Source organism: Vibrio limimangrovi (assembly GCF_054064025.1).
The window spans coordinates 287630-345300 of record NZ_JBSUGF010000002.1 but is presented as its reverse complement, the minus strand read 5'-3'; the positions used below and the strand labels follow the sequence as shown (position 1 = coordinate 345300).

General features: G+C 44.5%; 52 protein-coding genes and 2 tRNA genes (2 of these 54 running past the window's edge). 44 read left to right on the top strand and 10 right to left on the bottom strand.

The annotated features are described in order from the left end of the window. Together dacB and ACWYU8_RS03650 are read right to left on the bottom strand one after the other, a co-directional pair. Positions 1-341, bottom strand: the 5' end (the start) of a protein-coding gene (gene dacB / locus ACWYU8_RS03655) for a serine-type D-Ala-D-Ala carboxypeptidase (RefSeq protein WP_457517235.1). Its footprint begins 1081 nt before the window's first position; only the first 341 of its 1422 coding nucleotides appear in the window; it begins with the start codon at positions 339-341; its stop codon lies beyond the left edge, outside the window. A 203-nt stretch (positions 342-544) separates the two neighbouring features. Next, entirely contained in the window at positions 545-1567 is a 1023-nt protein-coding gene (locus tag ACWYU8_RS03650) for a porin (RefSeq protein WP_457517234.1), read from the bottom strand. Between the two features lie 534 nt (positions 1568-2101). Here ACWYU8_RS03650 and greA point away from each other — a divergent pair. Beyond that, positions 2102-2575, top strand: coding sequence for a transcription elongation factor GreA (gene greA, locus ACWYU8_RS03645; protein WP_457517233.1), 474 nt, complete (start codon positions 2102-2104; stop codon positions 2573-2575). Positions 2576-2669: 94 nt separating this feature from the next. Here greA and yhbY read toward each other — a convergent pair whose 3' ends face one another. After that, on the bottom strand, positions 2670-2966 hold the full coding sequence (gene yhbY / locus ACWYU8_RS03640; protein WP_005380066.1) for a ribosome assembly RNA-binding protein YhbY: 297 nt from the start codon (positions 2964-2966) through the stop codon (positions 2670-2672). Positions 2967-3104: 138 nt separating this feature from the next. Here yhbY and rlmE point away from each other — a divergent pair, with 138 nt between their 5' ends. From rlmE to ACWYU8_RS03560, 16 genes are all read left to right on the top strand, one after another. Next, a complete protein-coding gene (gene rlmE / locus ACWYU8_RS03635; protein WP_444495048.1) occupies positions 3105-3734 on the top strand; it encodes a 23S rRNA (uridine(2552)-2'-O)-methyltransferase RlmE in 630 nt (209 codons plus the stop codon). Positions 3735-3842: 108 nt separating this feature from the next. Then, complete coding sequence (gene ftsH, locus ACWYU8_RS03630) at positions 3843-5822, top strand: ATP-dependent zinc metalloprotease FtsH (protein WP_457517223.1); 1980 nt, start codon at positions 3843-3845, stop codon at positions 5820-5822. Between the two features lie 52 nt (positions 5823-5874). Beyond that, positions 5875-6708, top strand: a complete 834-nt coding sequence (gene folP, locus ACWYU8_RS03625; RefSeq protein WP_457517221.1) for a dihydropteroate synthase — start codon at positions 5875-5877, stop codon at positions 6706-6708. A gap of 20 nt (positions 6709-6728) precedes the next feature. After that, on the top strand, positions 6729-8069 hold the full coding sequence (gene glmM, locus ACWYU8_RS03620) for a phosphoglucosamine mutase (RefSeq protein WP_457517220.1): 1341 nt from the start codon (positions 6729-6731) through the stop codon (positions 8067-8069). A gap of 224 nt (positions 8070-8293) precedes the next feature. Next, positions 8294-8632: a preprotein translocase subunit SecG gene (gene secG / locus ACWYU8_RS03615; protein WP_457517218.1), complete on the top strand. Its 339-nt coding sequence runs from the start codon at positions 8294-8296 to the stop codon at positions 8630-8632. Positions 8633-8648: 16 nt separating this feature from the next. Further along, positions 8649-8732: transfer RNA gene (locus tag ACWYU8_RS03610), tRNA-Leu, on the top strand. A 56-nt stretch (positions 8733-8788) separates the two neighbouring features. Then, positions 8789-8865 (top strand) — tRNA-Met (locus ACWYU8_RS03605). A 248-nt stretch (positions 8866-9113) separates the two neighbouring features. Further along, the gene (gene rimP / locus ACWYU8_RS03600; protein WP_457517217.1) at positions 9114-9569 is read left to right on the top strand and encodes a ribosome maturation factor RimP; all 456 of its coding nucleotides are present in this window, start codon (positions 9114-9116) and stop codon (positions 9567-9569) included. 36 nt (positions 9570-9605) lie between these two features. Continuing rightward, the gene (nusA, locus tag ACWYU8_RS03595) at positions 9606-11093 is read left to right on the top strand and encodes a transcription termination factor NusA (protein WP_457517215.1); all 1488 of its coding nucleotides are present in this window, start codon (positions 9606-9608) and stop codon (positions 11091-11093) included. A gap of 21 nt (positions 11094-11114) precedes the next feature. Further along, entirely contained in the window at positions 11115-13832 is a 2718-nt protein-coding gene (gene infB / locus ACWYU8_RS03590; protein WP_457517213.1) for a translation initiation factor IF-2, read from the top strand. A gap of 129 nt (positions 13833-13961) precedes the next feature. Then, on the top strand, positions 13962-14357 hold the full coding sequence (gene rbfA, locus ACWYU8_RS03585) for a 30S ribosome-binding factor RbfA (RefSeq protein WP_457517211.1): 396 nt from the start codon (positions 13962-13964) through the stop codon (positions 14355-14357). Beyond that, positions 14357-15301 carry a tRNA pseudouridine(55) synthase TruB gene (truB, locus tag ACWYU8_RS03580; protein ID WP_457517210.1) on the top strand — a complete coding sequence of 315 codons (945 nt, stop codon included), beginning with the start codon at positions 14357-14359 and terminating at the stop codon, positions 15299-15301. The genes rbfA and truB overlap by 1 nt, the downstream gene beginning before the upstream one ends. A gap of 150 nt (positions 15302-15451) precedes the next feature. Further along, positions 15452-15721 (top strand): 30S ribosomal protein S15, encoded by a 270-nt coding sequence (gene rpsO, locus ACWYU8_RS03575; RefSeq protein ID WP_070972367.1) that lies wholly within the window; start codon positions 15452-15454, stop codon positions 15719-15721. Positions 15722-16120: 399 nt separating this feature from the next. Further along, entirely contained in the window at positions 16121-18256 is a 2136-nt protein-coding gene (gene pnp / locus ACWYU8_RS03570) for a polyribonucleotide nucleotidyltransferase (RefSeq protein ID WP_457517208.1), read from the top strand. Positions 18257-18451: 195 nt separating this feature from the next. Next, complete coding sequence (gene nlpI / locus ACWYU8_RS03565) at positions 18452-19363, top strand: lipoprotein NlpI (RefSeq protein WP_457517207.1); 912 nt, start codon at positions 18452-18454, stop codon at positions 19361-19363. 126 nt (positions 19364-19489) lie between these two features. Continuing rightward, entirely contained in the window at positions 19490-20836 is a 1347-nt protein-coding gene (locus tag ACWYU8_RS03560; protein WP_457517206.1) for an MATE family efflux transporter, read from the top strand. A 56-nt stretch (positions 20837-20892) separates the two neighbouring features. Here ACWYU8_RS03560 and ACWYU8_RS03555 read toward each other — a convergent pair whose 3' ends face one another. The 3 genes from ACWYU8_RS03555 to ACWYU8_RS03545 all read right to left on the bottom strand — a co-directional run bounded on the left by ACWYU8_RS03555 (position 20893) and on the right by ACWYU8_RS03545 (position 24966). Then, positions 20893-21771 carry a U32 family peptidase gene (locus ACWYU8_RS03555; protein ID WP_457517204.1) on the bottom strand — a complete coding sequence of 293 codons (879 nt, stop codon included), beginning with the start codon at positions 21769-21771 and terminating at the stop codon, positions 20893-20895. Positions 21772-21791: 20 nt separating this feature from the next. Next, positions 21792-22805 carry a ubiquinone anaerobic biosynthesis protein UbiU gene (gene ubiU, locus ACWYU8_RS03550; RefSeq protein ID WP_457517202.1) on the bottom strand — a complete coding sequence of 338 codons (1014 nt, stop codon included), beginning with the start codon at positions 22803-22805 and terminating at the stop codon, positions 21792-21794. A gap of 121 nt (positions 22806-22926) precedes the next feature. Then, positions 22927-24966, bottom strand: a complete 2040-nt coding sequence (locus ACWYU8_RS03545) for an EAL domain-containing protein (protein WP_457517200.1) — start codon at positions 24964-24966, stop codon at positions 22927-22929. A 346-nt stretch (positions 24967-25312) separates the two neighbouring features. Between ACWYU8_RS03545 and ubiT the strand changes: the two genes are divergently transcribed. From ubiT to deoD, 12 genes are all read left to right on the top strand, one after another. Further along, positions 25313-25840 carry a ubiquinone anaerobic biosynthesis accessory factor UbiT gene (gene ubiT, locus ACWYU8_RS03540; protein WP_457517198.1) on the top strand — a complete coding sequence of 176 codons (528 nt, stop codon included), beginning with the start codon at positions 25313-25315 and terminating at the stop codon, positions 25838-25840. After that, positions 25824-26327 (top strand): GNAT family N-acetyltransferase, encoded by a 504-nt coding sequence (locus ACWYU8_RS03535; protein WP_457517196.1) that lies wholly within the window; start codon positions 25824-25826, stop codon positions 26325-26327. Before ubiT ends, ACWYU8_RS03535 begins: the two co-directional genes overlap by 17 nt. A gap of 154 nt (positions 26328-26481) precedes the next feature. Beyond that, on the top strand, positions 26482-26880 hold the full coding sequence (locus ACWYU8_RS03530) for a DNA polymerase III subunit psi (protein WP_457517195.1): 399 nt from the start codon (positions 26482-26484) through the stop codon (positions 26878-26880). 70 nt (positions 26881-26950) lie between these two features. Then, positions 26951-27406, top strand: a complete 456-nt coding sequence (gene rimI / locus ACWYU8_RS03525) for a ribosomal protein S18-alanine N-acetyltransferase (RefSeq protein ID WP_457517194.1) — start codon at positions 26951-26953, stop codon at positions 27404-27406. Positions 27407-27571: 165 nt separating this feature from the next. Beyond that, the gene (gene prfC, locus ACWYU8_RS03520; protein WP_457517192.1) at positions 27572-29161 is read left to right on the top strand and encodes a peptide chain release factor 3; all 1590 of its coding nucleotides are present in this window, start codon (positions 27572-27574) and stop codon (positions 29159-29161) included. Positions 29162-29307: 146 nt separating this feature from the next. Beyond that, a complete protein-coding gene (locus tag ACWYU8_RS03515; RefSeq protein WP_457517190.1) occupies positions 29308-29490 on the top strand; it encodes a DUF5363 family protein in 183 nt (60 codons plus the stop codon). Continuing rightward, on the top strand, positions 29477-30250 hold the full coding sequence (locus ACWYU8_RS03510; protein ID WP_457517189.1) for a TatD family hydrolase: 774 nt from the start codon (positions 29477-29479) through the stop codon (positions 30248-30250). Before ACWYU8_RS03515 ends, ACWYU8_RS03510 begins: the two co-directional genes overlap by 14 nt. 205 nt (positions 30251-30455) lie before the next feature. Beyond that, a complete protein-coding gene (locus ACWYU8_RS03505; protein ID WP_457517188.1) occupies positions 30456-31742 on the top strand; it encodes a NupC/NupG family nucleoside CNT transporter in 1287 nt (428 codons plus the stop codon). A 512-nt stretch (positions 31743-32254) separates the two neighbouring features. Then, entirely contained in the window at positions 32255-33031 is a 777-nt protein-coding gene (gene deoC / locus ACWYU8_RS03500; protein ID WP_264904650.1) for a deoxyribose-phosphate aldolase, read from the top strand. A gap of 92 nt (positions 33032-33123) precedes the next feature. Then, positions 33124-34452 carry a thymidine phosphorylase gene (gene deoA / locus ACWYU8_RS03495; protein WP_457517186.1) on the top strand — a complete coding sequence of 443 codons (1329 nt, stop codon included), beginning with the start codon at positions 33124-33126 and terminating at the stop codon, positions 34450-34452. A gap of 83 nt (positions 34453-34535) precedes the next feature. Next, the gene (locus ACWYU8_RS03490; protein ID WP_457517184.1) at positions 34536-35756 is read left to right on the top strand and encodes a phosphopentomutase; all 1221 of its coding nucleotides are present in this window, start codon (positions 34536-34538) and stop codon (positions 35754-35756) included. A 99-nt stretch (positions 35757-35855) separates the two neighbouring features. Next, positions 35856-36575, top strand: a complete 720-nt coding sequence (gene deoD / locus ACWYU8_RS03485) for a purine-nucleoside phosphorylase (RefSeq protein ID WP_457517182.1) — start codon at positions 35856-35858, stop codon at positions 36573-36575. An 80-nt stretch (positions 36576-36655) separates the two neighbouring features. On the opposite strand, the gene ACWYU8_RS03480 is transcribed toward deoD, so the two are convergent. After that, the gene (locus tag ACWYU8_RS03480) at positions 36656-37261 is read right to left on the bottom strand and encodes a YtjB family periplasmic protein (RefSeq protein ID WP_457517180.1); all 606 of its coding nucleotides are present in this window, start codon (positions 37259-37261) and stop codon (positions 36656-36658) included. A gap of 91 nt (positions 37262-37352) precedes the next feature. Here ACWYU8_RS03480 and serB point away from each other — a divergent pair, with 91 nt between their 5' ends. Then, entirely contained in the window at positions 37353-38333 is a 981-nt protein-coding gene (gene serB, locus ACWYU8_RS03475; protein ID WP_457517179.1) for a phosphoserine phosphatase, read from the top strand. Between the two features lie 62 nt (positions 38334-38395). Here serB and ACWYU8_RS03470 read toward each other — a convergent pair whose 3' ends face one another. Next, positions 38396-40744, bottom strand: a complete 2349-nt coding sequence (locus ACWYU8_RS03470; protein ID WP_457517177.1) for a PilZ domain-containing protein — start codon at positions 40742-40744, stop codon at positions 38396-38398. Between the two features lie 143 nt (positions 40745-40887). On the opposite strand from ACWYU8_RS03470, the gene radA reads away from it, so the two are divergent. The 3 genes from radA to ACWYU8_RS03455 all read left to right on the top strand — a co-directional run bounded on the left by radA (position 40888) and on the right by ACWYU8_RS03455 (position 45507). Then, a complete protein-coding gene (gene radA / locus ACWYU8_RS03465; RefSeq protein WP_457517176.1) occupies positions 40888-42267 on the top strand; it encodes a DNA repair protein RadA in 1380 nt (459 codons plus the stop codon). Between the two features lie 206 nt (positions 42268-42473). After that, complete coding sequence (gene fusA / locus ACWYU8_RS03460) at positions 42474-44561, top strand: elongation factor G (protein ID WP_457517175.1); 2088 nt, start codon at positions 42474-42476, stop codon at positions 44559-44561. Positions 44562-44880: 319 nt separating this feature from the next. Further along, positions 44881-45507, top strand: a complete 627-nt coding sequence (locus ACWYU8_RS03455) for a methyltransferase family protein (RefSeq protein ID WP_457517173.1) — start codon at positions 44881-44883, stop codon at positions 45505-45507. A 75-nt stretch (positions 45508-45582) separates the two neighbouring features. Here ACWYU8_RS03455 and ACWYU8_RS03450 read toward each other — a convergent pair whose 3' ends face one another. Together ACWYU8_RS03450 and ACWYU8_RS03445 are read right to left on the bottom strand one after the other, a co-directional pair. Beyond that, the gene (locus ACWYU8_RS03450) at positions 45583-47268 is read right to left on the bottom strand and encodes an AMP-binding protein (protein ID WP_457517340.1); all 1686 of its coding nucleotides are present in this window, start codon (positions 47266-47268) and stop codon (positions 45583-45585) included. Positions 47269-47414: 146 nt separating this feature from the next. Next, positions 47415-48170: a helix-turn-helix domain-containing protein gene (locus tag ACWYU8_RS03445; protein ID WP_457517171.1), complete on the bottom strand. Its 756-nt coding sequence runs from the start codon at positions 48168-48170 to the stop codon at positions 47415-47417. Between the two features lie 421 nt (positions 48171-48591). Between ACWYU8_RS03445 and ACWYU8_RS03440 the strand changes: the two genes are divergently transcribed. The 11 genes from ACWYU8_RS03440 to ACWYU8_RS03390 all read left to right on the top strand — a co-directional run. Next, the gene (locus tag ACWYU8_RS03440) at positions 48592-48789 is read left to right on the top strand and encodes a Flp family type IVb pilin (RefSeq protein ID WP_457517170.1); all 198 of its coding nucleotides are present in this window, start codon (positions 48592-48594) and stop codon (positions 48787-48789) included. A gap of 20 nt (positions 48790-48809) precedes the next feature. Continuing rightward, a complete protein-coding gene (locus ACWYU8_RS03435) occupies positions 48810-49298 on the top strand; it encodes an A24 family peptidase (RefSeq protein WP_457517168.1) in 489 nt (162 codons plus the stop codon). Positions 49299-49398: 100 nt separating this feature from the next. Then, the gene (locus ACWYU8_RS03430; RefSeq protein WP_457517166.1) at positions 49399-50706 is read left to right on the top strand and encodes an AAA family ATPase; all 1308 of its coding nucleotides are present in this window, start codon (positions 49399-49401) and stop codon (positions 50704-50706) included. A gap of 15 nt (positions 50707-50721) precedes the next feature. Then, complete coding sequence (gene cpaB, locus ACWYU8_RS03425; RefSeq protein ID WP_457517164.1) at positions 50722-51459, top strand: Flp pilus assembly protein CpaB; 738 nt, start codon at positions 50722-50724, stop codon at positions 51457-51459. Positions 51460-51466: 7 nt separating this feature from the next. Beyond that, positions 51467-52939: a type II and III secretion system protein family protein gene (locus ACWYU8_RS03420; RefSeq protein WP_457517162.1), complete on the top strand. Its 1473-nt coding sequence runs from the start codon at positions 51467-51469 to the stop codon at positions 52937-52939. Positions 52940-52951: 12 nt separating this feature from the next. Further along, complete coding sequence (locus tag ACWYU8_RS03415) at positions 52952-53176, top strand: hypothetical protein (protein WP_457517161.1); 225 nt, start codon at positions 52952-52954, stop codon at positions 53174-53176. 26 nt (positions 53177-53202) lie between these two features. Further along, a complete protein-coding gene (locus ACWYU8_RS03410) occupies positions 53203-54570 on the top strand; it encodes a pilus assembly protein TadG-related protein (protein ID WP_457517160.1) in 1368 nt (455 codons plus the stop codon). Position 54571: 1 nt separating this feature from the next. Further along, on the top strand, positions 54572-55042 hold the full coding sequence (locus ACWYU8_RS03405; RefSeq protein ID WP_457517158.1) for a TadE/TadG family type IV pilus assembly protein: 471 nt from the start codon (positions 54572-54574) through the stop codon (positions 55040-55042). After that, on the top strand, positions 55039-55560 hold the full coding sequence (locus tag ACWYU8_RS03400; protein WP_457517156.1) for a TadE/TadG family type IV pilus assembly protein: 522 nt from the start codon (positions 55039-55041) through the stop codon (positions 55558-55560). The genes ACWYU8_RS03405 and ACWYU8_RS03400 overlap by 4 nt, the downstream gene beginning before the upstream one ends. 2 nt (positions 55561-55562) lie before the next feature. Continuing rightward, entirely contained in the window at positions 55563-56786 is a 1224-nt protein-coding gene (locus ACWYU8_RS03395) for an AAA family ATPase (RefSeq protein WP_457517154.1), read from the top strand. Positions 56787-56798: 12 nt separating this feature from the next. Then, on the top strand, positions 56799-57671 hold the 5' portion of the coding sequence (locus tag ACWYU8_RS03390) for a CpaF family protein (RefSeq protein WP_457517152.1). It continues 567 nt past the right edge of the window; only the first 873 of its 1440 coding nucleotides appear in the window; the start codon lies at positions 56799-56801; its stop codon lies off the right edge, out of view.

Here is a 57671-nt window from a genome sequence, read left to right as displayed (position 1 = left end):
GTAGCAAGGATAAGAAGGTTTTTTAAGTCTTGCGTTTGCAGTGTCGGATCGCCAACAAAACGAATAACAGTATCTGAGCTTGATGTTTCAATCGTGGTACGAAATCTGAAATTATCACCCAACTCCAGTTTTGCTGCCAAAGCCGTCACGATCTTTAGTGTACTTGCTGGAGGGAACAGTTGCTCTGTCGGGTGAATACCGTTGAGCTCTGCATTTCCACTGAGTTTTTGTGCCACCAAGCTAATGCGCGCACCTTCTGGCAACACTTCCTGATGAGGGTAGGCTTGTGAAGTTAAAGGACTGAGCAAGGAAAGTAAAAATAGAGACCAAGATAAACGCATAGTGATACTTTCAGAGATGAGTTATGTAGATGAGTATACCCGAGTTAAACCAAGATGCTAGGTGAAGAAAGCATCGTTTACTGGTCATTTCCCTACAGTGAAACGTATGAGGCAAAAAGAAACAAAGGGCATGAGAATAAATTAATTACATAAAAATGCCCGCTGGCTGCGGGCATCTGATATCCAAGTCGAAAGACAAGAAATTAGAAGTCGTAACGTAGACCTAGAGCCAGTTCGTCTTCTGCGTCGATCTTGGTCGCGATTGTTTGAGCACCAGTCGAACCAAACTTGTCGCCAGAATCGATTAGGTTAAAGTTGTATGAAACGTAACCACGGAAGTTAGGTTTGAAGTAGTAAGACGCATCAAGAGCGATGTTATCGACAGAAGTCTCGTTGTCAGTTTCTGCGTTGTTGTACGTTGTTGTGAATACAGTTTGACCTAGAGTGTAAGCACCCGCTAGCTCGTAACCTGTGTAGTCTACAGTACCAGCAAAGTCGTCAGTCATTTTTTCACCGTCAGTGAATACACCTGCGAAGTATAGGTCACCCATAGTGTAAGATGCAGCAAGCATGTATTCGTTAGCTTCGTCTTGCTCTGCGTAACCCGCCGCTAGATCTACACCAGTGTCTGCTAGAGCGTAGATTGCAGATAGAGAGTAGCCGTCTTGGTCATTGTCTGAGATTGTACCAGCTTGTTCGTTTTCTACACGGTCAGCAAAGCGGTAGCTTGCTCTAACACTCAGGTTTTCGAATTGACCTTTGTAAGCCATCATGTTGTCTGCACGGTCTGCTACAGAAAGTTTGTCTGCTGCAGAGTTACCGTGGTAACCCATGATATCTGTGAAATCTGTAATAACGCCTAGTGCACCTTCGTTTTTACCGTAAGAAAACTCACCCCAAGAGCCACCTAGACCAGCGTATGCAAGACGAGTATCTAGAGTGTCTTCGCCGCTAATGTCTTTGCCATTCTCGTCAAAGTCAGCAGTAGTGAATTCACCTTCCCAGAAACCGATGCCGTATAGGTCATCGCTGACTTGTTGTTTGCCAGTGAAGTTCAGACGGATGCGAGAGTTGTCTTGAGCATCGCCATCTTTCATTGATAGACGAGCTTCAGCGCGGCCGCCCATTTCCAGAGAAGTACCGTCTTGGTTGTAAAGTTCCGCTGCGTTTACGCCAGTTGCCATTGCTGCTGCAGATACAGAAAGAGCAATTAGAGTCTTTTTCATCTTATTTGTCCTAGTTAGCTTGTCCATAATAATTTTTGTATGGGGGAGAGACATGCTCTCAAACGTCATCGGTATCGAGTTGTTTGTTATTTACTCCACAGCCGGAGCTGGTAACTCTTTGATACGTAAACTGACTGGACACGTTTTACCGTTAAAGTTTCATGATGAGTTAGTAAAATGATATAAATTTCGCATTTGAACGCCGTTCGATTGGTGTGTGAAATGTCTTATCTGATTGTAAAATAAGTAATTTACATTTTATTTTGCTTATTTGATATTGATGAGTTTTTACTTTTTTTGATGTTTTTTGTGCGGTGAATAGTTTTGTTTTTCAACAAATTACTATACTGACTATACAAAATAGAGACTCACGTCATTGTGCTGGACCACATAGTGATACTCGGCATCGAATTTGGATGATTTCGCTTCTGAGTTTGTTTACACTAGGGAAAACACATCTTCAAACACACTACCCAGTCTAATGGCAGGGTGGGGTTTTTTTTGTCCAAAGCTAATTGGGCTTGAGGTTATATAATGGAAAAAGTTCCTATGACACTGCGTGGCGAAAAAATGCTACGTGAAGAGCTAGAGCGTCTACTTAAGCTACGTCCTCAAATTTCACAGGCAATTGCAGAAGCTCGTGAGCTAGGTGATTTAAAAGAAAACGCTGAATACCATGCTGCGCGTGAAGAGCAGGGGATTTGTGAAGCACAGATCCGTGATATCGAATACAAACTATCTGTTGCACAGGTTATTGATGTGACTAAGATGGAAAACACGGGTAAAGTTATTTTTGGCTCAACTGTGACTTTGATTGATATCGACACTGATGAAGAAAAGACTTACCAGATAGTTGGTGATGATGAAGCTGATATTAAATCTGGTCGTATTTCAGTCAGTTCTCCAATCGCTCGCGGTCTTATCGGTAAAATGGAAGGCGATGAAGTGGCTATCCAAACACCTGGCGGTGCAAAGGACTTCGAAATTGACCGAGTTGAATATCTTTAATCAGATCATTCATCTATCTTATCAAACGTAAAAAGGTCGCCGATGGCGACCTTTTTATTCAACAACGTAAGTGCTTTCTTCACGTAAGTGGATGTTACTTACGAGGGATTTCGATTTTACGCTCTTCAGATTGACGGTACAGCACAAGTACTTTACCGATAGTCTGAACTTTTTCTGCGCCCGTCTCACGTACGATAGCGTCGATGATTAGCTGTTTTGTTTCACGATCTTCTGAAGCAACTTTTACTTTGATCAATTCGTGATGGTTTAGAGCGATTTCAATTTCTGCTAGCACGGCTTCTGTAAGTCCATTTGCGCCCATTAGCACAACAGGTTTTAAACTGTGAGCCAGGCCTTTTAGGTGCTGCTTTTGTTTGGTGCTTAGGTTCATTACGCGGCCAATTTTCTTTAAAATAAGGGTTGAAAAAAGCTATTTTAACGCCATCTATTGCTGAAGACTATAATTTATTGAGTAATAGGTTACGCCAATTGAAACAATAGCTCCTATTTGCGCTTTGTTAGGATTAAAATGAGTAAACAAAAACATTCGGCGAGTTCTGGTCGCTGGTTGAAAGAACACTTTGACGATAAATACGCGAATGAAGCTCGTAAAAAAGGCTACCGTTCACGCGCTTATTTCAAGATTGATGAGATCCAAACGAAAGATAAGTTGCTGAAGCCGGGGATGACCGTCGTCGATTTAGGGGCTGCGCCCGGTGGTTGGTCTCAATATGCTGCTAAAATAGTAGGAGATAACGGTCAAATCATTGCTTGTGATTTGTTACCAATGGATCCAATTGCTGGTGTAAGCTTTTTACAAGGTGACTTTCGTGACGATGCGGTATTAGAAGCGTTGTTAGACAGAATCCAACCGTCAATGGTCGACGTAGTTATGTCTGATATGGCACCTAATATTGCGGGGAATAACTCTGTTGATCAACCTAGAGCTATGTATTTAGTTGAATTGGCTTTAGATATGTGTCGACAAGTTCTAGCGCCTAATGGTAGCTTTGTTGTTAAAGTTTTCCAAGGTGAAGGCTTCGATCAGTATGTGAAAGAAGTCCGAGACATGTTTAAAGTCGTAAAAGTAAGAAAACCAGACTCATCGCGAGCTCGCTCTCGAGAAGTCTTTGTCGTAGCCACTGGTTACAAAGGTTAACCATTTTACTCCCATGGGAGCGTGTTAACACTATGGCTACAGTGAATGAACTGTAGTACCCTACCTTTAATTACAATTAGTTATCGAGAGGCTTACACCTTGAGTGACATGGCAAAAAATTTAATACTGTGGCTTGTTATCGCTGTCGTTTTGATGTCGGTATTCCAGAGCTTTGGCCCTGGGGAAAGTAATGGCAGAACCGTGGATTACACCACGTTTGTACAGGAAGTTGGCCAAGGCCAGATTCAAGAAGCAACTTTTAAAGGCGAAGAAATTAGTTTCGTTCGTCGTGGCGGCGGCGCCAAAATGGTTACGTACATGCCTGTGTACGATCAAAAGCTTCTGGATGACCTAATTAATCAAAATGTGAAAGTGCAAGGTACGCCTCCTGAAGAGCAAAGCTTGCTAGGCACAATTTTCATTTCTTGGTTCCCAATGATCTTACTGATTGGTGTATGGATATTCTTCATGCGTCAAATGCAAGGCGGTGGCGGTAAAGGCGCGATGTCTTTCGGTAAGAGCAAAGCTCGTATGATGAGCGAAGATCAAATCAAAACCACATTTGCTGACGTTGCTGGTTGTGATGAAGCAAAAGAAGACGTAAAAGAATTAGTTGACTACCTACGTGATCCAAGTCGTTTCCAGAAGTTGGGCGGTAAAATCCCGACTGGTGTGCTAATGGTTGGTCCTCCTGGTACAGGTAAAACGCTACTTGCTAAAGCGATTGCCGGTGAAGCTAAAGTACCATTCTTCACTATTTCTGGTTCTGACTTCGTTGAAATGTTCGTGGGCGTGGGTGCATCTCGTGTTCGTGACATGTTCGAACAAGCGAAAAAAGCGGCACCTTGTATCATCTTTATCGATGAGATTGACGCAGTAGGCCGTCAACGTGGTGCTGGTGTCGGTGGTGGTCACGATGAACGTGAACAAACACTGAACCAAATGCTGGTAGAAATGGATGGTTTCGAAGGTAACGAAGGTATTATCGTTATTGCTGCGACTAACCGTCCGGACGTTCTTGACCCTGCATTACTACGTCCTGGTCGTTTTGACCGCCAGGTTGTTGTTGGTCTGCCAGATGTTCGTGGTCGTGAGCAGATTCTTAAAGTGCACATGCGTAAAGTCCCGCTTGCTGGTGATGTAGAGCCTTCACTGATTGCTCGTGGTACGCCAGGCTTTTCTGGTGCTGACCTAGCCAACTTAGTAAACGAAGCTGCACTGTTTGCAGCGCGTGGTAACAAGCGCAACGTATCTATGGTTGAGTTTGAACTGGCTAAAGACAAAATCATGATGGGTGCAGAACGCCGCTCAATGGTGATGTCGGAAGAAACTAAAGCTTCAACAGCGTACCACGAAGCGGGTCACGCTATTGTTGGTCGTTTAGTTCCTGAGCATGACCCTGTGTACAAGGTATCTATTATCCCACGTGGTCGTGCGTTAGGTGTCACCATGTACTTGCCTGAGCAAGACCGTGTTAGTATGTCTCGCCAGCACTTAGAATCGATGATTTCTAGTCTCTACGGTGGTCGCCTTGCAGAAGAGCTGATTTACGGTGTGGACAAAGTATCTACTGGTGCTTCTAACGATATCGAGCGTGCAACAGAGATTGCTCGTAAGATGGTGACGCAATGGGGCTTCTCAGAAAAACTTGGTCCTCTGCTATACGCAGAAGATGAAGGTGAAGTGTTCTTAGGTCGTAGTGTGACTCAGACCAAACACATGTCTGACGATACAGCGAAACTTATCGATGATGAAGTTCGCCAAATCATTGACCGTAACTACTACCGTGCGAAAAAGATTCTGGAAGACAACATGGATATCATGCACGCGATGAAAGATGCGCTGATGAAGTATGAGACCATTGATGCACACCAAATCGATGACCTAATGGAACGCAAAGCTGAAATTCGTGAGCCTGCTGGTTGGGGGGACAATCCTTCTAACAAAACACAAGCTGATGAAAAAGTTCAGGCTGCAACTGAAGTGAAAGAAGAAGAGAAAAAGACGACTACTGTTGAAAATACAGAGCAGTCGGCTTCGCAAGAAACAACTTCAACTGACGCTCCAGAAAAGAAAGATTCTGAATAACAATCGTTGACATTAATAAACCCCGAGTTCGCTCGGGGTTTTTGTATTTATTATGATTATTAAAGCAAAAAATAAATCTTTGGACCTTTCTCGTCCACACGTAATGGCAATCCTCAACGTCACTCCAGATTCGTTCTCTGATGGTGGTAAATACAATTCACTGGACTTAGCACTTACGCGAGTCGAAAGTATGATAAAGGCCGGTGTCAGTATTATCGACGTAGGCGGTGAATCTACCCGACCAGGTGCACCAGAAGTCACTTTGGAAGATGAACTCCAACGTGTAATTCCGGTCGTTAAAGCGATTCGCGCTAAGTTCCCGCTAGTGTGGATCTCTGTCGATACCAGTAAAGCGGAAGTGATACGTCAATCGGTGGAAGCGGGCGCGGATCTGATCAACGACATCCGTTCTTTAACCGAACCGGGTGCACTGGAAGTGGCAGCACAAGCGAATGTTCCAGTCTGTATCATGCACATGAAAGGCCAGCCGAAGACAATGCAACAGGATCCTCAATATGATGATCTGATGCAAGAGGTTGAACAGTTTCTGACTGAGCGTATGGCGGTCTGTGAGGCGGCGGGTATTGCTCGTGAGAATATCATTCTTGATCCCGGCTTTGGCTTTGGCAAAACGGTAGAACACAATTATCATATGCTCGCTCATCTTGAGAAGTTTCATGAATTTGGCTTACCTATTTTGGCGGGTATGTCTCGTAAATCGATGATTTTCAAAGTATTGGAGAAGCCTGCAGCGGAGTGTACCAATGCGAGTGTCGTTTGTGCCACGATAGCTGCCATGAAAGGCGCACAGATCATTCGTGTTCACGATTTTGAAGAAACAATCGAAGCATTGAAAATCGTTGAGATGACACTAAATAATATTTAAAAAATAACAAAGGAAAGTGTATGTCTGATAAAAGACGCTACTTTGGTACAGACGGTGTACGTGGCAAGGTTGGGCAGTATCCCATCACACCTGATTTCGTACTTAAGCTTGGTTGGGCTGCTGGTCGCGTGTTAGCGAAGCAAGGCACAAAGAAAGTGATTATCGGCAAAGATACGCGTATCTCTGGCTACATGCTGGAATCGGCACTGGAAGCTGGACTGGCTGCTGCTGGTCTTAAAGCGACTTTTACCGGCCCGATGCCAACACCTGCCGTTGCTTACTTAACCCAAACGTTCCGGGCGGAAGCTGGCATTGTAATCTCAGCATCTCATAACCCTTATTACGACAATGGCATCAAATTTTTCTCTTCTGAAGGCACCAAGCTTCCTGATGATATCGAACTGGCCATTGAAGCGGAGCTGGATAAAGATATCGAATGTGTTGAGTCTGCGCTGTTAGGTAAAGCAACTCGATTGAACGATGCAGCTGGTCGTTACATTGAGTTCTGTAAAAGTACGTTCCCATCAGTATTAAACCTTAAGAACCTAAAGATTGTTGTCGACTGTGCACATGGCGCTACCTACCACATCGCACCAAACGTATTCAGCGAACTTGGTGCTGACGTGATCGCGATGGGTGTTGAGCCGAATGGTACTAATATCAACCATGAAGTGGGTGCAACAGATGTACGAGCGCTTCAGAAACGCGTTATCGATGAGCAAGCTCATTTAGGTCTGGCATTTGATGGTGACGGCGATCGCCTGATCATGGTTGATCACCTGGGTAACAAAGTCGACGGCGATCAAATTGCCTATATTATTGCTCGCGATGCGCTGCGTCGTGGTGAGCTTAAGGGGGGGGTCGTTGGTACGCTGATGACAAACCTGGGTATGGAAAATGGCCTTAAGCAGCTGGGTATTCCATTTGCTCGCGCTGCGGTTGGTGACCGCTATGTCATGGAGAAACTCCTGGAAAAAGGCTGGAAAATCGGTGCTGAAAACTCAGGTCACATCATCCTGCTCGATAAAGTGACTACTGGCGATGCAATTGTGGCGGCACTACAAGTTCTTGCTTCTATTGTGGGTAGTGATATGTCGCTGCATGAGCTTTCAAAAGGCATGACGCTTTATCCACAAGTACTGGAGAACGTACGTTTCTCTGGCGATAGCAATCCACTAGAAGCTAAAGCGGTACTTGATTCTGTCGCAGAAGTCGAAGCAGAGTTGGGTGACAAAGGGCGAGTATTGCTACGTAAATCAGGCACAGAACCTCTTATACGTGTCATGGTCGAAGGGGAAGATGCAGAGCTTGTGCAGAACTCAGCGTTAAAAATTGCTGAGGCTGTAAAAGCGAGTTTTTAATCATCACCTTAATTCAACGATCAAAAGAAAAGGGCACATTTTGCCCTTTTTTTGAGCGCTTGATGCGCTAACGTGGATTTTTTACTAATTTTCCCTTGTCAGCGTTACTGGCTTTCGCTAGTATTGCAGCGCCTCCCGTTAGGAGGCCGCTAGCCTTGTTCATTTAATAAAATTGATTATTTTTGAGCGGCGCTGGCTCAACAATTAGGACATAGGTGGAAAAAATGTATCAAGTTCTACTTGTGATTTACCTGTTGGCAGCGCTTGGTGTGATTGGCCTTGTGTTGATTCAACAAGGTAAAGGCGCAGATATGGGAGCCTCGTTCGGTGCAGGTGCTTCAAACACAGTGTTTGGTGCTAGCGGCTCAGGTAATTTCTTAACCCGAACAACAGCTATTTTAGCAACCGTATTTTTTATCGTTAGCTTGGCACTTGGTCGTATGTCTACACATAAGACTGAGTCACAATGGGTAGACCCGACACTAGGTCAGCCAGTTGTAGAACAAGTTAAAGATGCAGCGAGTGAAGTGCCAGCACCAACAGGTGATGAGATTCCTCAATAAGCTGCAAGGTTTTGCTGCCGAGATGGTGAAATTGGTAGACACGCTAGCATGAGGTGCTAGTGCCTTAGGTGTGAGGGTTCGAGTCCCTCTCTCGGCACCATGTATTTACAAACTTGTAAATCACTTGTTTGCGAGTATAATGCTCAGCAAGTCGGACGCGGGGTGGAGCAGCTTGGTAGCTCGTCGGGCTCATAACCCGAAGGTCGTCGGTTCAAATCCGGCCCCCGCAACCAATCTTTTCTAAATGTTAGAAAATATCTTCTAAATATTAGAAAAAGATGATTGGCAAGTTTATGTAGTGCTAACCACACTACGAGTTAAGAACAGTATTTTTGACTATTCTTAACGTATCAGGGTCCAGCAGCACAAAACCCCGACTATATCGGGGTTTTTTGTTATCTGAGTTTTTTAATTAACTCAGGTCACTGCTTGGTTTTTTGATTGGGCTCTGAGCCCTTTTTTTGTTTCTGGAGTGGTTTAAATGACTGGTTTAGAAAGACAACTTACTGAAATGCTTGAAGCACCTGTTGAGGCATCGGGCTATGAGTTGGTTGGATTAGAATTCATTCGAGCAGGCGCGCACTCAACGTTACGCATCTATATTGACCATGAGAATGGCATTAACGTCGACGACTGTGCAGAAGTTAGCCACCAAGTAAGTGCGGTATTAGACGTTGAAGATCCAATTTCGGTAGCTTACAGCTTAGAAGTGTCTTCCCCAGGTCTAGAAAGACCACTTTTCAAAGCAGCACATTACGAGCAATTTATTGGTCACGAGGTCAGCATCGTTTTGAAAATGGCTGTGGCAAACCGTCGTAAGTGGAAAGGTATTATCCACGGCGTTGATGGTGAAACAGTAACAATGACTGTTGATGGTCAACAAGAAGAGTTTGCTTTAAGTAACATTTCAAAAGCTAACCTGATCCCTAAATTTTAGTTCCCTAAAAAAGTTTAAGCTTAGAGGCTAAATACAATGAGTAAAGAAATTTTAGCGGTAGCAGAAGCAGTATCGAACGAAAAAGCGGTACCTCGTGAGCGTATCTTTGAAGCTCTTGAGATTGCTCTAGCAACTTCTACAAAGAAAAAATACGAAATTGAAATCGACGTACGTGTTGCTATTGACCGTAAAACAGGCGAATTCGTTACTTACCGTCGTTGGTTGGTTGTTGACCAAGTTGAGCACCCAACAAAAGAGATTTCTCTGGAAGCAGCACAATATGACGATGAGTCAGTTCAGCTAGGCGACTACATAGAAGATGAAATTCAATCAGTAATCTTCGACCGTATTACGACGCAAACTGCTAAGCAAGTTATCGTACAAAAAGTACGTGAAGCTGAACGTGCACAAATCGTTGAACAGTTTATTGATAACGAAGGTGATCTGATCACTGGTGTTGTTAAAAAAGTGAACCGCGACACTATCGTTCTTGACCTTGGCAACAACGCTGAAGCGGTTATCCTGCGTGATGACCAACTTCCTCGTGAAAACTTCCGTCCAGGAGACCGTGTACGTGGTCTGCTGTACAAAGTTGCTCCAGAAGCGCGCGGTTTCCAACTGTTTATTACTCGCTCTAAGCCAGAAATGCTTGCAGAACTATTCCGTGTAGAAGTCCCTGAAATCGCTGAAGAAATCATCGAACTGAAAGGTGCAGCTCGTGATCCTGGTTCTCGTGCAAAGATCGCAGTAAAAACCAACGACAAGCGTATTGACCCAGTTGGTGCGTGTGTTGGTATGCGTGGTGCACGTGTACAAGCTGTATCTGGCGAGCTTGGTGGTGAGCGTATTGATATCGTTCTTTGGGATGATAACCCGGCTCAGTTTGTTATCAACGCAATGGCGCCAGCTGACGTTGCTTCAATCATCGTTGATGAAGATGCACACTCAATGGACATCGCGGTTGAAGCAGATAACCTTGCACAAGCTATCGGTCGTAACGGTCAGAACGTGCGTTTGGCTTCTCAGCTGACTGGTTGGGAACTGAATGTGATGACAGTTGCTGATCTGCAGAAGAAACACGCTGAAGAATCACAAGCGTCTATCGACAACTTCATGAAGTACCTTGATATTGAAGAGGATTTCGCACAACTACTTGTTGAAGAAGGTTTCTCAACATTAGAAGAAGTTGCCTACGTTCCGGTTAACGAATTGCTTGAAATCGATGGTCTCAACGAAGAGCTTATTGAAGAGCTACGTGGCCGTGCGAAAGACGCCCTAACAACTATTGCGTTAGCGCAAGAAGAATCCTTCGAAGGTCTGGAGCCTGCTGAAGACCTGCTTGGTCTTGAAGGTCTGGAACGTGAAATGGCATTTAAATTGGCAGCAAAAGGTGTTGCAACACTTGAAGATCTAGCTGACCAAGGCATTGACGATTTAGAAGGTATTGAAGGCCTGACCGAAGAGCGTGCAGGTGAGCTAATTATGGCCGCACGTAACATCTGTTGGTTCGGCGAAGAAGCATAATTTCAGCAAGGAGGAAGCGGCATGACACAATTAACAGTTAAAGCACTGAGTGATGAGATTGGTACGCCAGTCGACCGCTTGATTGAGCAACTTGCTGACGCTGGTATTAACAAGGCGAGCTCTGATAATGTTACTGATGAAGAGAAGCAACAGCTTCTTTCTCATCTGAAAAAAGAACACGGTGATAAATCTGGCGATTCAGAGCCGACTCGCCTTACGCTACAGCGTAAGACTCGTAGTACACTTAGTGTAAATGCGGGTGGTGGTAAGAGTAAGAATGTTCAGGTTGAGGTGCGCAAGAAACGTACATACGTGAAGCGCAGCACAATTGAAGATGAAGCGAAACGTGAAGCTGAAGAAGCAGCACAACGTGAAGCAGAAGAAGCAGCAACACGCGCAGCTGAAGAAGCAGCAAAGCGTGAAGCTGAAGACGCTGCAAAACGTGAAGCTGAAGAAGCAGCAAAACGCGAAGCGGAAGAAAATGCGAAACGTGAAGCTGAAGAAACGGCAAAACGTGACGTAGACACGAAAGCACAACGTGACGCTGAAGAAAAAGCGAAACGTGACGCTGAAGATAAAATTAAGCAAGAAGCAGCGCGAAAAGAGGCCGACGAGCTTAAACGTCGTCAGGAAGAAGAAGCTAAGCGTAAGGCTGAAGAGGATAGTCAGCGCAAGCTCGAAGAGGCTCGCGAATTGGCTGAGAAAAATAAAGAGCGTTGGTCTGCTGCAGAAGAGAAAAAGGGTGATATGGAAGATACAGATTACCATGTAACGACTTCACGATACGCACGTGAAGCCGAAGATGAAGCAGATCGCAGAGAAGAAGCGGGTCGTCGTAATAAGAAGAAGACAAAACCTTCTCAAAAGGATGATCAGGCACGTAATGGTGTTCGCGCCCCGCGTGGCGGTAAAGGCGGTCGTAAAGGCAAACTAGCTAAGCCAACATCAATGCAGCACGGCTTTGATAAGTCTGCGACAGTAGCTAAACAAGATGTTGTGATTGGTGAAACGATCGTTCTGTCTGAACTTGCTAACAAGATGTCTGTGAAAGCGACAGAAGTTATCAAAGTGATGATGAAGATGGGCGCAATGGCGACTATCAACCAAGTTATCGATCAAGAAACTGCACAGCTTGTGGCTGAAGAAATGGGTCACAAAGTTGTTCTTCGTAAAGAGAATGAACTAGAAGAAGCGGTACTGTCAGATCGTGATACAAACGCAGAAGCACTTCCTCGTGCTCCAGTTGTTACTATCATGGGTCACGTTGACCACGGTAAAACTTCAACACTGGACTACATTCGTCGCACACACGTTGCGTCAGGCGAAGCGGGTGGTATTACCCAGCACATTGGTGCGTACCACGTAGAAACTGAGAACGGCATGATCACGTTCCTTGATACTCCGGGACACGCAGCGTTTACTGCAATGCGTGCACGTGGTGCTCAAGCGACAGATATCGTTGTTCTTGTTGTTGCAGCAGATGATGGCGTAATGCCACAAACCGTTGAAGCTATCCAGCACGCGAAAGCGGCAGGGGTACCTCTGATTGTTGCTGTAAACAAGATCGATAAAGAAGATGCTAACCCAGACAACGTTAAGAATGAGCTAGCTCAGTACGACGTTATTCCTGAAGAGTGGGGCGGTGAGAACATGTTTGTTCACATCTCTGCAAAACAGGGTACAAACATCGACGGTCTTCTGGAAGCAATCCTTCTACAATCTGAAGTTCTAGAACTTACAGCAGTGAAAGAAGGTATGGCATCTGGTGTTGTCGTGGAATCTCGCCTGGATAAAGGTCGTGGTCCTGTTGCAACCGTACTGGTTCAGTCTGGTACGTTAAACAAAGGCGATATCGTACTTTGTGGTCAGGAATACGGTCGTGTTCGTGCGATGCGCGATGAACTGGGTCACGAGATTACAGAAGCAGGTCCGTCAATTCCAGTAGAGATCCTAGGTCTTTCTGGTGTGCCAGCTTCAGGTGACGAAGCAACAGTAGTTCGTGATGAGCGTAAAGCTCGTGAAGTTGCAAACTACCGTGCAGGTAAGTTCCGTGAAGTGAAACTTGCTCGTCAGCAGAAATCTAAACTAGAGAACATGTTCTCTAACATGACTGCTGGTGAAGTTGCTGAACTGAACGTAGTTCTTAAAGCCGACGTACAAGGCTCTGTGGAAGCTATCGCTGACTCACTAGTGAAACTGTCTACTGACGAAGTGAAAGTAAACATCGTAGGTTCTGGTGTTGGTGGTATTACTGAAACTGATGCAGTACTTGCAGAAGCTTCAAACGCAATCATCCTTGGCTTTAACGTACGTGCTGATGCATCTGCTCGCCGTGCAATTGAAGCTGCAAGTGTTGATCTACGTTATTACTCAATCATCTACCAGCTAATCGACGAAGTTAAACAAGCGATGAGCGGTATGCTTGCTCCAGAATTCAAGCAAGAGATCATTGGTCTTGCTGAAGTACGTGACGTATTTAAGTCACCGAAACTGGGTGCAATCGCTGGCTGTATGGTTACTGAAGGTCTGATTAAGCGTAACAACCCAATCCGTGTACTACGTGATAACGTTGTTATTTACGAAGGTGAGCTAGAATCACTACGTCGCTTTAAAGATGACGTTCAAGAAGTTAAGAATGGCTACGAGTGTGGTATCGGCGTTAAGAACTACAATGACGTTCGCGTTGGTGACCAAATCGAAGTGTTCGAAGTCGTTGAGATTCAACGTACTCTAGACTAATTGACTAAAATTACACCTATTATCTTAGATAGAACAGTCTTTGATAGATAAGTAGTAATTGGTTGTTGAATACACCATGGGGGGCTGGCTTTGACCAACCCCCCATTCTTTCTATATAAGAGAAAAGATATGTCAAAAGAATTTAGCCGCACGCAGCGTGTTTCACAGCAGCTGCAAAAAGAACTTGCCATGATCCTCCAGCGCGAAGTTCGTGATTCACGTCTGGGAATGGTGACTATCTCAGATGTAGAAGTCTCTCGTGATCTGGCTTACGCAAAAGTATTCGTTACTTTCCTATGTGTGGGTGAGCAAACACCAGAATCTTGTCTTGCAGCGCTTCGTGAACACGAAGTTCACATCCGCATGATGTTAGGCAAGCGTATTCGCCTACGTCTGACTCCAGAAATTCGTTTCTACTACGACAACACGCTCGTAGAAGGTATGCGTATGTCTAATCTGGTGACTGAAGTTGTAAACTCAGACAAGAAAAAGCAAAAAGATTCTGGCCGTGAGGATGAGGAATAATGGCTCGTCGTCGTAAAGGTCGTCCAATTAACGGTGTTATCCTGTTGGATAAACCAACCGGTATTTCTTCCAATGACGCGCTGCAAAAAGTAAAGCGAATCTACTTTGCTGAAAAAGCGGGTCACACTGGTGCTTTGGATCCTCTAGCGACGGGTATGTTGCCGATCTGTTTAGGTGAGGCGACCAAGTTTTCTCAGTTCCTGTTGGATTCAGACAAGCGTTACCGAGTGATTGCGAAACTGGGTGAGCGTACCAATACATCAGACTCTGATGGTGAAGTCGTCGAAACTCGTCCGGTTGATGTGGATCTTGAGAAGCTAGAAGCGTGCATTGAAAAATTCCGCGGTGAATCTGATCAAGTACCTTCGATGTTCTCTGCGCTTAAATACCAGGGTAAACCACTGTACGAATACGCTCGTAAAGGTATAGAAGTGCCTCGTGAGTCGCGTAAAATTACGGTCTATGAAATCATCCTTCATCGTTTTGAAGGTGACGAAGTAGAGATGGAAGTACACTGCTCGAAAGGTACTTACATTCGCACGATCGTTGATGATCTTGGTGAAATGCTAGGCTGTGGTGCTCACGTGACTATGCTCCGTCGTACAGGTGTTGCTAAGTACCCATATGAGAAAATGGTGACGCTTGAGCAACTTAACGAGTTACTAGAGCAAGCGCATCGTGAAGAGATCGCGCCGCGTGAACTGTTGGATCCACTGCTTATGCCAATGGACACCGCAGTAGAAGACTTGCCAGAAGTGAACTTGATACCAGAGCTAGCTGACATGGTTCAGCACGGCCAGCCTGTTCAGGTTGGTGGTGCTCCTACAGAAGGTTCTCTTCGCCTTACCATGGGAGAAGAGCGCTTATTTATCGGCGTTGGTGAGATGAACAACGACGGTAAGATCGCACCAAAACGTTTGGTGGTTTTCCGCGACGAAGAGTAATCTCGCACCAGTCAGAAAAATACCGGCTTTTAAGTCGGTATTTTTATATTGCGCGAGTAAGGAAACTTCCTTATAATTCGCGCTCCTCGTGTCGGCTGAATCAGAGATTGGCTGACACAAATATTAACTTACTCTTATTAGGAGAGAATTATGTCTCTGAATGCAGAAACTAAAGCAGCAATCGTTGCAGAATACGCACAAGGCGAAGGCGACACTGGTTCACCAGAAGTTCAAGTAGCTCTACTTACAGCTTCTATCAACCACCTACAAGGTCACTTCAAAGCTCACAAAGGCGATCACCACAGCCGTCGTGGTCTTCTACGTATGGTTTCTCGTCGTCGTAAACTTCTAGATTACCTAAAAGGTAAAAACCTAGAGCGTTACCAAGACCTAATCAAGCGTCTAGGCCTACGTCGCTAATCAGCGACTGCATAGCAGTTTGTCGAAAAAGGGGCTTTATGCCCCTTTTTTGTTGCCCTTATTTATTTTTTGACTGCTAAAGCTTATTTTGACTGCTATAGCTTAGCCAAATCATCCTTAAGCCGTTATAATACTGGCGGCTTAATCTTTTGCTGCTGTTCTGGACAAGTGAGTCGTCGTTATTTCAATTGAGACGTCACTATATAGAGATAGAGCAGTACATCAGATTTTTCACTAAACTCATTGCATTACAGTCAACCTCGTCGACCAAAAGGTCGCGGCTATTAAAAGGGAATTTGTTTGAATTTCTTTTCACTAGTCGCGATTCGTAATGTCTTGAGTGTTTATTAACACAACTAAGCGGCTGTTTATCAGTATGCTTAGAAACAAGGAATAACAATGTTCGAAAAACCAGTTGTTAAAACGTTCCAGTACGGTAACCACACAGTTACTCTAGAAACTGGCGTTATTGCACGTCAAGCTACAGCAGCAGTTATGGTAACTATGGACGATACAGCAGTATTCGTTTCTGTAGTGGGTAAAAAAGAAGCGGTAGCAGGTCAAGATTTCTTCCCTCTTACCGTTAACTACCAAGAGCGTACTTACGCAGCGGGTAAAATCCCTGGTGGTTTCTTCAAGCGTGAAGGTCGCCCATCTGAAGGCGAAACGCTAACAGCTCGTCTAATCGACCGCCCAATCCGTCCGCTGTTCCCTGATGCTTTCAAAAATGAAGTGCAAGTTATCGCTACGGTTGTGTCTGTAAACCCTGCTGTTCAACCAGATATCCCAACAATGATTGGTACATCTGCGGCACTAGCTATTTCTGGTATCCCGTTCAATGGTCCTATCGGTGCAGCACGTGTTGGTCACATCGATGGTCAACTAGTACTTAACCCAAGCCAAACTGAGCTAGATTCATCTCGTCTGGACCTTGTGGTTGCGGGTACAGAATCAGCAGTACTAATGGTTGAGTCAGAAGCTGACAACCTAACTGAAGAAGAGATGCTAGCTGCGGTTGTATTCGGTCACGATCAACAACAAGTTGTTATCAATGCCATCAACGAGTTCAAAGCTGAAGTTGCAACTCCAGCATGGGATTGGGTTGCTCCTGAAGCAAACACTGCGCTTAACGCTAAGATTGCTGAACTTGCAGAAGCTAAGCTTGTTGAGGCTTACCAAATCACTGAGAAGATGGCTCGTTACGACCGTATCCATGAAATTGCGGCTCAAGTAAACGAAGCACTACTTGCTGAAGATCCAGAAGCGGATACTAAAGAAATTCACACTATCTTCCACGATTTAGAGAAGACAGTAGTACGTCGTAGCATCATCGCGGGTAATCCACGTATCGATGGTCGTGAGAAAGATATGGTTCGTGCGCTAGACGTACGTACAGGTGTTCTTCCACGTACACACGGCAGCGCGCTATTCACTCGTGGTGAAACTCAGGCGCTAGTGACGGCGACTCTAGGTACTCAACGTGATGCTCAAATCATCGATGAGCTAACTGGTGAGCGTAAAGATCACTTCCTGCTACACTACAACTTCCCTCCATACTGTGTGGGCGAGACTGGTTTCGTAGGTTCTCCTAAGCGTCGTGAAATCGGCCACGGTAAACTTGCTAAGCGTGGTATTGCAGCAGTAATGCCTTCTGTTGATGAGTTCCCATACACAGTACGTGTGGTATCAGAAATCACTGAATCTAACGGTTCATCTTCAATGGCTTCTGTATGTGGTACATCTCTGGCTCTTATGGATGCGGGTGTGCCAATCAAAGCTTCTGTTGCGGGTATCGCAATGGGTCTTGTTAAAGAAGGTGACGACTTCGTTGTTCTTTCTGACATCCTTGGTGATGAAGACCACCTAGGTGACATGGACTTTAAAGTTGCAGGTACTAACACTGGTGTTACTGCACTTCAAATGGACATCAAGATCGAAGGTATCACGAAAGAGATCATGCAAATTGCGCTTAACCAAGCTCAAGGTGCACGTAAGCACATCCTATCTGTAATGGATGAAGCAATTTCTGGTGCTCGTGACGATATCTCTGAGTTTGCTCCTCGCATTCACACAATGAAGATCAGCGCAGAGAAGATCAAAGACGTTATCGGTAAAGGTGGTGCAGTTATCCGTGCTCTAACGGAAGAAACGGGCACAACGATCGAAATCGAAGACGACGGCACTATCAAGATTGCAGCAACTGAAGGCGCGGCAGCGAAAGAAGCGATCCGTCGTATTGAAGAGATCACTGCTGAAGTTGAAGTAGGCCGTATCTACACAGGTAAAGTTGCACGTCTGGCAGACTTTGGTGCTTTCGTAACCGTACTTCCTGGTAAAGATGGTCTTGTGCACATTTCTCAAATTGCTGAAAAGCGTGTTGAGAAAGTGTCTGATTACCTAACTGAAGGTCAGGAAGTTCAAGTTAAAGTTCTTGAAATCGACCGTCAGGGCCGTGTACGTCTGAGCATGAAAGAAGCGGTAGAAAAGCCAGCTGAAGAAGCAGCGGCTGAAGCACCTGCAGCTAAAGACGAGTAATCTACAGTTAGCCTTTCGGTCTTTTAATAGCTTAAGAGACTGAAAGCATGCTATAAAGGGGAGCATTTTTGCTCCCTTTTTTTGGTTTGTTTCAAGGAGTTTGTCCTCAGGGAAGGCAAATTATCCTACTATTGCATATAAAGATAAGACATAAGAGAAACAGACCCGGAGCGGTCCAAACAGGAGTATCAATTAGTGAAATGGTTTCAAACCGCAAGTTTATGTGTTGCTATCGTACTGACTGGTTGTGCAAATATTTCTCAGCAGCCAGAACAGACGCTGGTATATCCACCAATGGCTGTTCCTCTGCAACCTAGTGTGCAGCAGGAGGTTCAAATTGCGCGTTTGTCACAGCTCTTACAGCGTCCTGATCTTAGTGATGAAGTTCGTGCCAAAATGCACTTCGAGCGCGGCAATTACTATGACAGTGTGGGTTTGCGTGATCTTGCTCGTTTGGATTTCAACCAATCTTTACAGTTGAACCCAGCTCAACCAGATATCTTCAATTTGTTGGGTGTTTATTTTACTCAGGTTGGAGAATTTGATGCCGCGTATGAAGCCTTTGATTCGACCTTAGAACTTGCGCCAGATAACAGCTATGCTGAGAGGAACCGCGCGATAGCCTTGTACTATGGCGGTCGTATTGATCTCGCTCTGGAAGATATGACCAAGCACTACGAAGAGATGCCGAGTGATCCATTTCGCGCATTGTGGTTGTACATTATTGAAGCCGATCAGGACCTGGAACAAGCGAAAGCGAATCTCAGCAAACACTATCAACGTGATCGTAGCGAAGAGTGGGGTTGGGTTTTAGTCGCGATTATGCTGCGCGATGTTTCAGACGATAAAGCTCTGAAAGTCATCATGGAAGGCACCAGAGAGAACTACCGACTCGCTGAGCGATTAACTGAAACCTACTTTTATTTAGGCAAACGTCACCAGCTTGAGGGCGATTTTGCGAGAGCGGTGTCCCTGTACAAACTAGCGATCTCCTTCAACGTCTATGATTACGTGGAACATCGATACTCATTTCTGGAATTGGCCCAGATCTATGAGCAGCTTCAGCAAGATAGGATGGCTAAGTTAAAAGCCGAAGAGCAAGAGTAAAAATAGTTTAGAGCCGCTCAGTGAGCGGCTTTTTGATAGTAGTAGCGTAATTTTCATTAAGTCGTTCACGATCAAAATTCAATTTTCAGTTTAACGAGTTAGCGGTGCTAACGGTTGGTAGTAGTTATGCAAGGCTCGATTTATAAACAATATTGGAGATACACCATTCCAACCGTCGCCGCAATGTTGGTGAACGGCATGTATCAAGTTATCGACGGCATTTTCATTGGCCGTTATGTCGGTGCTGAAGGATTAGCTGGTATCAATGTGGCTTGGCCGGTCATCGGCTCTATTCTCGGAATTGGCATGATGGTTGGGGTGGGAACCGGAGCGCTCGTTTCGATTAAGCGTGGAGAGCAAGATCAGGAAGGCGCTAAACGGATTTTGACGACTGGTCTGCTATTGCTAGTCGCCTTGATGCCATTAGTTGCCACAACGTTGTTCTATTTTTCAGATGAGTTTATCCGCTGGCAGGGCGCACAGGGCAGAGTGTATGAGCTTGGCCTTCAGTATTTACACATACTGATTTTTTCGTGCATTTTCACGCTTGGCTCCATCGCCATGCCATTTTTATTGCGCAATGACGACAGTCCTAATTTAGCGACGATATTGATGGTGATTGGCGCGATCACCAATATTGTGTTGGATTATTTTTTTATTGCCTGGCTCAACTGGGAACTAACAGGTGCGGCGATTGCAACTGCAACGGCTCAAATGGTCGTGACCGTACTGGGAATCTGCTATTTCTTTTCGTCAAAAGCCAAACTGCGTTTAAGTTTGAGTCAAGTAAAAGTTCAGTTGGATATCGTACCCAAGATTGTCATGATCGGCGGTTCGAGTTTCTTTATGTACGCTTATGGTTCTACCATGGTTGCGCTACATAACTCGTTGTTTGCCCAATATGGCAGCGCACTATTAATCGGCGCTTATGCGATCTTAGGCTATATCGTAACCGTGTATTTCTTGGTTGCTGAAGGCATAGCCAACGGCATGCAACCATTAGTGAGTTACGCTCAGGGAGCACGTAAACCGGAAAATATCCGGAAGTTACTCAAAATAGCGATGGGAACTGCGGTGCTTGGTGGTGTCGCTTTTGTGGCCTTGATGAATATTTTCCCTTACGAGTTGGTATCGGTGTTCAACAGCTCAGATCAGCAGCTGATTGAGAGCGCAGTATTGGGCATCAGGCTCCATATGTTCGCCCTGTTTCTGGATGGCTTTTTGATGGTTTCTGCCGCTTACTATCAATCGATGAACAAAGGCAGTAAGGCGATGTTTATCACGGTCGGCAATATAATGGTTCAGCTTCCATTTCTGTTCATCATGCCCAAAATATTTGGCGTGGTTGGAATTTGGATCGCCTTCCCACTGTCTAACATTGCGTTAAGTTTAGTGGTGATGACCATGTTATGGCGCGATGTGAAGCGATTGCTCCGAGAGGGATCGGTTGAACCAAGCTTGCAAGCTTCTTAACATTGATAGAGTCGTACAAAAAGCGAGGCGTTAACCTCGCTTTTTTACTTCCAGAGTTAAATATTTTGCACATCCAAGCCAGCAAGTTGGTGCCAGTAACCATTACATTGACGGCTTTCGAGTCTCTGAGGCTTTTCGCCTTTTTCATTGGCACGGAACTGTTCAAGCTCAGAAAAGGTACTGATACCAAGCGGGCTCAGGCGCACTACATCTACCAGTCCTTGCATACTCAGCAAGTCATTGATTAAGTTGTAGCAGTAACCTGATTGAGTTTGGATACCGTTGAGGTTGAACACTTCTTGTCCTTCCTGGCTACTTACCTGAATGCCAGTTGGGTATTTAATACAGCAGGTTTCGCAATCGTCTTTAGCACGGTTTTCGGCACGAGCGGTAAAGCAACGTGCAGAGTAGGCTAATGGCAGGTAGCCATGGCTGAATACTTCTACTTCAAATTTATTGCGAATACCCAGCTTCTCACATTGAGCCAATGTATCGCTTAGCCAGTCACGTGAGAGTTCGACCGGCATACACCAGCGAGTCATGCCTTGTTTGAGAAACAGATTCAGGGTGTGCGCATTGTAGGTGTTAATTGCAGGCCCAACGACAAACGGTACTTTATGCTCAGAGGCGAGTTGAACCGCAGAGACATCATTGGCCTCGATAGCAAAGTCACCATTGTCGATATACTTCTTCATGATGTTCACTTCACTTGGTGCTTCGAGCAGTGCCATGGTAGAGAGCACCACTTGTTTTCCCGATGCAGAGAGTTCTTTCGCGATGTCAAACCAATGAGCAGGTTTCATCTCTCGTCTTTTTGAACAGACCGTTTCACCTAAGTAGATGATGTCGGCGGCACTCTCTTTCGCTTGTTGGTAGAACGCTTCGATGTCTTGTTTTGGCCAGAAGTACAGTAGTGGACCAAGTGCGTATTTCATTGAATTATCCATCTAAACCTCTATTGCCATTGACGGTGGTAAGCACCTAACGTGGTTTGTGTGCCTTCAGATACGTTGGCCAGTGTCGCATCCCACGCCGCTTCCACTTGGTAAGCCTCAGGATTTTCTTGGTATCGATCAATCGCGGCGCGCCATGTGCGAGTTACCTGTTCCACATAGGCAGGGCTGCGTTGACGACCTTCAATTTTTACCGATGCTACGTTAGCGGCAAACAATTCAGGAAGCATAGAAAGCGTATTCAGACTGGTCGGTTCTTCCAGTGCATGGTAGCGTTTTTTCTCCCCTTCGATCTCAGCCTCGAAACGGCCTTTGCATAAGGTTGGGTAGCCCGCGTTTTCTCCTGCGCTGTAACGATCAATAAGAATGTCATTGAGTCGGGATTCTAAACCTTGAGCGGTCTCTTGCCAGCGAACGTATTTAGCCGGAGAGCAAGCGCCGACGGTATTTGGCGATTCACCAGTCATATAGGACGATAAATAACAGCGACCTTCAGACATGATGCACAAACTGCCGAAGGCAAACACTTCCAGTTCTACATCACTGATGATATTACGTGACAACTGTTTTACCTGATGAATAGAAAGCACACGTGGAAGCACCACTCGTTTTACGTTGAAGTTTTGCTTATAAAACTCAATAGCCGCGACGTTGGTTGCCGATGCTTGTACTGATAAGTGAAGTTCTAATTCCGGGTATTTTCGAGCAGCGTATTCCAGTATCGCAATATCAGCGACGATTAAAGCATCCACACCTAATGCTGCCGCGTTGTCGACTGCATTAGTCCAGCGTTCAAATCCGTTAGGGTGGGCAAACGTGTTGAGTGCGACGTGAATTTTTTTGTTGTGGTCATGAACGTACTGCACCGCTTTATCTAGTTTTTTACCGTGAAAGTTCAAGCCAGCAAAGTGACGAGCGTTTGTATCGTCTTTGAAGCCGATGTAGACGGCGTCTGCACCGCAATCAATCGCGGTTTTTAACGCAGGAAGGTTACCCGCGGGACACAAGAGTTCCATATGCTCACAATCATTGAGAATAAAAAGGTGTTCGCATTTTATGAAGAATTATTAATAGCTAATTTGACCTAAGTTAGGTTTAGCTCAATAAACTTAATATTTACCCCTTGAGAGTAAGAGGTTAGTTCTTGTGTCGGCGATTTTGTACAAAGAGTTCTTCGATTTCCTGTTTAGGCTGAGGGCGATAAAAATGGAATCCCTGGATCGAGTGGCATTGCAGATTTGAAAGCAATGTGGCTTGCTGGAGGGTTTCTACTCCTTCAGCGACGACGTATAAATCGAGTGATTTACCCAGATTGATTATGTTTTCGATCACCGTCACTTGTTTCGGTAACGCGTCGATATCATTGATAAAAGCCCGGTCAATTTTGAGCTCATCGATAGGGAAACGAGCCAGGTAAGAGAGCGAAGAGTAACCAGTTCCGAAGTCATCAATAGACAGAGCAAAGCCAAGCTTCTTGATGGCGTTGAGCATTTGCAGTGTATGGTCACTGTCGCTCATCACCGCAGTTTCTGTGAGTTCAAAAGTAATGCAGTTAGGATCGAGTTCCGTCGTGCGCAGTAACTTCTCCATAAAGTCGATAAGCTGCGGATTCCCGAACTGTTCCGGAGACAAGTTGATCGCCACACGACCCGGCAAAATACCTTGCTGTTTCCAGCGTTTGACGGTGTTAAATACATCACGCATGACCACACGGCCCAAGTGTTCAATTAATCCTGCTCGCTCTGCTACGGGAATGAATGCTCCCGGACTGATGTAGCCTTCGACCGGATGTTTCCAACGAACCAAGGCCTCGGCACCATTGATACTGAAATCGCGAGCGTTCACTTTAGGTTGATACCAAACTTCCAGGCCATTTTGCTGCAGAGCTTTTTGTAGTTCGATTTCCAGCCACAAACGCATGCGTGCTTCTTTATTCATCTGCTCATTGAACTGGATCAGACGATTACGTCCACGATCTTTCGCTTCATACATCGCGGTATCGGCGTTTTGCAGCAAAATTCTGGCATCGTGGCCGTCTTCAGGATAACGAACACTCCCAATTGAGCACGCCAGACGCTTACTAAAGTGGTGTAAATCAAAAGGTTGATTGATCAAAGAAATAATGCGCTCTGAAAGAATATCCGCCATGCGAGCGTTTTCAGGTTCAGGTAGCAGAATTCCGAACTCATCACTGCCAAGATGACCAATGATAGCCTGGCTGGGGAGATGGCGTTTTAGGCGAGTTGCAACCTCCTGAATCACTTTGTCTCCAATGTGGTGGCCCAGTGAATCATTGATGTTTTTGAAGTTATCGATATCCAGATAAAAGAGCAGCAATGGTGTCTGGCTTTTGAGCAGTTGTTCCAGACGCATCGTAAAACCAAAACGGTTGTAGAGCTTGGTCAGGGAATCTGTATGCGCGTCTTCATTGAATGCTGACGATAAGCTTTTGGGCACGCTGTCCGCATCTTGGATCAAAATAATTTGCGACGTGTTACCTAAGATTACCGTTGAGTCCGCATGCAGTTGTACTTTACGCTCAAATCCGCATCGCGCACTGGTTAAGCAGACAAATGGTTTATCTGAGATCAGAGTACTTAAAGGGTGGCTAAATACTTTCTTTGTGTTTTCATCAATGAATAAGCGGCTGAGCGTTTCGCCAAGCAAATCCTGTGGAGAGTTGAGCCCCAATAGCCTTGCAGATGCCGGGTTGGCTGAGATGATGATGTCATCTTCGATGAGTAACAAACCATCGGGTAAAAGTTGGGTGAGCTTGGTAAATTTACTTTCTGACTCTTCTAGTGAACGAACAAGAATGTGTTTTTCAGATGTATCAATAGCATGAAAAACCACGCACTTAACATCACTTCCTTCATAGACTGGTGACAAGCTGAAATGCAGGCTGGTTTCTAGATCGGTTTCATCCAGGGTGATTTCCGCTTCAATATGAACACCGTCAAAAGCACGTTGATAGTAAGGCGCGAGCTTCTTGTAAAACTCTTCTCCCAGCACATGTTTATCGGTTAAGCCAATAAGTTCTTCGTTGCTTAAGCCTGCGATATCGCAATAGCGTTCACTCACCATTCGATAACTGTGTTTATTATCAAGAATGGAAAAAAAGAAAGGGCTGTTCGAGGTTAGCGTGGCAAACCAATGTTGTAATTGTTGGGAAGGCATGAGGTTTTTACCGATTTCCAATGAGCCAGACAGTACATCCGTGTTTTAAACGCGCGTGTCGAGTAAGTTAACCTCGCTGGTTTCAAGCTCGTATTGAGCGCAACTAAGTCATTGACTTAATTGCCGACTTGAAAACATTTGAATATGGGCGCTCAATAACTATAACTTTGAAAATACAGCAGTTAAAGCGTTTATATCTCTGAAAGCTTCAATAATTCATATAAGTTCAAAAAATGAGGCGTTTATGACCCAATGAAAACAAACCGTTTATTGATACATAACAGGGATGAGACGCAAGCAATTGCGTAAGATGACGGCTTTGATGATACAGCAACGGATAATGAACGTGTTAAACAAGATTCGCAGTCAACTAGTCAAGAACGCAGCCAACATCTTGCGTTCACCAGTCCAGTTATTACCACAAACGGTTCAGAAAAAAGCCTTGCTTGAAGGGCTTAAAATGGTATTCAAAGAAGCCTTGGAAGATGGTGACTTTGAGTTTTTGCAAGATAAGTGGTTAAAAATTGCGATTAAAGACTTGAACTTAGCATGGTACATTAGCTACCAGGATGAAAAATTAGTCGTGGCTGAAAAACCAGTTCATGAAGATGTGAGTTTTAGTGGTAATCTAAACGACCTAGTACTGATTGCTGGTCGTAAAGAAGACCCTGACACGATGTTTTTTCAACGTCGCCTTTCAATAGAAGGTGATACTGAGCTTGGCTTAGAAGTGAAAAACCTAATGGACAGTGTCGACTTAGAGCAGCTACCAAAAGCAATGCAAGTAGCGCTGAACCAACTGGCTGACTTTGTCCAAAAAGGGGTTCAAGAGCCTGCACAACAACCCGGAGTAGCGAATGCTTATTCGAACTGAAGCCCCTGCGGACATTCTTACCATTGACCGCTTATTGAAACACGCCTTTCCGACGGAGGCAGAAGCCAACTTGGTGATGCGTTTACGTGAAAACGGCAAGCTGACTTTGTCGTTGGTGGCGTGTACGGATGAAGGCGAGGTCATTGGTCATGCTTTGTTTAGTCCAGTGACATTAAATGGTGAAGATTTGTCATGGCAAGGGCTGGCACCATTGGCTGTTCATGAGGACTATCGCCGTCAAGGTATCGCTGCCAACTTGATTAAAGAAGGCTTTGAATCTTTACGTGATTTTGGTTACCCGGTGTGTGTCGTACTCGGTTCGCCAGACTACTATGCCCGTCAAGGTTTTAAAGCTTGTGAAGAGATGGGATTTGAATGTGCCTGGGAAGTGCCAGAAGGAGCATTTCGTATTGCAGAAATCGTCGAAGGTCAATGTGCAGGGCACTCTGGACGCATTGAGTATTCGCCTGAATTTTCAGACCTATAAGCGAAAAGTTAAGTGACAACTCCGAAACAGCCAGTGGAAAACCCCTGGCTGTTTTTTGTTTGGACATGCTACCGCGATAGAGCTGCAGCAATAGTCTATTGGGTATCGTTACCATTATTTGATAGTATTGCCGGGTTCAAACAGGTGACGAAAAATGTCGAGTAACGAAAAACAGTATTTACATGAGATGGGGATCAGCACTTGGGAGTTGATTCATCCGGATAGATTAGCGGGCTATCATTCGCCGAAGATTGATTTGCCTGAAGCTTGCAAGCTTCTGTTGGTTTCCCCTGTGTGCCCAACGAATGAATCTGTGATTCTGTTCGAAAAAATACTGCAGAGTATGAAGTTGACGCTCGACCAGTCCATGCATCTTGAACCAGAACGCTTATCTCAACTAGAGGCTCATCATCTGGAGTGGATATGGTTTGCTGGGTGTGAAGCGAAAGCGTATGAAAACACCAAGCAACTGACTTCTCCGGTACTCGAAGATATTGATGGTAACAACGAGCAAAAAAGAGCGCTTTGGCAGCAAATTTGTTCTTACTCGTAACGCTGGTAATCATCTCAGTTTGGGAGTGTAAATTAAACTTCTCCTGGGCTTGATTTTAATAGGTTAGATCATGACGATTGAAATTATTCCAATGCGTGCGGAGCATCTGGATCAAGTTTGGCAAATCGAGCAGCAGGCTCATTCTCATCCTTGGGCTGAGTCGTTAATCCGGGACTTATCCAGTCGCGGAGCTTGTCACCATGTGATGCTAGATGCTGACACGGTTCTTGGCTATTTCTATGCGCAGAACATTGTCGGAGAAGTGACCTTGCTGAATATTGCGATTGCTCCTTCACAGCAAGGTAAAGGCTATGGGCAGAAGCTATTGGATGCGTTTCTGAATCATTGTGAGCAAGTAAAAGCAGAGAGTGCTTGGCTTGAAGTCAGAGAAAGTAATCATGCTGCCATTCATATCTATGAGCAAGCGGGGTTCAATGAACTGGACCGCCGTTACAATTACTACCCTGCAAAAACAGGCAGTGGTAAAGAAGATGCGATCATCATGAGCTATATCTTCTTTAATTAGCTATTCCTCACTTTCTTGGGGCGCTGACCTTAGAGCAATCAGTCTCTAATAGAGCGATCAGTTGCCACTAAAGCGATAATGAGCGAGAATACCGCGCAATATTGAATCTACAAAAAGTGTGTTTGCTCTTTAGCAAGCATTCAGACATCAAAGAAGACCCGTTTCATGTCAAATACACCTTTTCTAGGCGAAGTTTCTAAACGTAGAACGTTCGCTATTATTTCTCACCCGGATGCGGGTAAAACGACCATTACCGAAAAAGTACTTTTATTCGGAAACGCGATCCAAAAAGCAGGTACCGTTAAAGGTCGTGGTAATGCACAGCATGCAAAATCTGACTGGATGGAAATGGAAAAGGAACGTGGTATCTCGGTCACCACTTCTGTGATGCAGTTCCCATACAACAACTGTCTGGTAAACCTGCTGGATACTCCGGGACACGAAGACTTCTCTGAAGATACATACCGTACACTAACAGCAGTAGACTCGTGTTTGATGGTGATCGACGCGGCGAAAGGTGTCGAGGATCGTACTCGTAAGCTGATGGAAGTCACTCGTCTTCGTGATACGCCAATCGTAACGTTTATGAACAAACTTGACCGTGACGTTCGTGATCCGATGGAAGTTTTAGACGAAGTAGAAAACGAACTGGGTATGATGTGTTCACCAATTACCTGGCCAATCGGCTGTGGTAAAGAGTTTAAAGGTGTGTACCACATTCACCGTGACGAGACAGTTCTTTATGAGTCTGGTCATGGCCATGAGATTCAGGAAGTGCGCATCATCAAAGGTCTGGACAACCTTGAGCTGGATGAAAAAGTCGGAGCAGGTCTGGCGGAAAGTGTTCGTGAAGAACTTGAGTTGGTGATGGGCGCATGCCCAGAGTTCGATCTGGATCTTTTCCTGACTGGTGAACTAACTCCTGTATATTTCGGTACGGCACTAGGCAACTTTGGTGTTGACCACATGCTGGACGGTTTGACTGAGTGGGCGCCTGCACCAAAAACTCGTCAAGCGGTTGAGCGTGAGGTTGAAGCTACAGAAGATAAGTTCTCGGGCTTTGTCTTTAAGATCCAGGCAAACATGGATCCAAAACACCGTGACCGTATCGCATTTATGCGTATCGTATCTGGTTGTTATAGCCAAGGTATGAAGATGAACCACGTTCGTATTGGTAAGCAAGTCAGCATTTCTGATGCGGTAACCTTTATGGCGGGTGACCGTTCTCGTGCAGAACACGCTTATGCAGGCGACATCATTGGTCTGCATAACCACGGTACCATCCAGATTGGTGATACGTTCACGCAAGGCGAATCTCTAAAATTCTCTGGTATTCCGAACTTTGCTCCGGAACTGTTCCGTCGTATTCGTCTGAAAGATCCATTGAAGCAGAAACAGCTACTGAAAGGTTTGGTTCAGCTTTCTGAAGAAGGTGCGGTACAGGTATTCCGTCCAGTGCAAAACAACGACTTGATCGTTGGTGCGGTGGGCGTGCTTCAGTTTGACGTAGTTGTGGCTCGTCTGAAGTCTGAGTACAACGTAGAAGCCATTTACGAAGGCGTAAATGTGGCAACCGCTCGTTGGGTTGATTGTGCTGACGCGAAGAAATTCGATGAGTTCCAACGTAAGAACCAGTCAAACCTGGCTCTTGATGGTGGCGATAACCTAACCTATATTGCACCGACGATGGTTAACCTGAACCTTGCGAAAGAGCGTTTCCCTGATGTTGAATTCCGTGCGACTCGTGAGCACTAATCGACATTAGTTGAACGCCGCTTTATCGCGACTGGATTTTAAAACGCCCTTGGCTATAGACTTAGTCAAGGGCGTTTTTATATCGGTAAGGTTTTTATATAGGTAAGTATGGCCAGATACAAATAGGTATTGGACGAGGAAGAAAGATGAATTGGTTTAAAAGAGGACTCCAGCGCTATGACGACTGGTGTAAAGAGATGGGACTCACGCCAGATCAAAAGCGCAGCTGTGTGCCTTATCGGAAGGATCCTGCCCATCAAAGTGAGGAGCAAGGCTCTGCGCGTCAATCTGTAGAAAGTGATAAAAAGTCTCAAGATGAAACTCTTTGATACGCATTGCCACTTTGATTTTGACGTGTTTCAAAATGATTTTGAGCGTAATCAACAACTCGCCAAAGAGCAGGGCGTAAGCAGAATCTTAATCCCTTCTGTTGGCCCATCAAACTGGTCCCGAATTCAGACCTTAGCGCAGCACAACCCCCACTTATATTACGCGTTAGGGTTTCATCCCTATTTTCTTGAAGAAAACTTTGAGCAATATCTGTCTCAACTCGAGCAATATTTATCTTTAAGTCATCCGCAGTGTGTCGCAATAGGAGAGTGCGGGTTAGATTTTGCCATCAATATACCTGTACCTCTGCAAGAAAAAGCGCTCGAGATACAGTTTGAATTGGCCAAACGTTTTGACTTGCCCGTGATTTTGCATAGCCGAAAAGCACACAATCGGCTGATTCAAATGGTCAAAGCTGCGAAGTTGCCAAGAGGCGGTGTCGTGCATGCTTTTTCGGGCAGTTATCAGCAAGCGATAGAGTGGATCAGATTAGGTTTTTTTATCGGTGTGGGAGGCACGATAACCTATCCGCGAGCGAACAAAACCCGCGATGCAATTCAAAAATTACCACTTGAAAATCTAGTTATTGAAACAGATGCGCCAGATATGCCTATACTTGGATATCAGGGGGAACCAAATCACCCGGCAAAACTGATTCATGTGTTCAATGAGCTTATAGAACTGCGTAGCGAAAAAAAGCAATCGATTGCGTCGCAACTGTGGAAAAATAGCAATTTTGCCTTCTGTATCTGTGAATAGAATCCAAAGTTAATGTTAAAAATAGAAAACTCCTTCCTTGTTGGTGTGAAATTGGTCACAAAAATTGGTGAATCAATTATGAATCTTATAGGAAAGTGTGAAGGCGGCATTACTTTAATTCATTTTGCATGAGTATAATTGCCCCCGCTTTTATAGCTCCATTTTGTTACACGCCAATAAATAACTTATAAGGAAGTCATAAACTATGCAGAGCCTGTTTATGAGCCTGGCCGGTATGATAGTGCTGCTTGCTATTGCATTCGCATTTTCATCTAACCGCAAAGCTATCAATTTTAGAACTGTGGGTGGTGCATTCGCTATCCAATTCGCATTAGGTGCATTTGTTCTTTATGTACCATGGGGCCGTGATCTGTTGAACGGTTTCTCTAGTGGTGTATCTAACGTTATCAACTACGGTAACGATGGTTCATCATTCCTATTCGGTGGACTTGTTTCTGACAAGATGTTCGAAGTATTCGGTGGCGGTGGTTTCATCTTCGCATTCCGTGTTCTTCCTACACTGATCTTCTTTTCAGCTCTGATCTCAGTTCTGTACTACATTGGCGTTATGCAGTGGGTCATCAAAATTCTTGGTGGTGCACTACAGAAAGCGCTGGGCACTTCTCGTGCAGAATCAATGTCAGCAGCGGCTAACATTTTCGTAGGTCAAACTGAAGCGCCTCTAGTTGTTCGTCCATTCGTTCCAAAAATGACTCAATCTGAGCTGTTTGCGGTAATGTGTGGTGGTCTGGCTTCTGTTGCTGGTGGTGTACTGGCTGGTTACGCGTCAATGGGTGTTCCACTAGAATACCTAGTTGCGGCATCATTTATGGCAGCACCAGGTGGTCTACTATTCGCTAAGATTCTTCATCCTGAGACTGATCAGCCTCATGAAAGTATCGAAGAAGCATTAGAAGGCGGCGACGACAAACCTGTTAACGTTATCGACGCAGCAGCGGGCGGTGCGGCTTCTGGTCTGCAACTAGCGCTAAACGTAGGTGCAATGCTAATCGCATTCGTAGGTCTGATTGCTCTTATCAACGGTATGCTAGGTGGCATCGGTGGTTGGTTCGGTATGCCAGGACTGACTCTTGAGCTAATCCTGGGTTACGCATTCTCTCCACTAGCATTTCTAATCGGTGTTCCATGGGCTGAAGCAGTCACAGCAGGTTCATTCATCGGTCAGAAAATCGTGGTGAACGAATTCGTTGCTTACTTGAACTTCACGCCTTACATCGGTGATAACGCTCAAGTAATCGCGGCAACTGGCGAAGTAATGTCTGAGAAGACAACGGCTATCATCTCATTTGCACTATGTGGCTTTGCGAATCTTTCTTCTATCGCGATCCTACTAGGTGGTCTGGGTGGTCTGGCACCAAGCCGTCGTCCGGATATCGCTCGCATGGGTGTTAAAGCAGTTCTTGCAGGTACGTTGTCTAACCTTATGGCAGCGACAATTGCAGGCTTCTGCTTAAGCCTTGCAGCTCTGTAATTAGAATCGGTTCTTAATATATAGACGCCGTATTAAACCATGCCCTGTAGCAAGAAATTGCTGCGGGGCTTTTTTCGTTTTTAGGGCTGAAAATTTTTAGTGCGTCAAATGTAAGGGGTCTTAACTGACGGACTAGAGAATAGAAACCTGGAAATTTTGAGATACAAACCGTTTGCGCTCTATTTGGTGCTACAGTTTTGCGATGAATATCTATAATGTAGACATCACAAGGTGAACACAACTTAATCGATGGGTAAATGAATTACCCTGAAATTTTAGATAACACCGCAATCATAGATTGTTGTGCCATAGGCCAAATAGGTCCTGTGCGGTGACAAGGATAGCAATTGGCATAAGAGTTTTCGCTGACTATGCCGAGTCTTCATGGAACCAAGTCCGTTCATAAATAGACTACTGAGTCATTTTTTACACAATCTCAACTCGTTGATTATATTTAGAGTTGCGATGTAAGGCTGAGTAGTGAATTTTTTGAATATTGATCGGAGATAGAAATGAGCGATTTAAAAGCAGCTGCACTACGTGCACTAAAACTTATGGATCTAACTACGCTGAATGATGATGACACTGATGCAAAAGTGATCTCACTATGTCATGACGCGAAAACAGCAGTAGGCAACACCGCTGCAATCTGTATTTACCCTCGCTTTATTCCTATTGCTAAGAAGACACTTCGTGAGCAAGGCACACCAGAAGTTCGCATTGCTACCGTGACTAACTTCCCACACGGAAACGACGACATCGAGATCGCAGTTGCTGAAACTAAAGCAGCGGTAGCTTACGGTGCAGACGAAGTTGACGTTGTTTTCCCATACCGTGCACTAATGGCGGGTGATGAAAAAGTGGGCTTTGAACTGGTTAAGCAATGTAAACAAGCTTGTGGTGACATTCTTCTTAAAGTGATCATCGAAACGGGTGAACTAAAAGAAGAAGCGCTAATCAAAAAAGCATCTCAAATCTGTATCGAAGCGGGTGCTGACTTTATTAAAACTTCAACGGGTAAAGTGCCAGTGAACGCAACACCAGAATACGCTCGCATGATGCTAGAAGTTATTCGTGATATGGGAGTTGCGGAAACAGTTGGCTTCAAACCAGCTGGTGGTGTACGTACTGCTGAAGATGCAGCGGCATACCTGGCAATGGCTGACGAAATCTTAGGTGATAACTGGGTTGATGCGCGTCACTACCGTTTCGGTGCGTCAAGCCTGCTAACTAACCTGTTAAATACATTAGAAGTAACAGACGAAACTGCTGATCCAACAGCGTACTAACTCTAAAAATGTCTGACTGGTAGCCCCAAACAGGGGCTACCAACCTTCAGTCCTACTTTAACCACAGCTTTCATCGAGCTTGGGAGGCACTAATGTATTTACCGCAAGAAATCATTCGTAAAAAACGTGACGGCGAAGTTCTTTCTGCTGACGAAATCAACTTCTTCATTCAAGGTGTAGCAAACAACACGGTATCTGAAGGTCAGATCGCGGCGTTTGCTATGACTATTTTCTTTAATGAAATGACCATGGAAGAGCGTATTGCACTGACTTGTGCGATGCGTGATTCTGGCATGGTTATCGACTGGAACCATATGAACTTTGGCGGTCCGATTGTTGATAAACATTCAACGGGCGGTGTCGGCGATGTGACTTCTCTGATGCTTGGCCCTATGGTGGCGGCTTGTGGTGGTTTCGTACCAATGATCTCTGGCCGTGGCCTTGGTCATACTGGCGGTACGCTGGATAAATTAGAGTCAATCCCAGGCTACAATATCACTCCAACCAACGAGGTATTTGGTCAAGTCACCAAAGATGCGGGGGTCGCAATCATCGGTCAAACTGGCGATTTAGCACCTGCTGACAAACGCGTTTACGCGACCCGAGATATTACGGCTACCGTTGATAACATCTCGCTAATTACTGCATCGATTCTTTCTAAGAAATTGGCTGCGGGTTTGGAATCTCTGGTGATGGATGTAAAAGTAGGCTCGGGCGCATTTATGCCAACTTACGAAGCATCTGAAGAGTTAGCGAAATCTATCGTAGCGGTAGCAAACGGCGCGGGGACTAAGACGACGGCAATCCTGACGGACATGAACCAGGTTCTAGCGTCTTCAGCCGGTAATGCGGTTGAAGTACGTGAAGCGGTTCGTTTCCTGACTGGTGAATACCGAAATCCACGTCTACTTGAAGTGACCATGGCGTTATGTGCGGAAATGTTGGTGCTTGGTAAGCTGGCAGAAAATACAGATGATGCACGTGCGAAACTGATGGAAGTGCTCGACAACGGTAAAGCGGCAGAATGCTTCGGCAAGATGATTGCCGGTCTGGGAGGTCCTGCTGATTTCGTTGAAAACTACCAAAACTACCTCGAAAAAGCAGAAATCATCAAGCCCGTATATGCGACAGAAACCGGCATTGTTTCAGCGATGGACACTCGTGCTATTGGCATGGCCGTGGTTGCGATGGGCGGCGGTCGTCGTGTTGCAACCGATGAAATCGACTACGCGGTTGGTTTCGATGAGTTTATCCGTCTGGGTGAAGTCGCTGACTGCGATAAGCCTCTGGCCGTGATCCATGCTCGCACTGAAGAGCAGTGGCAAGAAGCGGCGAAAGCACTACGCATCGCAATCAAAGTAGGTGGTAACTACACGCCAACTCCAGAGGTTTACTGCCAAATCCGAGCAGAAGATATCTAGGTCAACAGACCCTAACTGATTAAGTAATTACATAAGGCCTGCTCAACCATAATAATTCGCCGGGTGGGCCTAAGGAACAAGCAATGAAAAGAGCATTTATTTTAGTACTAGACTCATTCGGCATTGGTGCAACGGCTGATGCGAAAGATTTTGGTGATGTAGGTTCAGATACGCTAGGTCATATCGCTGACCAGTGTGAAAAAGGCTTAGCTGATAACGACAAACGTCAAGGCGCACTTCGTCTTCCAAACCTATCTAAACTTGGTTTGGCGATGGCTCATAAAGAATCAACTGGCCGTTTCGCGCCGGGTTTAGATGCTGATGCAGAAATCATCGGTGCTTACGGTCACGCGGCTGAACTTTCATCTGGTAAAGATACTCCGTCTGGTCACTGGGAAATTGCCGGTGTACCTGTTCTGTTTGACTGGGGTTACTTTACTGACAAAGCAAACAGCTTCCCTAAAGAGCTGACTGACCGCATTCTTGAGCGTGCTGGCTTAGACGGTTTCCTTGGTAACTGCCATGCTTCAGGTACTCAGGTTCTGGATGATCTGGGTGAAGAGCACATGAAGACTGGCCAGCCTATCTTCTATACTTCAGCAGATTCTGTATTCCAGATTGCATGTCACGAAGAGACGTTTGGTTTAGATCGCCTGTTGGAACTATGCCAAATCGCGCGTGAAGAGTTAGCGGATTACAACATCGGTCGAGTGATTGCTCGTCCATTCATTGGCCCGGGTAAAGGTCAGTTTGAACGTACCGGTAACCGTCGTGACCTGTCTGTTGAGCCGCCATCAGCAACTGTTCTACAAAAGCTTGTGGAAGAGAAGCAAGGCGATGTGGTTTCTATTGGTAAGATTGCAGACATCTACGCAAACTGCGGCATCACCAAGAAAGTGAAAGCAACAGGAATACCTGCTCTATTCGAAGCAACTCTAGAGCAAATCAAAGAAGCTGGTGATAACACCATCGTATTCACAAATTTTGTTGATTTTGACTCTGCATACGGCCATCGCCGCGATGTGGCTGGTTACGCAGCAGCACTTGAGTACTTTGATGGTCGAATCAACGAAGTACTAGAGCTGATGGAGGAAGACGATGTCCTGATCCTGACAGCAGACCACGGTTGTGACCCAACATGGCCAGGTACCGACCATACTCGTGAACACATTCCAGTCTTGGTTTACGGGAATAAAGTTCCGGCAGGTTCTCTGGGACTACGCGAAACTTTCGCTGATATCGGCCAAACACTGGCAAGCCATTTTGGTATGTCGCCAATGGATTTCGGTAAGAACTTCCTATAATTAGGTCAAAACTGGGAGCATTTAGCTCCTGGTTTTATGTTTGCAGCATGAAAATGTTGTGTGTCGGAAAACGATAGAGAAAGGTTAAGGAAATTAAACATGGCAACTCCTCATATCAATGCTGAAATGGGTGCATTCGCAGACGTTGTTTTAATGCCTGGTGACCCACTACGAGCAAAATACATCGCAGAAACCCTCCTTGAAGATGTGGTTCAAGTGTGTGATGTGCGCAATATGTTCGGTTACACCGGTACATACAAAGGTCGCAAAATTTCGGTAATGGGCCACGGTATGGGTATTCCATCTTGTTCGATCTACGCGACTGAACTTATCAAAGACTTCGGCGTGAAGAAGATCATTCGAGTCGGCAGTTGTGGCGCAGTGAACGAAGACATCAAAGTGCGTGATGTGGTGATTGGCATGGGAGCGTGTACAGACTCCAAAGTAAACCGCATTCGTTTCAAAGGTCATGACTTTGCTGCCATCGCAGATTACAAAATGGTGCGCGCAGCGGAAGAAGCCGCAAAAGCACGTGGCATTGATGTGAAAGTCGGTAACCTGTTTTCTGCTGAGTTGTTTTACACACCAGATCCTGACATGTTCGATGTGATGGACAAATACGGTATCGTCGGTGTAGAAATGGAAGCGGCAGGTATCTATGGTGTTGCCGCAGAGTATGGTGCGAAAGCGCTGACGATCTGTACAGTGTCAGATCACATTAAAACCGGTGAACAAACCACCTCTGATGAGCGTCAAACGACGTTCAACGACATGATGTTGATCGCGCTGGATTCTGTTCTTCTCGGTGACAAAGATTAATCTGTGTATCGAAGTAAAAGATAAACGGCCCGCATCAGCAGGCCGTTTTTATTTGGAATCTATTCGACGGATACATCACTTTATTTTGTGAGCAGCAGGTTTTCGTCCTTCTTTCGACGAATCGGTTGTCTGCGTAAAAGCATGATAAACAACATCCCACAGACGAAGCTCATCAGCACCATTAAGTACATGTAGCGATCACTCTTACGGTAATGATGATCCGAAATCGCCGTTACTCGACCTGTTTCGAAGGTAACCCGAACAAAACCGATCACTGAACCGTCAGCGATGACTGGTTCAACCAGTTGTTGGCGGCCAATCGATGCGGTGGCCAGTGGGGTATCTAAACCGAGCACTTCTCGTACAGAAAGTGCTTCTTCACTCGACGCCAGACGTACGCCCTGCGCATCATAAATGGTCGCATCAAACACCAAACGATCTTGCGCGAGTTGGTTAGTCAACTGCAATAATCGCTCCTGGTCATTGTTCACAATCATTTCACTGGCAGATAAGGATGCCTGAGAAATCAGAACTTTGGTGAGTGTTTCAAGTTGGTGTGCTTGAATTTTCTCGTTGCCCTTGCTGATCACTACACTGTTTTTTATGGTCACAAACAACATCACACACAGTAGTATTAGCGCCAGAATTCGCAGGGCATTCCTTACTGAGAATAAGGATTCACTCATGCTTTTACTCATCCATTTAAAAATAAAACAAAGACTTGCCTTTTTAGTTTGTTGAGGTAACGTTTTAGCAAAGTCATAAAGGATTATATACATGGACGCGCTAAAAAGCTTGCCTATAAGAAAACATACGACACTTTTAAAACGATTGCCTGAAACTCGCTTTGCTTCTCAATTAGATAGAGCTAAAGCCAACTGGATTGTTTTTTCTACTTACCTTTCGCCGCGTCATTTTGAAGACATTGACTTTTTCACTGGTTTTTACAATCCCGTTCTGGAAACGTGGAAAGTCGGTCAGTACGAGGTTGCGTTGATGGCAGGAGAACTGACGCCTCAGCATGAAACCATTTTAAAAAACCTCAACTTAGATTATGCATCGCTAAATGAAGTTCCTGACCTATCAACACAAGGTCTGATCGTATTTGATATGGATTCTACGGCGATTCAAATTGAGTGTATTGATGAAATTGCTAAATTAGCTGGTGTTGGTGATGAAGTTGCTGAAGTGACTGAGCGAGCAATGCAAGGTGAGCTGGACTTTGAGCAAAGCCTTCGTCAACGAGTAGGTAAACTGAAAGGGGCTGATGAAGCTATCCTTGAACAAGTGCGTTCTCAGTTGCCGTTCATGCAAGACTTCGAAGCACTCATTACCACATTGAAAGCGCTAGGCTGGAAAACGGCGATTGCGTCTGGTGGCTTCGATTATTTCTCGGACTACATTAAAGAGAAAGTAGGCTTAGACTTTGCGCGTTCGAATAAGCTGGAAATCATTGATGGCAAACTTACCGGCCAAGTGCTTGGTGAAGTCGTTAACGCGCAAGTGAAATCTGACATCTTGGTTGAACTGGCGGATGAATTTGAAATCGAACAGCACAATACCGTGGCGGTCGGTGACGGCGCAAACGACTTGGTGATGATGTCTGCTGCTGGACTGGGGATTGCTTACCATGCAAAACCTAAAGTAGAGGCGCAAGCCCAAGCTAATATTCGTTACTCTGGATTGGGTGGCGTGCTTTGTATTCTTTCGGGTGCTTTGGTTAAACAACAAAAGATCAGCTGGAAGTCGAAGCCGTAGAAATTCATCCAGATTGAACCATGATCGTCATTCTTAACACCGCCTCAAAGGGCGGTGTTTTTTTATTCAGTCAGTTCTAATCTGACGATCACTTCTTCGGTGATATCTTCAAACTCGCAGTATCCGATGAGTGAGGTCAGCTCCTTTTCCAGCTTACTCGCCCGATGCAGACTCAAAGGGGTTAAATCACTTAAGTCTCTTCTCAGCAGCGCAGTCATCGGGTCTAAAATCGGTAGCGTTGACATACGAAGCACATAGAGCTCCCCCATCATGCGAGCTTTCTTAATAAACAGAATGCGTTCTTTGGCGTTATGAAACTCATGGTGGAGCCTAGATTCGATACCGGTAATCTTGTGGCCAATTTTTGATGCACTGATGTAAACATCCTGATGTTTTTCCTGTGCTCCCTCAACGCGTTTAATGGGTTCGGCAATCAGTGTGCTGGTCCGGCCTTTAAATAGGGGCTCAAGAGAAAACTTTTGCTCATGACCTGACTGGGCGAAAAGCTCGACGTGTTTTGGCAGTGGAAAGTGAATGCCGATAACGGAAGTGTTAAACGATCCAGCCGAATTTTTGCTGATAAAAATCGGTGTGCTTAACGATCTTGATAGAAGCACACTATGAAGTTTTTCCAGCAGGGCCTGACTTGGCAGGACATCTTTCTGCTGAATAAGCTTACTTTGATTGTGCGAGATTATCTTATTGAAAAAAGCAATCACCTGACGCGTTTGACTGCTTTCATCAATGACCAATTGAACACTGTGACCATTCGTACCGACACGAATGACGCGGTAAGGTACGGCTGAAAGAGGAAGGCCCTTATCGTATAACTGCAGCTCACGGAAATTAATCTGAATTTCTTGTCCAGAGCATAATACGGTCGGATCATCTAATTGAATCCCCAGTCCCCGTTTAGAAATATCGACACTGTATCCTGTGATTTTAGTATTGCCGGAGGTGAGTTCTAACGGCGTTTTAAATCGATAGCGAGGTTCTTTACGCCGGGATTGAGCATCAAAATAAATCCCTTGTGGGTTACCAATAATCCGTCGCGGATGTCGAAATGTATCCAGAGTGCTCGACGGTAAGCGAGGTTTCTCAGTTAACAGGTAGTCCTGTCCTGAACGCTCATCTGCGATTTCTTGTAAAATTCCCACATGAGTGAGCGAGTGAGAGGTTTGTTCCAGCTCTGAAGATAAGGACGCTAATTCACTTTTCTCTTGTTCAGATAATTCAAAGATGGAAATGCGACATACACGCCAACTGTTGCGTTTGGCCCCTAAATGCCAGAAAAGCTGCCGTTGTTCTCGTGTCGCTTCTGGCCTGAGCATAGAGTAAAAAAAGGTTTTGTTTTCATGCTCGTGAGTAAAAGAATAGAGAATGTTTGTCGTTCCCTTTACTCCTGGCGCGATCAACGATGCCATTCGTTCTGCATTAAACAGAGATCCGAAGACGGGTTGATTTCGCTCATCATGCCAGTACTGCCATAATTTGTGGTTATTTGGGGTTAACATCGCGAGCTTAAGCTCATTGCCTGCAAAGAACAGTGGCAAGTTGCTGGTGTGCTTGAGTGCAATGTGTTCATAACCACGAGTACGGGCCCGGATGATCTTATCTTGGTTGTCGTGACGGGTGCGTTTTTCCGGACTGTTCAGAGTTTCATCAATGATTCGGTCTATCAGTTTGGTGTCGGTCAGGAGTATGGCTCTGAGATAACGGATGGCTTCATTTTCATAGCAATCCTCTACTGCCAGCACTCGATAAGTCAGAGGCTTTTCAATCCCGCTTAGCGGATATTTGCTCGCAAACTCTGTAAAAGTAACCTCAATGATTTCGCCAAGATTGTACTTGAATGCACTCGGTACTTTGAATTTTGCGCCTGAGCTTGAGAGGTCAATACTCAACCCATGCAGGATCTGATCGTTGCAACGGCGCAGTTCTACTTGTGATTGCACTTTCAAACGTTTTTCGTGCCGCTTTAAGTCGTAGCCTAATTGAATTGGCTCGGCCAAAAAGTGACGGTTAGCATTGGATAAAGGGGGCGTTTGCTCATCAAGCGCTTGCTTATTCATGACACGAAAGTTGTTGCGTGTGTTCACCAGCGCTTCCCACATGCCTTCGGTATAACCGCCAAATTTTGTGATGTTCTTATGGTAGGCATTAAACGCCACATCATCTAACCAGTGTGAAATACCGTTAAACACATATTCTCTGCACTCGCCGTTAACACGACCGCGTAAATCGATGCTTTTTTTACACGGAGTCATTAAGCGGTTTAATTCCATTTTCACCAAAATTTTGGCCGAAGGATGCTCTTCCTCAGTCAGTTGGCCAAGGACAAAGTCAAAGTCTGCAGAACCATAAACGGGAATGAGGTGTTCAGCGAGCGAGAGAATTTCAGATTGCAGCATTATTTCTGTTAGAGTATGTCGTTATTCGAATTATATCGGCTAAGCGCAGTAAAACTTAAATATATCAATAAACCCTGTCAATTCAGTTCTCGAGTCAGTTGGCAGTGCTTGGTCACATTTGTTAAAGAAGAAATTGAGGCATCATGGCGAAAGCAAAACGAGCGTATGTTTGTAATGATTGTGGCGCAGATTTTCCACGTTGGCAGGGACAATGTAATGCGTGTGGTGCGTGGAACACGATTACGGAAGTGCGCATTGCTGCGTCGCCAACGGTTGCCCGCCACGAGCGTTTGTCTGGTTATGCTGGTTCAGCAACCGAATCGAAAGTTCAAACTCTGTCTGAAATTAACTTGCAAGAAGTCCCGCGTTTTACCAGTGGTTTCAAGGAGCTTGATCGAGTGTTAGGCGGCGGTGTTGTGCCTGGTGCAGCGATATTGATTGGTGGTAATCCGGGGGCTGGCAAGTCGACGTTGTTGCTTCAAACCATGTGTACTTTGTCTGCGCAAATGCCGACTTTATACGTCACCGGTGAAGAATCATTACAACAAGTTGCCATGCGCGCTTCTCGCCTGGGTCTGCCAAAAGAACATCTGAAGATGCTGTCTGAAACGAATGTGGACAAAATCTGCCAAATTGCAGAGCAAGAACAGCCGCGCATCATGGTCATTGACTCGATTCAGGTGATGCATGTTTCGGACGTGCAATCGTCACCGGGTAGTGTGGCGCAAGTCCGTGAGTCAGCTACGGCTCTGACACGCTATGCAAAACAGAATAATGTCGCCGTATTTATTGTTGGTCACGTAACAAAAGATGGTACTCTTGCCGGCCCTAAAGTTCTTGAACACATTATCGATTGCTCGGTTTTGCTCGATGGTGGTACAGACAGTCGCTTCCGTACGCTGCGTAGCCATAAAAACCGTTTTGGTGCCGTGAATGAATTAGGTGTGTTCGCCATGACCGGGCAGGGACTGAGAGAAGTCAGTAATCCATCGGCTATTTTCCTATCGCGAGGCGAAGAAGAAACCTCAGGTTCTTCGGTTATGGTGGTATGGGAAGGGACCCGCCCTCTATTAGTAGAGATTCAGGCGCTGGTGGATTATTCGCAGCTTGCCAACCCTCGTCGAGTTGCAGTGGGGCTGGAGCAGAATCGTCTCTCCTTATTATTAGCGGTACTGCATAAACATGGCGGATTACAAATGGCCGACCAGGACGTGTTCGTTAACGTGGTGGGTGGTGTCAAAGTGACAGAGACCAGTGCTGACCTCGCATTAGTGATGGCGCTGTTATCGAGTTTTCGTGATCGCGCCTTGCCAAAAGACGTCGTTGTATTTGGCGAGGTTGGGCTTGCGGGAGAAATTCGTCCGGTGCCAAGCGGGCAAGAGCGATTAAACGAAGCATTTAAGCACGGCTTTAAAAAGGCGATCGTTCCCGCTGCGAATATGCCGAAAGGCGGGATTCCCGGAATGCAAATTCATGGGGTTAAGAAGCTATCAGAGGCAATCGAAGCATTTGATGAGTTATAGAACGCTAGAATAGGCGTTGCAAAACTGTAAAATCTATTTTCAAAGTGAGTGAATAAAGCACATAAATCGATATGTTTAACTATTCTTTGAAGATGGAAAATTTAGGTTAAAAAATTTTTTTCGTCCAACTGCACGCAAAGGTATCAGTCTTGACAGATTGTGATATACTCTGCGCGCACTTTATACCTTATTAACAGAGTAAGACAATGGCAGATTTATCGAAATACAGAAACATTGGTATTTTCGCGCACGTTGACGCGGGTAAAACCACTACCACTGAGCGTATTCTTAAGCTTACTGGTAAAATCCATAAAACAGGTGAGGTTCACGATGGTGAATCTACTACTGACTTCATGGAACAGGAAGCAGAGCGCGGTATTACTATCCAATCAGCTGCGGTAACTTGTGAGTGGAAAAAACACCGACTAAACGTTATCGATACTCCTGGACACGTTGACTTTACAGTAGAAGTATACCGTTCACTGAAAGTTCTAGATGGCGGTATCGGTGTATTCTGTGGTTCTGGCGGTGTTGAACCTCAATCAGAAACTAACTGGCGTTACGCTAACGAATCAGAAGTTGCACGTATCATCTTCGTAAACAAACTAGACCGTATGGGTGCTGATTTCTTCAACGTTGTTGAACAAGTTAAGAACGTACTGGCAGCTAACCCATTGGTTATGACTCTGCCTATCGGTCGTGAAGATGACTTCGTTGGTGTTGTAGACGTACTTAACCGTCAAGCATACGTATGGGATGACTCTGGTCTTCCAGAAAACTACGAAATTCAAGACGTTCCTGCAGACATGGTTGACGACGTTGAAGAATATCGTGAACTTATGATCGAATCTGCTGTAGAACAAGACGACGATCTAATGATGGCTTACATGGACGGTGAAGAACCAACTGTTGAGCAAATCAAAGCATGTATCCGTAAAGGTACTCGTGATCTAGCATTCTTCCCAACATTCTGTGGCTCAGCGTTCAAAAACAAAGGTATGCAACTTGTTCTTGACGCGGTAGTAGATTACCTACCAGCTCCAACAGAAGTTGAGCCACAAGACCTGACTGATCCACAAACTGGTGAACCAACAGGTGAAAAAGCGGTAGTTGATGCAGATCAGCCACTAAAAGCGCTAGCATTCAAGATCATGGATGACCGTTTCGGTGCTCTGACTTTCATCCGTATCTACTCTGGCCGCATGAAGAAAGGTGATACCATTCTTAACTCTGCGACTGGTAAAACTGAACGTATCGGCCGTATGGTTGAGATGCAAGCAAACGACCGTACTGAAATCACTGAAGCACAAGCTGGTGATATCATCGCAGTTGTTGGTATGAAGAACGTTCAAACTGGTCACACTCTATGTGATCCTAAGCACGAATGTACTCTAGAACCAATGATCTTCCCAGAGCCAGTAATCTCTATCGCTGTTGCTCCTAAAGACAAAGGTTCAACTGAGAAAATGGGTATCGCGATCGGTAAAATGGTTGCAGAAGATCCATCATTCCAGGTCGAGACTGACGAAGACTCAGGCGAAACTATCCTGAAAGGTATGGGTGAACTTCACCTGGATATCAAAGTAGATATCCTAAAACGTACTTACGGTGTTGAGCTAGAAGTAGGTGCTCCTCAGGTTGCTTACCGTGAAACTATCACTAAAGCAATCGAAGACAGCTACACGCACAAGAAACAGTCTGGTGGTTCTGGTCAGTTTGGTAAGATCGATTACCGTATCAAACCAGGTGAGCCAAACTCAGGTTTCACGTTCAAGTCATCTGTTGTTGGTGGTAACGTTCCTAAGGAATTCTGGCCAGCAGTTGAGAAAGGCTTTGCTAGCATGATGCAAACTGGTGTGCTTGCAGGCTTCCCGACTCTTGACGTTGAAGTTGAACTATTCGACGGTGGCTTCCACGCAGTTGACTCATCTGCAATCGCATTTGAAATCGCAGCTAAAGGCGCATTCCGTCAGTCTATGCCTAAAGCAGGCGCGCAACTTCTTGAGCCAATCATGAAAGTTGACGTGTTCACTCCAGACGATCACGTTGGTGACGTAATCGGTGACCTTAACCGTCGTCGTGGTATGATCAAAGACCAACAAGCTGGTGCAACTGGCGTACGTATCAAAGCAGATGTTCCTCTATCAGAAATGTTCGGCTACATCGGTACTCTACGTACAATGACTTCTGGTCGTGGTCAGTTCTCTATGGAGTTCGCACACTACGCACCATGTCCAAGCAACGTTGCTGATCAAGTAATCGCGGACGTTAAAGAGCGTAACGCTAAGAAGTAATTCTTAAGTTAACTCTATGATTTGAAGCCCTGCCTAGTGCAGGGCTTTTTATTTCTCCCAAACGATCAATTTTGGCTCGTTCCCCAAGAAAGCATATTGGATTTATATAAGCGACAAATCTGTTTTTGTGAGATTTGTATACATTGCTAGGTCGGATGCCATAGTTTTAGTCTAAACTACAGCTACACTTAATTGGTTATAGTCTATTTTTAGCCTGCTCTTGGATATTTTTGATGATCTATGTGACATATCATGTAGTAAAGATAAAAGCTGGCTTATAATAATAACCTGATGTCGTAACTTCATAGAGGATTCAGATGTGCAGAAATTGGATGTGACACCTAATATCAACAGAATTATGGATTTAACAGAACAAGTCACTTTAATTGGTCTGTACGCTTGGTTGTGCTTTCGTCTTTTTCCAGAAGAACTTACTTCTCAATATATATACCCATTATTAATACTTTTGTCTGAAGGACTTGTTTTAGTGTTAGTAATATGCAGACGTAAAACACAAAATATATCAGTTAAGCTCAGCGATTGGTTGGTTGCATATGCTGGCTCTTTTACTGTGTTACTCGTTGATAAAGGTGGAGAACCTTTTCTTCCAGGGATTGGTGTTGTTTTATTACTTATTGGGTTGATGCTACATGTGGGGGCAAAGCTAAGTTTACGAAGAAGTTTTGGCATTGTGCCAGCCGACCGAGGAATAAAATCAGACGGATTATATAGATATATTCGACATCCTATGTATTTTGGGTATTTTATAACCCATATAGGTTTTCTACTCGCTGTACCATCTTTATGGAACTTTATGCTCTACTGTTTGACTTGGGCTTTATTGATTACCAGAATAATTTTTGAGGAAAGACTTCTTTCTAAAAATAGCGAATATATTGCCTATCAGAAAAAAGTCCATTATAGGCTCATTCCCAAACTGTTCTAAGGAGTCATATTATTCCATATGAAAGCCTAATTTAAAGAGCAACGATTCTTTATTGTAATCGTTGCTCTTTTGTTCTTATTTCTCCCAAATTATCAGCTTATCTTTCGGCCAGTTGTGCCCAAGCTCGTGGTACTTTTGTTCAAGTACATGGCGCTTGATCTTGAGGGTAGGAGTGAGCACGCCATTCTCAATATTCCACGGTTCTTTGATCATTAGCACGCCTTTAATTTGTTCATGGGATTCCAATTCCTGATTCATTCTCTCAATGACTTTACTTGTGGAACGCTCGTAACGCGCTTTGTCGAAGTGGGGGAAGTTATGTGGAACAACCAAAAGAATTGGGCCAGGTAAGCCTAAACCAATCAGACACATCATCTCAATTCGGCTGTATTCGAACAATTTCTTCTCGATAGGCACCGGAGAAACAAATTTCCCTTTTGCAGTTTTAAACGTGTCTTTCTTACGGCCTTGAATCGTCAGGTATCCATCATAATCTATCGCACCAATATCACCGGTGTGCAGCCAACCTTCCGAATCGAACGACTCCTGAGTTGCGATATCATTTTTGTAGTAGCCCGAGAATAACCCCTTACTCCGCACCATAATCTCACTATCATCGGCAATTTTGAGTTCAATTCCCGGGCCAGCATTGCCAACGGTACCAATTTTATCGGCTCTGAACGGATAGTTAATCGTGCTGTAAGCAAAGGATTCCGTCATCCCCCAAGCCTCAGTGATATCCAGCCCTACGCTGTGGTACCACTCTAACAGTGCAGGCGATACAGGAGCGGAACCACAACCTAGCACCCGAGCTTGATCTAACCCCAGCCCAACGGCGAGTTTTTTCTTAATCAAAGCGTTGACGAACGGAATCTTGAGCAGAATATTCAGCGTCTTTTGCGGTAACTTGTCTTGAATACGTTGTTGGAATAACGTCCATAATCTTGGCACCGAGATAAACAGAGTCGGACGCTGCATTTTTACATCTTCAATAAAGGTGTCGAGAGATTCAGGAAATGCGGTCTGCACGCCTCCCATGATTGAAGAACCAAAAATGTACACACGCTCAGTGATGTGTGCTAATGGCAGGTAGGAAAAGAGTCTGTCGTTGGGTTGGATGCCGATATGATTAATCAACTGTTGCACTGACCAGCTGAACGCGCCGTACGTTAGCATGGCGCCTTTTGGCAAACCCGACGTTCCGGATGTATAAACCAGAGACATCAATTTGTCGTCGTAGTGAACTGGACGCGATTCACTCGGCATCTCTTGTGCTATGAGTTGAGTATATTGATGCTGACACACAGGCGCGGTGTTATAAGGCAGCGCGATACTGATCAGGTCGCTTATTTCGTTTAACACTTGCTGCGTCGCTTTAGCGTCATCCAGTTTACCGCAGATCAGTGCTTTGCTTTCGCTGTGCGTGATGCAGTATTCAATCGTGTCGGCTCCAGCGGTAGGAAAGATGGGAACACTAACATAGTCTCCCAGCATTAAGGCAAGATCACAGATAAACCATTCCGCACAGTTTTTCGATATCAAAGCGACCTTGTCGCCAGGCTGAACGCCTAGATTACGCAATGCACTGACAAGCTTCAGGGCTTGATCGGCCACTTCGGCATAAGTGTATTCAACAAACTCTCTATTGATGATTTGCTTTAAGTAAACCTCGTTTGGACGCTCCTCTGCCCACTTTAGAATCATTTCATTTGGCGGCGGGAGAGCGCACCCAGCAGAAGTATTGATGTTCGGCTGATGCATCATAAGTGACTCCATGTCTTCTCGTTGATTTTATAGTTGTTAATATATTGTTAATCTTAGCATGTTGGTTAACAATCCGAGAAAGCATTTGAGCAAATGTGTGGGTAGGTTGGCGTAAATAAACACCAGAATAGAAGTCTTGATATTTAAAACTGTTGACGGTAGCTAGCGGGAGAAAAGCCGGTTTTCTTCTTAAAAATGCGAGAAAAATAAGAGACATCGTTATAGCCACATTTGTAAGCAATGTAGGCAATCTTCATTGAGTCATCTTCGGTAAGCATCTTTTTTGCCAGAGCAATACGTTTAGCGGTAACGTAGTCACGAAAACACATGCCGACATGTCGACGAAACACTTTCGAAAAATAGGTTGGAGAATAATGGCAAAGCGCCGCCGCCGCCTCTTCTCGTATGTCTGTATGGGCATTATTGGCGATGTATTCAACGACGTCAGCGAAGTTTGATTTGCCTTTCCTCGGAAAAGTTTTATGCGAAGATAGCGATGAGCCATCTAAGTTACGGTTAAAGAAGTACTTTAACTTGATTTGGGAAAGCCAGTGAGGGAGATAATTGTCGCTCAATGCATAGCATTCGGAAGTAACATGCTTTGGTGGTAATCCGTTGTTGGCTGTGTCGGGAGCGATAAGATTGTGATCGACAATGTTGGAATGAACGACGATAAGCTTCTTATCCAGATTTTCACATAATGTTACGACACCTTTAAGCGACGCGTTTTGATTGCCATTAGCATAGTAAAAAAAGTGATCGGAAGTCTTATCGCTTATGATGGAAATGTCATTGCCGTGATCGGCTAAGTCAAAATACTGAGCAAAAATCCAGCGAAATTGCTCAGGAAGAGATTGTAACGGTTCACCTATCCAGTGCGCTTTGGCCAGCCTTTCCATATAACATCCATTTAACTCATACTTAGCAAGCGTAGGTAAGTTAGTAATCAGCCAAATCTCATTCCTAGAGTATTAAGGCTAATTATTTTAATCATCGATTTTTGATCAAAACAATCATTGATTAGTTTAATTATTCAAACGATTATGGATTAAAAATAACCACTTAAACGTGATATCGCTCCCAAATTTCACTACCATTAGTCTCATAGGTGAAACTTTTAACTCTCAATAAACAAAATGGCAAAAATATCCTAATTAAAGGCAAGAAAATCCTAACGACCTAACACTTTTCTAACCTAAATTGACATCGAAACACCTTGATACGGATGTTTTCACAGGGGTTACAAATCAAATTCAGTAAAGTAATAAAGATCTTTTTTGATTTTTTGAGGTTGAGATGGATCTTTAGGGGGCAAAAATTATGAACAAATTTACACAAGTATTGAAAGACTTTTGGAATGATGAAGAAGGTCTTACTCTTCTAGAATATATCCTTGGTGCGGCACTGATTGTTGCTGCGTTTTTAGTCGGTGGTACATCGTTTTGGACCGCTCTCAAATCTAAGTTCGATAGTGTTGAAGGTCAAATCACAGGCATAGGTTCAACAACCGCATCATAGGCCAAAAGGTTCGAAGTAATTTGATACTAGAAATAGCCATCTGGTCATTGCTTATTGCAATTGGTGTATCAGATGCGCAGGAAAATAAGATATCCAATAAAGCAGTAATGCTGCTCTTGGTTATGGTCACTGTGAACGTAATGTATGTCTCTGCGTTAAATGGATTAGAACATTTATATAGTGGTGTTGTTACGTTTGCAGTGTGCTTTATCTTGTATCTTCTAAAGGTCATGGCTGGTGGCGATGTTAAGTTGCTGGCAGTTCTTGGCTTTTGGTTGGGACCAGAAAATATGTTGCAGGCCTTTCCGCTTGTTATTGTTTCGGGTGGAGTCGTAGGTCTGTTTTACCTGGCACAATATTTGGCCTCTTCCCGTTATACGTTTGGAGAGCAAATCAAGTATTATGCTTTACAAAAAGTGACTCCAGGATGGAAAAACAATCAAAGACTGGTAATTCCATTTGCCCCGGCAATAGTGATAGGTTTGGCTTACTATTTTTATATTCATTAGGTTAACACATTAAACCGTCAGGTTGCGGCCACAGTGATTTGTAAGGTTTGGCAGGGAGTTGCCACATTTAGCCGTGCCATACATCAGGAGGGCACAAACCATGTCTACAATACCTAAAGTCAATTTAGTGCCACAAATTTCACCACCACCAACGCCAACGTCAGAAGATGACTTAGGCGTACCGAGTGCGGTTATAGAACACCTTCTTATCAAACATATTTCCGCTTATCCGAAATCCAACTTGGTCGAGCTATCCAGTCGAATGTGTGTGGTTTCATCCATTGTCGAAAACTCGCTTGCGCAACTTCGTGCTCGCAGTTGGGTGGAAGTGTATCAACCGTTAAATGCAACCAGTTCTTATTCTAACATTCGCTATGGCTTAACCGAGTTAGGTATGGCAGAAGCTGAGTTGGCCTTTCGACGAGAAGCATATATAGGTCCGGTTCCTGTCTCACTGCCGCAGTATTGGGACATTGTTAAGCGACAGAATTTACGTAACCAACCGATTGCCCGTGCGGATGTTGAACGAGCACTGGACGATGTTTATGGTGCGGAGCGTTTAATACCTGTTTTAGGGCCGGCAATTAATTCTGGTCGGGCATTATTGTTGTACGGACATGCTGGTACTGGTAAAAGTTATGTTGCAGCGAGAGTTTTAAATGCCTTGAACACTTCGGTGTTTATCCCTCACGCAGTGTATGCTGACGGCAATATCATCAAAGTGTTCTCTGAGCATCACCATAAACGGATCGATAACTCACACAATAAAACCTTCGTTAAATTGGGTGAGCACTATGATAAGCGTTGGGTACTGTGTGAAAGGCCCAATATCCAGGTGGGTGGTGAACTAACCATGGATATGCTGGAAGTTAACCACACCGAGCATAACCGTGTATGGAATGCGCCACTGCAAATGATGGCTAACAACGGCATTTTTGTGATTGACGATTTAGGCCGACAAGCTATGCCGGTTGCCGCTGTACTCAATCGCTGGATTGTGCCGATGGAATACTTCGTTGATCACCTTGGTTTACCAAATGGACAACAGATATCGGTCCCATTTATGCTTACGCTCGCTTTTTCATCCAACCTTCCACCGAGTTCGATTGCCGATCCTGCATTTTTGAGACGACTTGGCTACAAGATTGAATTTAATCCTCTAGAGTTAGAGGAGTACTGCCAATTATGGATGGAACTGGCGAATACCTATCAGCTTGTTTTAACCGACGGTTTTTTTGACCGATTAAAACAGCTGCATGATGAGACTGGTACCGGGTATTTCCCGTGTTTGCCAAAAGACATTTTAGGGATTAGCCGAGATATTTTGAAGTTTGAGGAAATAGGGGAGCAAGTGTCAACAGATATTTTGACGCGAGCTTGGGGACTCTATTTTACCGTTGATGAATAAAAATGAGGGGATGTCATGAGCAAGACACAAGTTGCCATGTTGTTGTTATTATCTATCGCCTTTGGTTTAGGTGCGGTAATGATCGCAAAGCAGTGGTTAGACAGTCAGACGCAACCGACCGTGAAGCTGGAAGAAGTGGAACGCCACCCGGTGCTGGTTGCTGCGATGGAGATAGATCCGGGAGTAATTGTTGAAGCGAAACATCTGACGACTAAATTAATGGAAGTGGACTGGATTGATGAAACGACACTAACGGAACCGTCCCAGGCGGTTGGTAAGGTGGTAGCCAACTCCATTTATGAAGGGGAGCTCATCAATCCTAATCGTATCGCGGTATTGGGAGAAGGGGTGACACTCGCTGCGATGATTCCAGAAGATAAGCGAGCCCTGACCATACGCGTTAACGATGTTATTGGTGTGGCAGGTTTCCTGTTACCAGGCAATAAAGTCGATGTGCTAAATACCAAAGGTAATGGAACAAGTACTGTTTTGAAGAACATCAAAGTGCTGGCGGTGGACCAAACGGCAAGAACAAAAGATAACAAGCCAGTTATCGTACGAGCGGTTACCTTAGAGGTTTCACCAAAAGAAGCGGAAAAATTGTTAACAGAAAACAGTAAGGGCAGTATTCAGCTGGCGTTGAGAAATCCGCTTACTGTTGATAAAGCGCCGCCAGTGAGAACTTACACTCCACGACCGAGTGTGACAGTGATTAAGGGTTCGCAAACTTCTAATGTACGCGTGAGCAATTAGGTGAATTATGAAAAGAACAATACTAATTTTAAGCCACTTAATCATGGTGTTAGTCACAGCCAATGTCTATGCAGCCGCGCAATCGGGACGTGTAGTGAGTGTACCTCACCACCAGTCTACTCAGCTGATGATATCAGGCAGTGCAAAAAAAGTGACCTTGGGTGACCCGACGATTTTGGACATACTGGTGCTGAAATCAAACGAGTTGTATTTGATCGGTAAAAAGCTTGGTACCACCAATGTATCGGTATGGGATCGCAGTGGGCGCATCATTGAATCCTTTAACGTCGAAGTAACCCACGATCTTAATACCTTAAAGTCAAAACTGTACCAATTTTTGCCGGACGAGAATATCGAAGTTCATAGTACTCAAGATAAAATCGTATTAAGAGGCTTGGTCAGCAGCCAGCAAAATATGGATGTGGCGATTAAAGTAGCTGAAACTTTTGCGGCGGGTAAGTCTGTTGATGAGAGCGATGACGAAGAAGAAGATAGTGACAGCTCAGTCATCAACTTGTTGTCTATTGGCGGTGCGCAACAAGTGACACTTGAAGTGACCGTGGCAGAAGTGCAGCGCTCATTAGTCCGTACCTTTGATTCCAACTTTCATTTTTTCCAAAAGAGCGGCGATATTACTTGGGGGGCAACCACGATAGGCAGTGCGATTGATGATATTGGTCCAATCTTGAGTGGCAACTCAGGGGTCAATGAATTTGGCTTTTTAGGCTCATTTATCGACAGTAACACGCTATTTACTTTCGCCCTTGACATTGCCAAACAAAATGGTGTGGCTAAGGTACTTGCTGAACCAAGCTTAACAGCACTGAGTGGTACTAAAGCTGAATTTGTCGCAGGTGGTGAATTCCCAATCCCAGTACCTAATGAAGACGGCATCACCATCGATTACAAAGAATATGGCGTAACATTGGATTTTATCCCCTACATTCTTAGTGATAAAAAAATCAATTTAAAACTCAATGTCAGTGTAAGTGAGTTGGCGACATCAGGTGTAGTGACCTATAGCGTTGGTGATACTAATGCCGCATATTACATCCCACCTCTCACTACACGCAGTGCGGGTAGTACGCTTGAATTGGCTGATGGACAAACGATGGGGATTGCAGGGCTGTTGAGTGAAAATGCTCGTAATGTTGATGAAGGTCTACCTGGTGTAGCTGATTTGCCAATATTAGGACGTCTGTTTAAGAGTGAGCAGTTTACTTCTGGAGAGACGGAACTGGTGATTTTGGTTACCCCTCGATTAGCTAAACCAGTAGACAGACGCAAAATTACCCTACCAACCGATGGCTTTGTTAGTCCGAATGACGTCGAGTTTTATTTACTAGGCAAGGGGGCAAGCTTGGACTTCGACAAATATCAGCTAGATGGTGGTTCTAAAGCCAATGTTATAAATGAACCTGACTATCAGTTCTCTACCAGTGACGGTGGTACAGATGGACAGTTTGGCCATAGTCTGTAGAGGGAAAGTAAGATGAAAAAATTGTTAAAATTTGTAGCTTGTTTGGGAGTTTTTGTCTTAACTGGTTGCGCCAATGATCCTGAATTGGGTGTGGCTTTAAGTCAATTGCATGCGGAACAGACACTTAACCCCAACGCATGGTATGAAAATATAGACTACCTGCCAGAGGGCAGTGGCGAACGTACACAAACCAGTCTGGGAGTGTACAACAATAATGGTGTAGAGAAGAAAAATTAAGTGATGATTTCACTTAGGAGGCCGCTATGAGGTGTAGAAAACCAACGGCAATGAAGCGCTCTCAGCAAGGGATCACTTTAGTTTTAATTAGCCTGATCATGCTTATACTAATTGGTATGGGCGCATTTGCGATGGATTTAAATCATCAGGTCTTAAATAAAGCGCGTTTGCAAAATGCAGTAGACTCAGCGGCTTTAGCATCGGCCGTAGTGGCTGATGAAACCAATGACCTTAAACTCTCAGAAGAGGCAGCAATAGATGCACTGAATAGTTTTGCTTCTTCTTCTGGTAATCAAGAATTAGTTTATACATCTGAGAACATTTCTATTACTTTCTCCACGGATAATCAAAACTTTGCCGCAGCAGGTAGTATTTCACCACTTAGTAGTGATGATATTTATGTTCGAGTAGCTGTGAGCAATGTTAATTTGACACAATATCTAAGTTATATATTTGGAGTTGGGAAAGATGTGTCTGCCAGTGCTGTTGCAGGGCCGAGTGCGGCAATCACACACTCGTGTAATCTAACGCCAATGGCGGTTTGTAGTCATCCAAACTCTACGGCTGAACAAGTATGGGGCTATAATCCTAGTGGTTATGATCCTACCGAATCGACGCTTGCATCTACGATACATGCGCTTAAAGTTAGTGATCAGCAAAACACAGCGATGGGTGCTGGCAATTTTCAGTTGATAGACTTTAGCCAATCTACAGTTGAAGAGGTTGAAGAGGACGATAGTCCAAGTAACGGTAATAACGGTAATAACGGTAATGGTAACGAGGATGGGGCTGGGGCGTCACTTATCCGTAGAGCGATGGCTGGCGGTTACAATGGTTGCGCAACGATAGGAAACGAGGTGGTAACCAAGACTGGTAATAATATTGGGCCCGTAGCACAGGGACTTAACACTCGTTTAAATGACTTTACGGGGCCGATCAAGGAAGACGGTGAAGTAAAGCCTGATATTTATGTCAAAGAAGCCACTCTTGCAACAGAAGAACTAGAAGGTGGCGGTATTAAAGTTACTTCTAGCGACTTTTTTTACAAGAATTATTTAGATTGTACAGTTAGAGATATTGGGTGTGTTGAGTCTGAAAATAACAAGCAAATACATATTGATGAACCTAAAGCACAGCCAGAACGACGAATTTTAAGAATACCCATAATTGATTGTTCACAATCTGAACCGGGTAAAACGAACTATCCGGTTAAGGGATTTGGTTGTTTTTTCTTGTTGCAGAAAGTGGATGGCAATGCATCGACAGGTGGTAATGTGTTTGGACAATTTTTATACGATTGTCCAATCAACAACGGTTCAACTGGTGTAGAGGCTTCTGATGCAGGTTTTTATCGAATTCAGTTGTATAAAGATCCTCTAAGCGGAGCATCTTGATATGAACGGTATCCATTACTCTTTTGTTGGAAGCAATAAGAAAAGCCAATCCGGTCTGGCTGCTCTTGAGTTTATTATTTGTCTGCCAGTATTGCTTATGTTATTGGCATTGTTGATAGATGTAAGCCGAGCGTTCATTCAGTACACAGAAATTAATAAAGCTTTGCAAAATGGAGTTCGGTATGCGGTAGTAGATACTTACGGTGAACTTAATTTTGGAAGTGTCGCAGAACCAGGGAAGATTATAAATATGGTGGTTTACGGTAAACCTGTTAAAACCGATGCTGACACTGAGCTTCTGAAGTTTCTTGATGAAGATAAAGTTTCGGTTACCTTGCCAACTGCCATTTCAAAAGAGGTTGTCGTATCTGCAAGCTACACTTATGTGCCAATATTTAGCACTCTTCCTTTTACTGATACCTCACTTGCTTTTGAAATTGGCGCATCAAGTAGAATGAGGACAGCGCCATGAGTAAATGGAAAGTCAAACAGAAGGGGGTCACTCAGGTTGAATTTACTTTGATAGCTTTAGCTGTGTTACTGGTGATTTTTTCGATTATCGAATTCGCGCTCTACTTTTATTCTATACAGATGGCCAATGAAGTCACCCGTAGAGCGGCTCGTTTAGCCACAGTTTGTTATATAGCCGATCGTGACGATATTAAATCATTACCGGCAGTTGAAGGCTTGTATCCACCTGGTTTTACTGCAGATAATTTAAAAATCAGCTATTTAAATGCCAATGGTAATGAAGTAAATGTCGACGAGTTTTTTTCTGAGTCACCGAATATAGCTACTCTTAATTCAATTTTTTCGACAATTCGGTATGTAAAGGCGGAAGCAAATTATACGTTTAAATTTTTGGTTTTATCTTTACTAATTAACGCTACGGGCGCCAGCCCAGAGTTTAAAACGATTTTACCTGCTGAAAGTTTAGGGATATTGAGGCCGGAAGGTGAATTGCCCGTAAGAGAGAATTGTGGGGAGTAGTTATGTTGAAACCAGTAGAAATAAATAAAGAAGAAAAAACAAGCAGCATCCATTCCCTTAAAACAAATATTAATATTTGGGTGATTTATGATACTGCTGAATTTAAAAGTACGATGGAAGCAGAGCTATCCAAGTGCGTCAATATTAATATTGAATGGTTGGATTTAAGTAAGGTTGCAGTAACCTCACTAGGTGAACGACGAACTCCGGATGTTATCTACATTGAAGCAGGTAACAGTTGGGCGCAAAAAATTTCCCATATTTATTCCAATGAAGGCAATTTGCAACGCAACCAAACTGCATTGGTGGTTTTTGGTGATGAGCATGACACAACATCTCTTAAGTTAGCGCTAAAATTAGGCGCGTCTGACTACTTACATCGCGAAGTTGGCTTGTATGAGTTGCTGCCACTGTTAGAGGATATTGCCAACGAAAAGGCCTCGAGCAGTGAAATCGGTGAATTGTCGCTATTTATTAATACCAAAGGCGGTTCTGGAGCGACAACCGTAGCACTGAATACGGCCATTGCGTTATCTGAGTATTCGAAAGGCAAGGTCTTACTTATTGATTTGGGTATGCAGTTTAGTGACGCTGCAGATTATCTAAATAGCAAACCCAAGTACAGTATAAATGACGTCATTGACACAATGAATGATCTCGATGAATTATCTCTAGAGGGATTGGTTTACAAACATCCTTCAGGTGTTAATTATTTATGTTTTAGTTCAGATAACATCAAAGATAACTATGATCGTGCGACAAAGGTAAGTGCTTTGATTCCGCTTTTACGCCAATACTATAAACATATTATTGTCGATATGTCTCACGGGGTTGAACATGTATTTCAGCATGTAGTAGCACCCGCTTCCTATGTTTATCTGGTGATGCAGCAAAATGTCACGTCGATCAAGCATGCCGCAAATTACTTAAAATCGCTCCAACTGGACTACGGTTTAACCGGAGGGCAGGTGCGGTTGGTGATTAATCGTTATGAAAAGAAAACATCGATTACGATTAAAGACATCGAACAAGCATTTCCGAACCAAGACATTCTGTTAGTACCGAACAATTTCTCTATTGCAATGGAATGTTCAAATTTGGGCAAACCGATTGTGCAATCAAAGAAAAACAGTGCGATTAAATCTTCACTTATTGGTATCTCACATCAACTGGAAGAGCCTGCAGACAAGCAAGGCCAAAGTTGGTTAGGCAAATTATTTTCTTAGCAGGTAGCCGCTATGTTTTTTAAAAGGAAGAATGTTGGCAGTAACTTTTCAGATGCTGAATTGCTAACTAGCAAAGGTGAGACTCGCAGTAATCCGGTTACCAAAACTGAAAAAAGTCATGTTCTGAGTTCTTCATCAATCGAAGAAAAAATCCGCATGATGGAAGCGGAAAGAAAGCAGCTCGAGCATGATCAGACGATAAAACATTACTATCACAGTAAATTATTGGATACGTTAGATTTAGGTTTGTTGTCACACCTTCAGGAAGACCGAGCTAAAGAAGAACTAAGAGAAGCGGTTGTTCAATTAATTGCAGAAGACCAGACTCACCCGCTTAGCTCAGAAGCGCGTAATCGTATGCTGCGCCAGATTGAAGATGAGATCTTTGGTTTGGGCCCGCTTGAGCCTTTGCTAGCGGATCCAACGGTGTCCGATATTCTAGTCAATGGTCCGAAAAGTATCTTTGTAGAACGGTTTGGTAAACTCGAAAAGACACCGCATACCTTTCTTGATGACCGCCATTTACGCAGCATTATTGACCGAATAGTCAGCCAGGTTGGACGCCGAATCGATGAGTCTTCTCCAATGGTCGATGCGAGACTTAAAGATGGCTCTCGCTTTAATGCCATCATCCCACCGCTTGCGATTGATGGTGCCTCAGTGTCAATCCGTCGTTTTGCAGTAGATCGACTTAATATGGAAAACTTGCTGCAACTTAATTCACTTTCGGAAGAGATGGCGAAGTTCCTCAATGCAGCGGTAGTCGGTGAGTTAAACATCCTGATTTCCGGCGGTACAGGCTCAGGTAAAACGACTACCCTTAATATTTTGTCGGGTTTTATTCCGTCTGATCAACGCATTGTCACCATCGAAGACTCGGCTGAG

Excerpts from the sequence above, each read along its gene's own strand:
- ACWYU8_RS03445 (WP_457517171.1), bottom strand. The coding sequence starts at position 48,170 with ATGGAAAGGCTGGCCAAAGCGCACTGGATAGGTGAACCGTTACAATCT.
- ACWYU8_RS03650 (WP_457517234.1), bottom strand. The coding sequence starts at position 1,567 with ATGAAAAAGACTCTAATTGCTCTTTCTGTATCTGCAGCAGCAATGGCA.
- ACWYU8_RS03555 (WP_457517204.1), bottom strand. The coding sequence starts at position 21,771 with ATGAAATACGCACTTGGTCCACTACTGTACTTCTGGCCAAAACAAGAC.
- secG (WP_457517218.1), top strand. The coding sequence starts at position 8,294 with ATGTATCAAGTTCTACTTGTGATTTACCTGTTGGCAGCGCTTGGTGTG.
- ftsH (WP_457517223.1), top strand. The coding sequence starts at position 3,843 with ATGGCAAAAAATTTAATACTGTGGCTTGTTATCGCTGTCGTTTTGATG.
- infB (WP_457517213.1), top strand. The coding sequence starts at position 11,115 with ATGACACAATTAACAGTTAAAGCACTGAGTGATGAGATTGGTACGCCA.
- ACWYU8_RS03490 (WP_457517184.1), top strand. The coding sequence starts at position 34,536 with ATGAAAAGAGCATTTATTTTAGTACTAGACTCATTCGGCATTGGTGCA.
- cpaB (WP_457517164.1), top strand. The coding sequence starts at position 50,722 with ATGAGCAAGACACAAGTTGCCATGTTGTTGTTATTATCTATCGCCTTT.
- rimP (WP_457517217.1), top strand. The coding sequence starts at position 9,114 with ATGACTGGTTTAGAAAGACAACTTACTGAAATGCTTGAAGCACCTGTT.
- ACWYU8_RS03560 (WP_457517206.1), top strand. The coding sequence starts at position 19,490 with ATGCAAGGCTCGATTTATAAACAATATTGGAGATACACCATTCCAACC.
- ACWYU8_RS03515 (WP_457517190.1), top strand. The coding sequence starts at position 29,308 with ATGAATTGGTTTAAAAGAGGACTCCAGCGCTATGACGACTGGTGTAAA.
- ACWYU8_RS03440 (WP_457517170.1), top strand. The coding sequence starts at position 48,592 with ATGAACAAATTTACACAAGTATTGAAAGACTTTTGGAATGATGAAGAA.
- pnp (WP_457517208.1), top strand. The coding sequence starts at position 16,121 with ATGTTCGAAAAACCAGTTGTTAAAACGTTCCAGTACGGTAACCACACA.
- rbfA (WP_457517211.1), top strand. The coding sequence starts at position 13,962 with ATGTCAAAAGAATTTAGCCGCACGCAGCGTGTTTCACAGCAGCTGCAA.
- deoC (WP_264904650.1), top strand. The coding sequence starts at position 32,255 with ATGAGCGATTTAAAAGCAGCTGCACTACGTGCACTAAAACTTATGGAT.
- rimI (WP_457517194.1), top strand. The coding sequence starts at position 26,951 with ATGACGATTGAAATTATTCCAATGCGTGCGGAGCATCTGGATCAAGTT.
- ACWYU8_RS03420 (WP_457517162.1), top strand. The coding sequence starts at position 51,467 with ATGAAAAGAACAATACTAATTTTAAGCCACTTAATCATGGTGTTAGTC.
- ACWYU8_RS03430 (WP_457517166.1), top strand. The coding sequence starts at position 49,399 with ATGTCTACAATACCTAAAGTCAATTTAGTGCCACAAATTTCACCACCA.
- nusA (WP_457517215.1), top strand. The coding sequence starts at position 9,606 with ATGAGTAAAGAAATTTTAGCGGTAGCAGAAGCAGTATCGAACGAAAAA.
- ACWYU8_RS03510 (WP_457517189.1), top strand. The coding sequence starts at position 29,477 with ATGAAACTCTTTGATACGCATTGCCACTTTGATTTTGACGTGTTTCAA.
- ACWYU8_RS03405 (WP_457517158.1), top strand. The coding sequence starts at position 54,572 with ATGAACGGTATCCATTACTCTTTTGTTGGAAGCAATAAGAAAAGCCAA.
- ACWYU8_RS03535 (WP_457517196.1), top strand. The coding sequence starts at position 25,824 with ATGCTTATTCGAACTGAAGCCCCTGCGGACATTCTTACCATTGACCGC.
- prfC (WP_457517192.1), top strand. The coding sequence starts at position 27,572 with ATGTCAAATACACCTTTTCTAGGCGAAGTTTCTAAACGTAGAACGTTC.
- glmM (WP_457517220.1), top strand. The coding sequence starts at position 6,729 with ATGTCTGATAAAAGACGCTACTTTGGTACAGACGGTGTACGTGGCAAG.
- yhbY (WP_005380066.1), bottom strand. The coding sequence starts at position 2,966 with ATGAACCTAAGCACCAAACAAAAGCAGCACCTAAAAGGCCTGGCTCAC.
- fusA (WP_457517175.1), top strand. The coding sequence starts at position 42,474 with ATGGCAGATTTATCGAAATACAGAAACATTGGTATTTTCGCGCACGTT.
- rpsO (WP_070972367.1), top strand. The coding sequence starts at position 15,452 with ATGTCTCTGAATGCAGAAACTAAAGCAGCAATCGTTGCAGAATACGCA.
- deoD (WP_457517182.1), top strand. The coding sequence starts at position 35,856 with ATGGCAACTCCTCATATCAATGCTGAAATGGGTGCATTCGCAGACGTT.
- truB (WP_457517210.1), top strand. The coding sequence starts at position 14,357 with ATGGCTCGTCGTCGTAAAGGTCGTCCAATTAACGGTGTTATCCTGTTG.
- ACWYU8_RS03410 (WP_457517160.1), top strand. The coding sequence starts at position 53,203 with ATGAGGTGTAGAAAACCAACGGCAATGAAGCGCTCTCAGCAAGGGATC.
- radA (WP_457517176.1), top strand. The coding sequence starts at position 40,888 with ATGGCGAAAGCAAAACGAGCGTATGTTTGTAATGATTGTGGCGCAGAT.
- ACWYU8_RS03415 (WP_457517161.1), top strand. The coding sequence starts at position 52,952 with ATGAAAAAATTGTTAAAATTTGTAGCTTGTTTGGGAGTTTTTGTCTTA.
- ACWYU8_RS03505 (WP_457517188.1), top strand. The coding sequence starts at position 30,456 with ATGCAGAGCCTGTTTATGAGCCTGGCCGGTATGATAGTGCTGCTTGCT.
- ACWYU8_RS03480 (WP_457517180.1), bottom strand. The coding sequence starts at position 37,261 with ATGAGTGAATCCTTATTCTCAGTAAGGAATGCCCTGCGAATTCTGGCG.
- greA (WP_457517233.1), top strand. The coding sequence starts at position 2,102 with ATGGAAAAAGTTCCTATGACACTGCGTGGCGAAAAAATGCTACGTGAA.
- ACWYU8_RS03545 (WP_457517200.1), bottom strand. The coding sequence starts at position 24,966 with ATGCCTTCCCAACAATTACAACATTGGTTTGCCACGCTAACCTCGAAC.
- ubiU (WP_457517202.1), bottom strand. The coding sequence starts at position 22,805 with ATGGAACTCTTGTGTCCCGCGGGTAACCTTCCTGCGTTAAAAACCGCG.
- ACWYU8_RS03395 (WP_457517154.1), top strand. The coding sequence starts at position 55,563 with ATGTTGAAACCAGTAGAAATAAATAAAGAAGAAAAAACAAGCAGCATC.
- ACWYU8_RS03450 (WP_457517340.1), bottom strand. The coding sequence starts at position 47,268 with ATGCATCAGCCGAACATCAATACTTCTGCTGGGTGCGCTCTCCCGCCG.
- ACWYU8_RS03530 (WP_457517195.1), top strand. The coding sequence starts at position 26,482 with ATGTCGAGTAACGAAAAACAGTATTTACATGAGATGGGGATCAGCACT.
- deoA (WP_457517186.1), top strand. The coding sequence starts at position 33,124 with ATGTATTTACCGCAAGAAATCATTCGTAAAAAACGTGACGGCGAAGTT.
- ACWYU8_RS03470 (WP_457517177.1), bottom strand. The coding sequence starts at position 40,744 with ATGCTGCAATCTGAAATTCTCTCGCTCGCTGAACACCTCATTCCCGTT.
- folP (WP_457517221.1), top strand. The coding sequence starts at position 5,875 with ATGATTATTAAAGCAAAAAATAAATCTTTGGACCTTTCTCGTCCACAC.
- rlmE (WP_444495048.1), top strand. The coding sequence starts at position 3,105 with ATGAGTAAACAAAAACATTCGGCGAGTTCTGGTCGCTGGTTGAAAGAA.
- serB (WP_457517179.1), top strand. The coding sequence starts at position 37,353 with ATGGACGCGCTAAAAAGCTTGCCTATAAGAAAACATACGACACTTTTA.
- ACWYU8_RS03400 (WP_457517156.1), top strand. The coding sequence starts at position 55,039 with ATGAGTAAATGGAAAGTCAAACAGAAGGGGGTCACTCAGGTTGAATTT.